The 55526-nt window shown below is 68.0% G+C and carries 53 protein-coding genes (2 of these 53 running past the window's edge); 26 read left to right on the top strand and 27 right to left on the bottom strand.

Going from position 1 to position 55526, the window contains the following annotated elements; all coding sequences use genetic code 11:
* On the bottom strand, positions 1-559 hold the 5' portion of the coding sequence (locus tag KZ810_RS00805; protein WP_219767117.1) for an energy transducer TonB. The gene continues 26 nt to the left of window position 1, outside the view; only the first 559 of its 585 coding nucleotides appear in the window; it begins with the start codon at positions 557-559; its stop codon lies off the left edge, out of view.
* An 84-nt stretch (positions 560-643) separates the two neighbouring features.
* Positions 644-2026 (bottom strand): aspartyl/asparaginyl beta-hydroxylase domain-containing protein, encoded by a 1383-nt coding sequence (locus KZ810_RS00800; RefSeq protein WP_258044254.1) that lies wholly within the window; start codon positions 2024-2026, stop codon positions 644-646.
* Here KZ810_RS00800 and KZ810_RS00795 point away from each other — a divergent pair.
* Positions 2006-3034, top strand: a complete 1029-nt coding sequence (locus KZ810_RS00795) for a hypothetical protein (RefSeq protein WP_219767116.1) — start codon at positions 2006-2008, stop codon at positions 3032-3034. The genes KZ810_RS00800 and KZ810_RS00795 overlap by 21 nt on opposite strands.
* A gap of 115 nt (positions 3035-3149) precedes the next feature.
* On the opposite strand, the gene KZ810_RS00790 is transcribed toward KZ810_RS00795, so the two are convergent.
* Positions 3150-6293, bottom strand: a complete 3144-nt coding sequence (locus tag KZ810_RS00790) for a TonB-dependent receptor domain-containing protein (protein WP_219767115.1) — start codon at positions 6291-6293, stop codon at positions 3150-3152.
* Between the two features lie 237 nt (positions 6294-6530).
* Here KZ810_RS00790 and KZ810_RS00785 point away from each other — a divergent pair, with 237 nt between their 5' ends.
* Positions 6531-7055, top strand: coding sequence for a hypothetical protein (locus KZ810_RS00785; protein ID WP_219767114.1), 525 nt, complete (start codon positions 6531-6533; stop codon positions 7053-7055).
* Positions 7056-7058: 3 nt separating this feature from the next.
* On the opposite strand, the gene KZ810_RS00780 is transcribed toward KZ810_RS00785, so the two are convergent.
* Entirely contained in the window at positions 7059-7259 is a 201-nt protein-coding gene (locus KZ810_RS00780) for a DUF2093 domain-containing protein (RefSeq protein WP_219767113.1), read from the bottom strand.
* 14 nt (positions 7260-7273) lie between these two features.
* Positions 7274-8779, bottom strand: coding sequence for an exodeoxyribonuclease VII large subunit (gene xseA, locus KZ810_RS00775; protein ID WP_219767112.1), 1506 nt, complete (start codon positions 8777-8779; stop codon positions 7274-7276).
* Between xseA and purD the strand changes: the two genes are divergently transcribed.
* Genes purD through KZ810_RS00760 form a run of 3 tightly spaced genes read left to right on the top strand, consistent with a single transcriptional unit; the run spans position 8778 to position 11278 of the window.
* Positions 8778-10070 (top strand): phosphoribosylamine--glycine ligase, encoded by a 1293-nt coding sequence (gene purD, locus KZ810_RS00770; protein ID WP_219767111.1) that lies wholly within the window; start codon positions 8778-8780, stop codon positions 10068-10070. The genes xseA and purD overlap by 2 nt on opposite strands.
* Positions 10071-10118: 48 nt before the next feature.
* Positions 10119-10826, top strand: coding sequence for a helix-hairpin-helix domain-containing protein (locus KZ810_RS00765; RefSeq protein WP_219767110.1), 708 nt, complete (start codon positions 10119-10121; stop codon positions 10824-10826).
* On the top strand, positions 10823-11278 hold the full coding sequence (locus tag KZ810_RS00760) for a GreA/GreB family elongation factor (RefSeq protein ID WP_219767109.1): 456 nt from the start codon (positions 10823-10825) through the stop codon (positions 11276-11278). Before KZ810_RS00765 ends, KZ810_RS00760 begins: the two co-directional genes overlap by 4 nt.
* Positions 11279-11293: 15 nt before the next feature.
* Here KZ810_RS00760 and KZ810_RS00755 read toward each other — a convergent pair whose 3' ends face one another.
* Genes KZ810_RS00755 through ykgO form a run of 3 tightly spaced genes read right to left on the bottom strand, consistent with a single transcriptional unit; the run spans position 11294 to position 12980 of the window.
* Entirely contained in the window at positions 11294-12184 is an 891-nt protein-coding gene (locus KZ810_RS00755; RefSeq protein WP_219767108.1) for an EamA family transporter, read from the bottom strand.
* A gap of 32 nt (positions 12185-12216) precedes the next feature.
* Complete coding sequence (locus KZ810_RS00750; protein WP_219767107.1) at positions 12217-12828, bottom strand: HAD family hydrolase; 612 nt, start codon at positions 12826-12828, stop codon at positions 12217-12219.
* A 26-nt stretch (positions 12829-12854) separates the two neighbouring features.
* The gene (gene ykgO, locus KZ810_RS00745) at positions 12855-12980 is read right to left on the bottom strand and encodes a type B 50S ribosomal protein L36 (RefSeq protein ID WP_003046794.1); all 126 of its coding nucleotides are present in this window, start codon (positions 12978-12980) and stop codon (positions 12855-12857) included.
* Between the two features lie 183 nt (positions 12981-13163).
* Here ykgO and KZ810_RS00740 point away from each other — a divergent pair, with 183 nt between their 5' ends.
* Both KZ810_RS00740 and KZ810_RS00735 read left to right on the top strand, forming a co-directional pair.
* The gene (locus tag KZ810_RS00740) at positions 13164-13766 is read left to right on the top strand and encodes a hypothetical protein (RefSeq protein WP_219767106.1); all 603 of its coding nucleotides are present in this window, start codon (positions 13164-13166) and stop codon (positions 13764-13766) included.
* A gap of 13 nt (positions 13767-13779) precedes the next feature.
* Positions 13780-14892, top strand: coding sequence for a M14 family metallopeptidase (locus tag KZ810_RS00735; RefSeq protein ID WP_219767105.1), 1113 nt, complete (start codon positions 13780-13782; stop codon positions 14890-14892).
* A 43-nt stretch (positions 14893-14935) separates the two neighbouring features.
* Here KZ810_RS00735 and KZ810_RS00730 read toward each other — a convergent pair whose 3' ends face one another.
* Complete coding sequence (locus KZ810_RS00730; protein ID WP_219767678.1) at positions 14936-18985, bottom strand: translocation/assembly module TamB domain-containing protein; 4050 nt, start codon at positions 18983-18985, stop codon at positions 14936-14938.
* A gap of 65 nt (positions 18986-19050) precedes the next feature.
* Positions 19051-21084: an autotransporter assembly complex protein TamA gene (locus KZ810_RS00725; RefSeq protein WP_258044250.1), complete on the bottom strand. Its 2034-nt coding sequence runs from the start codon at positions 21082-21084 to the stop codon at positions 19051-19053.
* A 171-nt stretch (positions 21085-21255) separates the two neighbouring features.
* Between KZ810_RS00725 and KZ810_RS00720 the strand changes: the two genes are divergently transcribed.
* Positions 21256-21429: a hypothetical protein gene (locus KZ810_RS00720; protein WP_219767104.1), complete on the top strand. Its 174-nt coding sequence runs from the start codon at positions 21256-21258 to the stop codon at positions 21427-21429.
* Positions 21430-21457: 28 nt separating this feature from the next.
* Here the strand turns inward: KZ810_RS00720 and KZ810_RS00715 are convergent, their stop codons facing one another.
* Complete coding sequence (locus KZ810_RS00715; RefSeq protein ID WP_219767103.1) at positions 21458-22081, bottom strand: S24 family peptidase; 624 nt, start codon at positions 22079-22081, stop codon at positions 21458-21460.
* A 132-nt stretch (positions 22082-22213) separates the two neighbouring features.
* On the opposite strand from KZ810_RS00715, the gene KZ810_RS00710 reads away from it, so the two are divergent.
* Entirely contained in the window at positions 22214-22384 is a 171-nt protein-coding gene (locus KZ810_RS00710) for a hypothetical protein (protein ID WP_219767102.1), read from the top strand.
* The gene (locus KZ810_RS00705) at positions 22384-22686 is read left to right on the top strand and encodes a hypothetical protein (RefSeq protein ID WP_219767101.1); all 303 of its coding nucleotides are present in this window, start codon (positions 22384-22386) and stop codon (positions 22684-22686) included. The genes KZ810_RS00710 and KZ810_RS00705 overlap by 1 nt, the downstream gene beginning before the upstream one ends.
* Here KZ810_RS00705 and KZ810_RS00700 read toward each other — a convergent pair whose 3' ends face one another.
* Together KZ810_RS00700 and KZ810_RS00695 are read right to left on the bottom strand one after the other, a co-directional pair.
* Positions 22687-23793 (bottom strand): hypothetical protein, encoded by a 1107-nt coding sequence (locus KZ810_RS00700; RefSeq protein ID WP_219767100.1) that lies wholly within the window; start codon positions 23791-23793, stop codon positions 22687-22689.
* Positions 23763-24998 carry a TIGR04063 family PEP-CTERM/XrtA system glycosyltransferase gene (locus tag KZ810_RS00695; protein ID WP_219767099.1) on the bottom strand — a complete coding sequence of 412 codons (1236 nt, stop codon included), beginning with the start codon at positions 24996-24998 and terminating at the stop codon, positions 23763-23765. Before KZ810_RS00695 ends, KZ810_RS00700 begins: the two co-directional genes overlap by 31 nt.
* 83 nt (positions 24999-25081) lie before the next feature.
* On the opposite strand from KZ810_RS00695, the gene KZ810_RS17120 reads away from it, so the two are divergent.
* The 3 genes from KZ810_RS17120 to KZ810_RS00685 are packed head-to-tail and all read left to right on the top strand — an operon-like array spanning position 25082 to position 27615.
* Positions 25082-25216 carry a hypothetical protein gene (locus tag KZ810_RS17120; RefSeq protein WP_258044249.1) on the top strand — a complete coding sequence of 45 codons (135 nt, stop codon included), beginning with the start codon at positions 25082-25084 and terminating at the stop codon, positions 25214-25216.
* Complete coding sequence (locus KZ810_RS00690) at positions 25209-26552, top strand: putative O-glycosylation ligase, exosortase A system-associated (protein ID WP_219767098.1); 1344 nt, start codon at positions 25209-25211, stop codon at positions 26550-26552. The genes KZ810_RS17120 and KZ810_RS00690 overlap by 8 nt, the downstream gene beginning before the upstream one ends.
* Positions 26553-26565: 13 nt before the next feature.
* A complete protein-coding gene (locus tag KZ810_RS00685; RefSeq protein ID WP_219767097.1) occupies positions 26566-27615 on the top strand; it encodes an acyltransferase family protein in 1050 nt (349 codons plus the stop codon).
* 34 nt (positions 27616-27649) lie between these two features.
* Here the strand turns inward: KZ810_RS00685 and KZ810_RS00680 are convergent, their stop codons facing one another.
* Positions 27650-28210, bottom strand: a complete 561-nt coding sequence (locus tag KZ810_RS00680; protein ID WP_219767096.1) for a type 1 glutamine amidotransferase domain-containing protein — start codon at positions 28208-28210, stop codon at positions 27650-27652.
* Between the two features lie 113 nt (positions 28211-28323).
* Here KZ810_RS00680 and KZ810_RS00675 point away from each other — a divergent pair, with 113 nt between their 5' ends.
* From KZ810_RS00675 to KZ810_RS00665, 3 genes are read left to right on the top strand one after another with little or no spacing between them, the layout of a single operon-like run.
* Complete coding sequence (locus KZ810_RS00675; RefSeq protein WP_308461453.1) at positions 28324-29334, top strand: DNA topoisomerase IB; 1011 nt, start codon at positions 28324-28326, stop codon at positions 29332-29334.
* A gap of 29 nt (positions 29335-29363) precedes the next feature.
* Positions 29364-30557, top strand: coding sequence for a mechanosensitive ion channel family protein (locus KZ810_RS00670; RefSeq protein ID WP_219767094.1), 1194 nt, complete (start codon positions 29364-29366; stop codon positions 30555-30557).
* A 59-nt stretch (positions 30558-30616) separates the two neighbouring features.
* On the top strand, positions 30617-30910 hold the full coding sequence (locus KZ810_RS00665) for a hypothetical protein (protein WP_219767093.1): 294 nt from the start codon (positions 30617-30619) through the stop codon (positions 30908-30910).
* Here KZ810_RS00665 and KZ810_RS00660 read toward each other — a convergent pair.
* A complete protein-coding gene (locus KZ810_RS00660; protein ID WP_219767092.1) occupies positions 30894-31415 on the bottom strand; it encodes a GAF domain-containing protein in 522 nt (173 codons plus the stop codon). The two genes, KZ810_RS00665 and KZ810_RS00660, sit on opposite strands and share 17 nt — an antisense overlap.
* Positions 31416-31531: 116 nt before the next feature.
* On the opposite strand from KZ810_RS00660, the gene KZ810_RS00655 reads away from it, so the two are divergent.
* Entirely contained in the window at positions 31532-31912 is a 381-nt protein-coding gene (locus tag KZ810_RS00655; protein WP_219767091.1) for a glycine zipper 2TM domain-containing protein, read from the top strand.
* A 69-nt stretch (positions 31913-31981) separates the two neighbouring features.
* On the opposite strand, the gene KZ810_RS00650 is transcribed toward KZ810_RS00655, so the two are convergent.
* Positions 31982-34924, bottom strand: a complete 2943-nt coding sequence (locus KZ810_RS00650) for an L-glutamate gamma-semialdehyde dehydrogenase (RefSeq protein ID WP_373369119.1) — start codon at positions 34922-34924, stop codon at positions 31982-31984.
* A gap of 172 nt (positions 34925-35096) precedes the next feature.
* On the opposite strand from KZ810_RS00650, the gene KZ810_RS00645 reads away from it, so the two are divergent.
* Together KZ810_RS00645 and KZ810_RS00640 are read left to right on the top strand one after the other, a co-directional pair.
* Positions 35097-35531 (top strand): MaoC family dehydratase, encoded by a 435-nt coding sequence (locus KZ810_RS00645; protein ID WP_219767676.1) that lies wholly within the window; start codon positions 35097-35099, stop codon positions 35529-35531.
* A gap of 52 nt (positions 35532-35583) precedes the next feature.
* Positions 35584-36762, top strand: coding sequence for an acetyl-CoA C-acyltransferase (locus KZ810_RS00640; protein ID WP_219767089.1), 1179 nt, complete (start codon positions 35584-35586; stop codon positions 36760-36762).
* Between the two features lie 137 nt (positions 36763-36899).
* On the opposite strand, the gene KZ810_RS17115 is transcribed toward KZ810_RS00640, so the two are convergent.
* Positions 36900-37034: a hypothetical protein gene (locus tag KZ810_RS17115; RefSeq protein WP_258044416.1), complete on the bottom strand. Its 135-nt coding sequence runs from the start codon at positions 37032-37034 to the stop codon at positions 36900-36902.
* An 89-nt stretch (positions 37035-37123) separates the two neighbouring features.
* On the opposite strand from KZ810_RS17115, the gene KZ810_RS00635 reads away from it, so the two are divergent.
* Positions 37124-37627, top strand: coding sequence for a pyridoxamine 5'-phosphate oxidase family protein (locus tag KZ810_RS00635; RefSeq protein WP_219767088.1), 504 nt, complete (start codon positions 37124-37126; stop codon positions 37625-37627).
* A 58-nt stretch (positions 37628-37685) separates the two neighbouring features.
* Here the strand turns inward: KZ810_RS00635 and KZ810_RS00630 are convergent, their stop codons facing one another.
* Positions 37686-38918, bottom strand: coding sequence for a polyhydroxyalkanoate depolymerase (locus KZ810_RS00630; protein ID WP_219767087.1), 1233 nt, complete (start codon positions 38916-38918; stop codon positions 37686-37688).
* 166 nt (positions 38919-39084) lie between these two features.
* Between KZ810_RS00630 and KZ810_RS00625 the strand changes: the two genes are divergently transcribed.
* The 4 genes from KZ810_RS00625 to KZ810_RS00610 all read left to right on the top strand — a co-directional run bounded on the left by KZ810_RS00625 (position 39085) and on the right by KZ810_RS00610 (position 42771).
* The gene (locus KZ810_RS00625; RefSeq protein ID WP_219767086.1) at positions 39085-40878 is read left to right on the top strand and encodes an ABC transporter transmembrane domain-containing protein; all 1794 of its coding nucleotides are present in this window, start codon (positions 39085-39087) and stop codon (positions 40876-40878) included.
* A 129-nt stretch (positions 40879-41007) separates the two neighbouring features.
* Positions 41008-41184, top strand: coding sequence for a hypothetical protein (locus KZ810_RS00620; RefSeq protein ID WP_219767085.1), 177 nt, complete (start codon positions 41008-41010; stop codon positions 41182-41184).
* Positions 41181-41540: an antitoxin Xre/MbcA/ParS toxin-binding domain-containing protein gene (locus KZ810_RS00615; RefSeq protein ID WP_219767084.1), complete on the top strand. Its 360-nt coding sequence runs from the start codon at positions 41181-41183 to the stop codon at positions 41538-41540. The genes KZ810_RS00620 and KZ810_RS00615 overlap by 4 nt, the downstream gene beginning before the upstream one ends.
* Before the next feature lie 61 nt (positions 41541-41601).
* Positions 41602-42771: a saccharopine dehydrogenase family protein gene (locus KZ810_RS00610; RefSeq protein WP_219767083.1), complete on the top strand. Its 1170-nt coding sequence runs from the start codon at positions 41602-41604 to the stop codon at positions 42769-42771.
* Between the two features lie 33 nt (positions 42772-42804).
* On the opposite strand, the gene KZ810_RS00605 is transcribed toward KZ810_RS00610, so the two are convergent.
* From KZ810_RS00605 to KZ810_RS00590, 4 genes are all read right to left on the bottom strand, one after another.
* Positions 42805-43107, bottom strand: a complete 303-nt coding sequence (locus KZ810_RS00605; RefSeq protein WP_219767082.1) for a hypothetical protein — start codon at positions 43105-43107, stop codon at positions 42805-42807.
* Positions 43108-43116: 9 nt separating this feature from the next.
* The gene (locus KZ810_RS00600) at positions 43117-45357 is read right to left on the bottom strand and encodes a ribonuclease R family protein (protein ID WP_219767081.1); all 2241 of its coding nucleotides are present in this window, start codon (positions 45355-45357) and stop codon (positions 43117-43119) included.
* Positions 45358-45462: 105 nt separating this feature from the next.
* On the bottom strand, positions 45463-46995 hold the full coding sequence (gene proS / locus KZ810_RS00595; protein ID WP_219767080.1) for a proline--tRNA ligase: 1533 nt from the start codon (positions 46993-46995) through the stop codon (positions 45463-45465).
* A 56-nt stretch (positions 46996-47051) separates the two neighbouring features.
* Positions 47052-47987 carry a right-handed parallel beta-helix repeat-containing protein gene (locus KZ810_RS00590; RefSeq protein ID WP_219767079.1) on the bottom strand — a complete coding sequence of 312 codons (936 nt, stop codon included), beginning with the start codon at positions 47985-47987 and terminating at the stop codon, positions 47052-47054.
* Between the two features lie 228 nt (positions 47988-48215).
* On the opposite strand from KZ810_RS00590, the gene KZ810_RS00585 reads away from it, so the two are divergent.
* Together KZ810_RS00585 and KZ810_RS00580 are read left to right on the top strand one after the other, a co-directional pair.
* On the top strand, positions 48216-49640 hold the full coding sequence (locus tag KZ810_RS00585; RefSeq protein ID WP_219767078.1) for an aldehyde dehydrogenase family protein: 1425 nt from the start codon (positions 48216-48218) through the stop codon (positions 49638-49640).
* Positions 49641-49713: 73 nt separating this feature from the next.
* Positions 49714-50925, top strand: coding sequence for an alginate export family protein (locus KZ810_RS00580; protein WP_219767077.1), 1212 nt, complete (start codon positions 49714-49716; stop codon positions 50923-50925).
* Between the two features lie 4 nt (positions 50926-50929).
* Here KZ810_RS00580 and KZ810_RS00575 read toward each other — a convergent pair whose 3' ends face one another.
* From KZ810_RS00575 to KZ810_RS00555, 5 genes are all read right to left on the bottom strand, one after another.
* Positions 50930-51631, bottom strand: a complete 702-nt coding sequence (locus tag KZ810_RS00575; RefSeq protein WP_219767076.1) for a TetR family transcriptional regulator — start codon at positions 51629-51631, stop codon at positions 50930-50932.
* Between the two features lie 109 nt (positions 51632-51740).
* Positions 51741-52616 carry a 3-hydroxyisobutyrate dehydrogenase gene (mmsB, locus tag KZ810_RS00570; RefSeq protein ID WP_219767075.1) on the bottom strand — a complete coding sequence of 292 codons (876 nt, stop codon included), beginning with the start codon at positions 52614-52616 and terminating at the stop codon, positions 51741-51743.
* 210 nt (positions 52617-52826) lie between these two features.
* Positions 52827-53603, bottom strand: coding sequence for an enoyl-CoA hydratase (locus KZ810_RS00565; protein WP_219767074.1), 777 nt, complete (start codon positions 53601-53603; stop codon positions 52827-52829).
* 20 nt (positions 53604-53623) lie between these two features.
* Entirely contained in the window at positions 53624-54673 is a 1050-nt protein-coding gene (locus KZ810_RS00560; protein ID WP_219767073.1) for an enoyl-CoA hydratase/isomerase family protein, read from the bottom strand.
* Positions 54674-54681: 8 nt separating this feature from the next.
* On the bottom strand, positions 54682-55526 hold the 3' portion of the coding sequence (locus KZ810_RS00555) for an acyl-CoA dehydrogenase family protein (protein WP_219767072.1). The gene runs 307 nt beyond the window's last position; 845 of the gene's 1152 nt are visible here — the last part of the coding sequence; the start codon falls outside the window, past its right edge; the stop codon is at positions 54682-54684.

The raw sequence follows: 55526 nt of genomic DNA, 5'->3' as shown, positions 1-55526 counted from the left end.
TATATTCACGCAATTGCTGCTGCGTTGCGGCCAGCTCCCGATCCCAGTCAGATTTTGACAAACAAACTCGTGTCGCGGTGACCAGCGAACCAGTGGTCGACTGACGCTTACAGATCATCCGCTCGCCCGTCTTGCCACCAGTGGATTTGCCACTAGCGATTGGTGTTGTGGCACTCGCAGTTACCGCCTCGGCGGGCGCTCCGCGACCACTCGGGAGACGCCAGACGACCGTGCCGTCCTGCGCGTGTTGTACTCGACGACCATCCGCGGAAAGAAAAGGCTTGGTTCGGCCGTAAGCCAACAGCATCGCGCAACTTGCCCGATCGAGCGACGGAAACCCGCTTGATTTTGTGACTTCGCAGTCAATCATCTTACCGTTCCGGTCGGTGTGCACAGCGACCCCCACGGTTCCCTCTTCCTTCCGTGCAAGCGCATCCGGGGGATAAGAACTGAACATGATCCGGTCCTGATCGCGCCGCATCTGCGGGACGTTATCCTGTGCTCCCGCCGGTAGTGCAGAAACCAAAAGCGTCGCTGACACGAGAACCCGTGCGTACATCACTCACTCCCCCTGGGGTCATGTTCTCAGGCGAACGATATGCAAATCCAGCTCGGCGGCAACTGCTATCATTTACGATGGGGATCAATCGCTCACGCTCGGCATCTGTTCGCCGATCGTTTCGAACAATCGTCTTATCATGTCGCGTTCCAACGGGGTCAGATGGGGGTTCCAAACATCGAAGATAAGCACCGCACGGACTTCTTCGCTCTCGTTCCATGCTTCGTGCTCGATCGTATCGTCGAACGCCATTGCGGTGCCAACTTGCCACTCGCGGGTTTCTCCACCTACACGCAGGCCGCATCGGTCCGGCACGATCAACGGCAGGTGAACAATAGCGCGAACGTTACTGACCCCACTATGTGGCGGCAGGCGCGTTCCAGGTTTCAGAACTGAGAAGAAGGCTGTGGGCGCCTTCTGGTAGAGTTCGGCACGCGGAACAGCCTCCAACGCTGCCGCAGTTCGGGGGCACCGGGCACAAACCTCATCGTCACGCTGCCCATAACGCCACAAGTAACGTGCGCTCCACTGCGGTGATCCATCAAGCGGTGTCCAGCGTCCCACAGGGCTGCCAGGCGCCATGTCGACATACGGGGCAAAGCCAGAGTCGGGCGCAGCAAGCAGTGTTTCCAGCTCCGCACGAATAGCGTCGGTTTCAGCCTCGATCGCGGGCATCCATGGAAAGTTAGCTCGATCGAAAAACTCGTCGGCGGGTAGAAACGGGAAGTGCAGCCCGTGGCATTCATTGTTGTAAATGCGCCGCCGACCGAGCATCGCATCAACACAGGCGTCGACGCGCCTCTGCTCGCTCGCCGTTGCACCGTCGCGCTGCGCAGATAATGCCCTGTCAATCAATGTGCCAAGCCTTGCGCTTTGGCCGGCTAGGCGCTGACGTGCCTTTGCCAATATGTCATCAAGCTGAGGTGACCGCGGTTTGATTGAGCCAAGCATCAGCGAGAGCCCGTGCCATCGGGTGATTGCGGCCGCCTCCCGCCCGGAGCGATCCAGAAGTTCCGCGAGGCGGAAGTTGGCCATGATGTTGCGTTGATCAAGTGCCAGCGTCGCTTCTAGGGCTCGTTGCTCACCCTGCTCATCGCCGTTTTTTCGATGCGCGGTCGCGAGATTCAGGTGGAGTGGGACCGCCTGGGGATCGGCAATGATCGCTCGTTCAAACCAGTCGACTGCGGCGGCATCGTTTTGGGATAATGCAATCATACCGAGTGCATTGAGCGCGATGGGTTGATCCGGTGCCAATTCCAGGACGCGCCAGTACAGCGTCGTCGCTTGTGACATGTTACCCGACCGCTGAGCGGCAGCGGCGGTGCGAAGCATGCCGGCAATGTCAGGCTCGGCGATCCGATGTGTGGCCATTGCGGTAATATGCCGGATCGGATTGATCTGTGCAAACGATCGCTTTCGGCATTCTTGCCGGCTACCTATTTCCTCATGACTACCAATCTCGACCAATTCGTGCGTTCGACCATTTCACAGGCAGAGTGGCTCGTGCATCGCTACGATGCGCCGCGCGACGCTTTTCAAATGATACAGGTAGACCGGGCAACTCGCGCCGGCATTCCATTCCTGGTCGACGAACATCTCGGCACGCCCTCTTTACGTGCATTCCGTCGTGCCGATCTTCCCGCGTGTTCGACTGCACCAATGCACTTCATCTTTCACTCGGCTTATTGCTGCTCAACATTGTTGGCGCGCTCGCTCGACGTTCCAGGTGTTGCGACGACGTTGAAAGAACCGCAGGTATTGAACGACATGGTGGGGTGGCGGCATCGCGGCGCCACACCCGCGCAAATCCGCCCCGTACTGGATCAGTCTCTAGCGCTCCTCGCCCGACCGTTCGAGGATGCAGAAAGCGTCATCGTCAAACCCTCGAACGTGGTGAACGCACTGATCGGGGGAATGCTGTCATTACGAACCGACGCTCATGCGTTGCTGATGTACGCACCACTTCCCGTGTTCGTCGCTTCCATCGCTCGCAAAGGCATGTGGGGCCGCTTGTGGGTGCGAGACTTGCTGAAAAAGCAACTCGCAGACGGCATTGTCGATCTGGGTTTCTCGCCCGGAGACTATTTGCTGCATACCGACCTGCAAGCGGCGGCGGTCGGATGGTTGGCGCAACAAGCGTTATTTACACGACTGGCGACCGCGATGCCACATCGTGTTCGACTGCTAAGTAGTGAGGTACTCGTTTCGCAACCCGCGCGGAGCATCGATGCCGTCGCGAAGCTGTTCGGGCTACGGCTTGAAGAAAAGAGTGTGGCCGCACTCGTTGCTGATAATTTCACCCGTGACGCGAAGACCGGCGCGGCATTCGAGGTCGGCCGCCGCAGCCAAGATCAAGCAGATGGTCTGGCGCTCCACCGCGACGAGATCGAGAAGGTAGTCGTCTGGGCGCACGCCGTAGCGGAGGCGGCTGGGGTCGCAATCGCCCCACCCGCCGCTTTGCATCTGTCGCTCTGACGCCCGCCAAAGCGCGCCAAAGCACTATAGCTTTCACGGGGATTTCGTTTTCGGCCGCCGAACGAAAAAGGGCGCACCTTGCGGCGCGCCCTTCTCCACCAATAATGTTCGCGAATTAGAATTTAAGACGGGCACCCACGGCGAACTTACGACCGAGCGGGTCGTAGGTCGACGGGAAGGTGTTTCCGCCGTTGTAGGTCGTCGAACCGACCGTACCGCCCACGGTCGGCGGGCTCTTGTCGAGCAGGTTCTGCACCGTGATGGTGAATTCGAGCGTGTCAGATGCCGAGAAGCGCGTGGCAAGATCGAAATAATGACGCGCGCCAATCCGGCGGAACGGCGAGTCGATCAAGCATGCACCACCGCCATTGGCAACCGCGTCACCAGCGTCGGTCGTGTAGTTCGGGCAACCTTGCTGCGCCACCGGCAGCAGCACCCCCGCTGCGTTCCGGTTCGCCGCTTCCGCCGCTGCGATGTCGTCGGCGAGCTGTTGCGGCTCGAGGCGCATCGGGCTGATGAAGCGCCACAGCAGCGAGATGTCCGCCCGACCAAGCGACAAGGTGGTGCGCTGATTGAACGAGAACTCCGGCTGTAGTGAACCGCAGTTGACGCTGTAATAACCGGTGCACTCGCGGTTCAGCGAGGTCGGGGTCGCCTGGAACTTGGACTGTTCGGTCCAGTTGCCCACGAAGCTGAGGTTCAGCGCTGCGTCTTCGCCAAACAGCTGACCCAGACGGGTCCGGTAGCTGACGTTGACGTCGATGCCCGAGGTCAGGATCGTACCCAGGTTCGACAGCGGCGAAAACAGACCAGTGGTCGTTGCGGGATCGCCATCGAGGCCGCCCGTGATCGGGTTACGTCCGATAACGGTGCAGGCTGCGCTCGTTGCTGCATTGGCGGGCGGGTTCGTCGGCGACGAGCCGAAGCATGCCGCGATCAGATCGGCCGGGGTCGGACTGCTGACGGCACCGCTTACCTTGATATGGTAATAGTCGGCCGATGCGGTGAAACCACGGAAGAAGCTCGGCGTCACCACCGCACCGAAGGTGTACGACTTGGCGATTTCCGGACGAAGCGCCGGATTACCGCCGCCGGTCACCGCCGCCTGGCCACCGGTCGGATTGTTGATGAAGCCGATTGTCGCGGCCGGTGCACCCTGTGCGAGACACACGGCACGCAGGTTGGCGTTGTTGACGGGGTTCGCGCCTGCGCAGGGATCAACGCCCAGGTTGGTCAACCCGGTCGAGATTGGCGAGAACAGTTCACCGATGTTCGGCGCGCGCGCCGCACGCTGGTAGGTACCGCGCAACTTCAGGTCGCTGATCGGCGCCCAGCTGCCACCGGCCTTCCATGTCGTGGTGTTGAAGGTCGGGTTGCCCTGCGCGTCGACCTTGTAGTGCGACTGGCGAATGCCGGCTTCAAGCTGGAGGTTCTGGAAGAACGGGCGGTCGGTAACCAGCGGGGCAACGATTTCGCCGAAGCCCTCGACCACGTCGTAGCCACCACGGATGTTGGGTGCGGCGCCGCCGGCACCGCCGAGTTCACCCGCAGTCTGCGCGAGCGTATCCGCCTGCTGGCGTGCGCCATACTTGCGATACTCGGCACCGACCGCAATGTTGATGTGCGAGTCGCTGAACGGCGAGCCGAATCCGATGTCACCATTGATAACACCGCGTGCCTGACCGAGCGTGGTCTCAACGACAGTGGTGCTGGCCGCAGTCAGGAAGTTTGCCATCTGCTGCGTGATCGACCCTGCCGGACCGAAGACGTTGAGCGGAACGCAACCGTTGGTGTCGGTCAAGCAGGTGGTGGTGTTGGTAGCGAGCAGCGCCTGGCGTGCGCGCGACAGCAGCACATAACCACCAATGTTCTGGGTGTTGCGGCTGCGACCATAGGAGCCCGACAGGTCGAACCCGATGCCGCTGGTGATGTCACCGCGAATACCACCGCGGAAATCGAAGATCTGGGTGTTGTATGCGCTGGTACGCGGACCCGCCTCGACCGTGCGACGACGCAGGCCGAAGTTGAACGTGCGGTAGTTCGGATCAGTCGGGCTGGTCGCCACGGCTGCGGCAGCGCACTGCGCGGCCGTTAGCGTCTGGTTGCCCGCAACCGCCGTATTCGTGTCCGCGTTGGCGCACAGGTAATTGCGCTGCGCAGCGCTCAAGAACGGGTTGCTGACCGGCACCGAGACCGCCGAACCAAACACACCCGACGGCGCGATGATCGTGGTGACCGTGTTGTCGGAGAACAAGCCGCGCGCGTAGACGGTGATATTGTCTGCAACGTCGTAGTGACCCGCGCCGTACATGTTGTAGCGCTTAAACGGTACCTGGAACACGTTGTCCGGGTTGAAATTGAACGGTGCGTAATAGTTCTGAATGCCAGCGCCGTCTGCCGACACCTGTTGAGCAGGGCGCCCGCCACCGATGTCAAAGCGCGACGGAGTCGTCGTCGACGAACCTTGACCAGCGGTGTACGTGCGATCGTACGACTCAAGCGTCACTTGCGAATTCGGACGATCGTTGCCGCCGAAATATACCGGATCCGATTCTTGGTAACCCAGGCTGAGCACCACGTTGCCGCGGCCGTCGTCGAGATTTGCGCCGAGCGTCAGATCGCCGCGGAAGAAGTTACCGTCACCCCGCTCAGTGATCTGCTCGGAAGCGTTGAGCTCCATACCCGTGAAGTCGCTGCGGGTGATGAAGTTGATCACGCCTGCGACGGCGTCCGCACCGTAGGTCGAGCTTGCGCCACCGGTTAGGTTGTCGACTCGCTCCACGAGCGCGAGCGGAATGTTGTTGAGGTCGACCTGGCCGCCGAGACCAGCAGGTGCGATGCGCGAGCCGTCAAGCAGGACGAGATTTCGGTTGGAACCGAGGCCGCGAAGGTTGACGAACGACGCGCCGCCGTTGCCGTTGTTGACCTGACTGCCGATGCTGGGAACGACGCCCGGGATGGTGCGCAGCACTTCTTCCGCGACGTTGGTCTGGCGAAGCTGCAGCTCCTCTTGACCGATCACACCCACCGGCGACGATGAGATGACGTTCGGATCGCGGATCAGCGTGCCGGTGACGACGATATCGCCCTCTGCAGTCGGCGTGTTGGGCGTGCCGGCAGCCGGCGCGATGCCGACTTCGCCCTGCGCGTTCGCGTTGGGCGTCGGCTCGTTGTTCTGCGCGAGAGCCGGCGTCGAGAGCGATACAGCTCCGAGCAGCAGCGTCGACGCGAGCAGGCGGGTACGGAATGTAGCCGTCATCTAGTCTTTACCCCTTTTGACCCCCCAGCTTGCCGCGCTGGGTGAATCGGATTGTCACGGCAACGACAAGTTACCGGATAATCCGGTTTTACGTGCGCCGGTAACAATCACAATGATGATGCAAAGCGACTAATCACTTTCGTATAAGCTGTCACATAAACAGCACATATTTGATTACCGCCTTGTGTTATTATGACAGTCTTGCTGTGCTAAATTTGAAAAAGGAGCTTTAAATCGATGACTTATGGAACCGCCGTTCGGCTGGCGATTGCTTGTTCGGTGATGGGACAAACCGCGGTCTGCGCCGCCGAGCAGCGGGATGACGTCACGCGAACAATGGACGCCCTGAACGCCTGCCGCACGCTCACCGAGGATTCAAAACGCCTCGCGTGCTTTGACCGCGCCGCTAAAGCAATTCTCACCGCGCGAGAGGACGGATCGCTTCTGGTTCTTGACAAGGCAAAGGTCGTCGAACGCCGTCGCGCCCGCTTTGGTCTGGGATCGGACGGGGCAGCACTAGGCGATGCAGCCGATCAGGCGACGGCCGTTCGCGAGCTCACGTCGACGATTCGGAGCGTGGGAGGCGCGCAATACTCACGCTTCAACCTCACATTGGCGGACGGGTCGGTATGGCAAACCGTGGAAAATCCCCGCTTCGAACCGCAAGTTGGCGCTGCTATCACGATCAAGGCTGGCGCGTTGGGTTCTTATAAGGCATCAATCGCAGGGGGAACCTCGATCAAGGTCAAACGGGTGCGCTAACCCCTACCGCGGGCGCATCGCCGCGCTGGCGAGGTCGGCGGTCGCGAAGGGGCGTTGGCCGGCGACGTCCCAGTAGCGCAAGTCGTCGAGCGCGATCGGCACGCCCGAGGCGGCGCAGACGACGTGGTCGCCGGTGCTGAGCACGCGAAAGCCGTTGGCCATGTAGTGGAGCTTGGCGGGGCGGTTGGTGTTCGACATGAGCATCGCTGGGTGTTCCGTCAGAGAAGGGTCGGCTGGTCGGGCTTCGGCGCGTCGGCCGCCGGCTTGCGGCGGATCTGGGGGCGCGGCGAGGGTTCCTCAACCATCCCCCCGCCCGTTACCGGCCCCGTCCCCGTCACGTTCACGTCGACGGCTTCCTTGTGGCGGAAGCGGAGCGTCAGCGCGCCCGCCTCGCGCGCCGCGGCGGCGGTGGTGACCGTCGCGCCGTCGCGCGTCGTCACGCGCGCGTAGCCGCGTTCGAGGATGCGGTCGGGGTTGAGGCTTTCCACCAGCCGGCCGACATCGGCGAGACGGCGGCGTGCCGCCTCGAGCCGGCGGTCGAGCGTCGCGGGACGGATCGCGCCCGCGACGCGGTCGAGCGCGCCGCGACCGCGCGTCACCCGGCGTTCGAGCGCGCGATCGGCGCGGATCGCGGCCTCGTCCATCCGCTGTCGCTGGGGGCCGAGCAGGCGGTCGCGCGAGGGCAGCAGCCGGGCGAGCGCGGTCAGTCGCTCACGCCCGCGCTCGACGTGGCGGTTGGCGCAGCGTGCAGTACGCGCGCCCATCGCGTCGAGCGTGTAGCGCAGGTCGGCGAGCACCGGCACCGCGATCTCCGCCGCCGCGGTGGGGGTGGGCGCGCGCAGATCGGCGGCATGGTCGCACAAGGTCGTGTCGGTTTCGTGCCCGACCGCGGAAATGATCGGGATCGAGCAGGCGGCGACCGCGCGAACGACGGGTTCCTCGTTGAACGCCCACAAATCTTCGATCGACCCGCCGCCGCGCGCGACGATGACGAGGTCCGGTCGCGGGATCGGCGAAGCCTGATCCCGCGACCCGGCCGACGTGCCGCGCACGTCCGACGTCGCGGCGTCACCCCTGGGCAGTGCGTCGAACCCGCGGATCGCGGCGGCGATCTCCTCCGCCGCGCCCTGCCCCTGCACCTTGACCGGCCAGACGACGACGTGCGTCGGGCAGCGGTCCTCCAGCCGGTGAAGGATGTCGCGGATCACCGCGCCGGTGCCCGAGGTGACGACGCCGATGACGCGCGGCATGAACGGCAGCGCCCGGCGCGCGCGCGACTTTGCGAACAGCCCCTCGGCGTCGAAGCGCGCCTTGTTGCGCTCGAGCAGCGCCATCAGCGCGCCCGCGCCGGCGAGCTCCATGCGCTCGATGATGATCTGGTATTTGGAGCGCCCCGGATAGGTCGTCAGCCGCCCGGTCGCGATCACCTCGACGCCGTCCTCGGGACGGAAGGCGAGCGATGCGCTGTTGCCCTTCCACATCACGCCGTCGATTACCGCGCTGTCGTCCTTCAGCGCCAGATACGAGTGGCCGGAGGCGACACGCTTGTAGCCCGAGATCTCGCCGCGCAGACGGACGTAGCCGAACTCGCCCTCGACCATCCGCTTCAGCCGGCCCGACAGTTCGCCGACCGACAGCGCCATCGCATTGTCGCCAGGGACCGCCTCGGCTACCAGCCGCCCTGCCGCAGCGTCCGATGACGTATCGAAAAGGGGGTCGGCCATGAATATCCTGTTGATCGGGTCGGGCGGCCGCGAGCACGCGCTGGCGTGGCGGCTGGCGCAGTCACCCCGCCTCGATACGCTGTTCGCCGCGCCGGGCAACCCCGGGATCGCTGCCCACGCGACCATCGTCGATCTCGACCCCGCCGATCACCGCGCGGTGATCGACTTCGTGCGGCGGCAGCAGATCGGGCTGGTCGTGGTCGGCCCCGAGGCGCCGCTGGTCGAGGGGCTGGCCGACAATGTCCGCGCAATCGGCGTGCCGGTGTTCGGTCCGGGCCGCGAGGCCGCGCGGCTGGAAGGGTCGAAGGGGTTCACCAAGGATTTGTGCGCGCGCGTCGGCATCCCCACCGCACGCTATTTCCGCGTCACCTCGCGCGACGGCGCGCTCGCCTGTCTCGACGATTTCGCTGGTGACGGCACGTGCCGCTGCGTCATCAAGGCCGACGGCCTCGCCGCGGGCAAGGGCGTGACCGTCGCGATGTCGCGCGACGAGGCCGAGGCGGCGATCCGCGATCTGTTCGCGTCCGGCCCCGCGGAGGCGGTGATCGAGGAATTCCTGGAGGGCGAGGAAGCCAGCCTGTTCGTGCTGAGCGACGGCACCAGCAGCGCGTCGTTCGGCTCGGCCCAGGACCACAAGCGCGTCGGCGACGGCGACACGGGTGCGAACACCGGCGGCATGGGCGCCTATTCCCCCGCCGCGTGCCTGTCGGCGGAGGACGAGGAGCGCGCGCTGGGCGAGATCGTCCGCCCGACGATCGACGCGCTGGCGGCGGCGGGCAGTCCGTACGTCGGCGTGCTCTACGCCGGGCTGATGCTGACCGCGGACGGTCCCAAGCTGATCGAATACAACGTCCGGTTCGGCGATCCCGAATGTCAGGTGCTGATGGCGCGGTTCGACGGCGATCTGGTCGAGGTCCTGCTCGCGGTGGCGGAGGGGCGGCTGGCCGACCTGCCCACGCCGCGGTTCCGCGACGAGGTGGCGCTGACGGTCGTGATGGCGGCGCGCGGCTATCCCGGCACGCCCGAGACCGGCGGCCCGATCGGTGGCATCGCACATGCCGAGGCGGGCGGCGCGCGCGTGTTCCAGGCGGGCACGCGGATGCAGGACGGTGAACTGGTGTCGAGCGGCGGGCGCGTGCTCGCGGTCACCGCGACGGGCGACAGCGTCCGCGCGGCGCAGGCGGCGGCCTATGCCGCGGTCGACCGCATCGATTTCCCGACCGGTTTCTGCCGCCGCGACATCGGCTGGCGCGAGGTCGCGCGCGAGGACAACAGCACGCATCGCGCTTGAGGACACTCCGCGCGCGCTCTACGTTCTCGCCTTATGGGCAATTATTCGATGATACCGTTCTCGCAGGATAACCTCCTTGTGCTGGTCGCGCTCGGACTGGTGGCGCTGCTCGCGCTGCTGACGATCGTGGGCATGATCAAGGGCGCGCGGCTGAAGAGCGCGCGCCGCGCGGCCGAGAAGGAAGAAGAAGCGCGGATCAAGGAGCTGCGCGACGACGGGGTCGAGGAGCGCGAGTTGGATGCCGGTGGCGGTTCCTTCGCCGACGCGCCGCGGTCGACCGCCGCCTCGACGCTGGCGCCCGAGGGACAGCAGACGACCGACCGTCGCGAGACGCCTGTCGCGGAGCCCGCGATCAAGCCGGCGATCGCAGAGCCCGCGGCACCGCGCGACGAAGCCGCCAAGGAGCCGACGCTGGCGGACGAACCGATTCCCGCCACCGCGCCGCTCAACGCCGCCCCCGCGAGTGCGGCCGCCGACATCGCCGCCGCCCCTGCCGGTACCGATCCGGCGCCGGGTGGCGGTTCGATCACGCAATTGAAGGGGCTGGGCCCGAAGATCGCGACGCGACTGGGCGAGCTTGGCATCACGCAGGTCGATCAGCTCGCGTGGCTCGACGATCAGGAAGCGGCCGACCTCGATGCGCAGTTGGGTGCGTTCCAGGGACGGATGGAGCGCGACCGCTGGCGCGAGCAGGCGCGTTTCCTCGCGCAAGGGGATCGCGCGGGGTACGAGGCGCAATTCGGCAAACTCGGATGAGCGTCGCGTTTCGCCGCGAGAGCGACGACGAACATCTCGAGCCGACGTTCGAGCTGCCGCTGCCGCCAGGGCCCAATCTGGTCACGGCGCGCGGGCGGGCGCTGATCGAGGAACGGATCGCCGCACTAGAAGCCGAGATTGCGGCGACCGAGGAGGTCGAGGCGGTCAAGAAGCTGCGCCGTGATCTGCGCTACTGGCAGACGCGGCGCGCGACTGCGGTCGAGACGCGCCCGCGCGACGACGGGGCGGTCGGGTTCGGCAATCGCGTCACCTTCGTGCTTCTCGGCCGGGAGCGCCAGGTGACACTGGTCGGCGACGACGAGGCCGACCCGGCGGCGGGGACGATCGCCTTTTCCGCCCCGCTCGCGCGCGCATTGATGGGCGCGGAGGCGGGCGAGCTGGTCGCGTTCAACGGCCGCGACGATGCGATCGAGGTGACTTCGGTCGAATAAGTCGGCGCCGCCGCGTTACGCTCCCGCCCCGCGCCGCCACGCGATGCGCCCCGCGAGTGGCCACAGGATGTTGAGCGCGAGCCCACCGAGGACGAGCGCGCCGGCCCCAAGCTTCCACCCCGGCAGCGGCTCGCCCAGCAACAGCGCGCTCGCGCCCATGCCGAACACCGGCACCAGCATCGCCATCGGCGTGATCGTCGCTGCGGGATGCCGCGCCAGCAGCCAGCCCCAGGCGGCATAGCCGAACAACGAGTTGCCGAGCGATTGCCACACTACGGCGCCCCAGGTCGCGGGCGTCGCGTGTGCCAGCGCGGTCGCGATCGGGTACCATCCCTCCAGCAGCAGCGCCGCGAGCAGCAGCGGCGGCACCGCGAACATGCTCGACCAGACGACGAAGGCGAGCATGTCGGTCACCCCGCTCGCCTTCGCGACGTGATTGCCGCCCGCCCAGCTGAGCGCGGCAGCGATGACGAGCGCGAGCCCGAGCGGCGTCGCTGCCCCGCCCCCGTGCGCGACGATCACACCGATCCCCGCGGTCGCCATGACGAGCGCCAGCACCTGCACCGGCTTCACGCGCTCGCCACGCAGCGCCATCGCGAGCGCGATGGTGAAGAACACCTGCGATTGGACGACGAGGCTCGCGAGGCCGGGCGAGATCAAACCGTCCATCGCGATGAACAGCAGTCCGAACTGCCCCGCCCCGATCAGGACACCGTAACTCGCCAGATCACGCCAGCGCACGCGCGGGCGCCGGATGAACAGGGCAGCGGGCAGGAACGCGAGCGTGAAGCGCAGCGCGGCGAAGGCGAGCGGCGGTAATTGCTCGAGCGCGACGCGGATGACGACGAAATTCGTGCCCCACACGATCACGACCGCGAGGCCGAGCAGCAGGTGGCGCAGCGGCACGTGCGCGGCGCCCGCCGTCGCCGCGGGCTGGCTCAGCGCAATAGCCCCAGTTCGGTCAGCTCGGCGCGCAAGGTCGCGGCGTCGTGGAAATGATGCGCGCGGATGCCGAGCGCGCGCGCGCCGGCGATGTTCGCGGTATTGTCGTCGACGAAGATCGTCTCGCCCGCCGCGACGCCGAACCGGCGGAGCGCAAGGTGATAGATAGCGGCGTCGGGCTTCACCAGCTTCTCGTCGCCCGAGACGACGATGTCGCGGAAACGATCGAACATCGCCGCCTCGCGCGCACGGAAGGGTGCGAAGAACTCGCCGGAGAAATTGGTGATCGCGAACAGCGGTACACCGGTCGCGTCAAGCTCGTCGACGATTGCCGGCATGCCCGCGATCGGACCCGGGATCTGTTCGGAAAAGCGCGGTCCCCAGGCGCGGATCATCGCCGCGTGCTCGGGATATTGCGCGATCAGTTCGGCCGAGGTTTCGGCGAACGGGCGTCCCGCATCATGCTGGAAATGCCATTCGCGTGTCGCGACGTCGCGCAGGAACACGTCGAGCGCCCGTTCGTCGTCGAACAAGCGCTCGTACAGGACGCGCGGGTCCCAGTCGTAGAGGACATGCCCGACATCGAAGATCACCGACGTGACGGGCATGACCCTGGATCAACCTGCGGGGCGAATCAGCCCTGGCGTGCCTTGAAGCGGCGGTTGGTCTTGTTGATGACGTAGGTACGGCCGCGGCGACGGATCACGCGGTTGTCGCGGTGCCGGTCCTTGAGCGACTTCAAGCTGTTGCGGATCTTCATGGTGCGCCTTTACGGGTCGTGTTCGAGTGAAAGCAGGAAAGCGCGCCGCCTAGTGAACCCGGCCCGCGAAGTCAACCGCGCGGCTGTTGCACCCGTGCATCCCCCGCGATGCACCGGTCGGGAGCCTGTGCGCGGTTGCGGCGTTACAATATCGAAACGACCCTTTCCAGGAGTGAAGGCCTTATGCGCGCCCTACCCCTCGCCGCCCTCGCAGCAACCGTCATGGTATCGGCCTGTGCCACGGGGCCGCAGCGTTTTCCCGTGTCGGCGACGCGGTTCCATTATGACCCGGTGACGCAGCGCGGGACGATCGCGGTCGAGCCGCTGGCCGGACCCACGTCGCCGAGCATCGAATACAAGACCTATGCCGCGGCAGTGCAGAGCGAGTTGTTGCGCCAGGGCTTCACCAATCCCGCGCCGGGCGCGACCGCGCAATATATCGCGACGGTCGGCTTCACGCGCGCACCGCAATCGCTACCGCGCCGGCGTTCACCGATCTCGATCGGGCTGGGCGGCGGCGTCGGTAGCGGCGGCTGGCGCAGCGGTGGCGGGGTCGGCGCGGGCGTCGGCTTCCCGGTCGGTGGCGGTGGCGGCGGCGAAGGCGTGGTGACCGAGCTGTCGGTGCGCATCCGCAAGGGTCCCGACGCGATCTGGGAAGGCCAGGCGCAATCGCTGACCGACACCAGCGCCCCGACCGCGGACAGCGCCTCGATCGCGCAGCGGCTCGCGTCAGCACTCTTCACCGGTTTCCCCGGCGAATCGGGTCGCACGATCGAGGTGAAGTAAGTAGGCAAGTCGCATGACCTTATCGATCAATGCAGCCTTTGACGGCGGCAACATCCGCGTTGTCGCCGTCCACGATACCCGCGTCGACCTGGAGATCGTGCGCGATCACCAGTCCGACTTCTTCCAATGGTTCTACTTCCGCGCCGCCGGACTCGAGGGTCGCACCACCTTCCGCATCCTGAACGCCGGGCTGTCGGCCTATCCGTTCGGCTGGCCGGGGTACAAGACGCGGGCGTCGACCGACCTGATCGAGTGGCGGATGATCGACACGCGCTACGTCGACGGCGTGCTGGAGTTCGACTGGGACGGTGATGCCGGCGGCGATCTGGCCTGGTTCGCCTATTTCGCGCCCTATACGATGGAGATGCACGCGCATTTGGTGGCACGCATCGCCGCGCGGCCCGGTGTCACCCACCGCGAGCTCGGCCAGACGCTCGACGGGCAGGCGATCGATTATTTCCGCGTCGGGACGGGTGAGAAGCAGGTGTGGCTCTACGGCCGCCAGCACCCGGGCGAGTCGATGACCGAATGGTGGATGGAAGGCGCGCTCGACTGGCTGACGAGCGAGGCGGCGCAGCCGCTGCTGTCGAAAGCGACGGTCCACGTTGTGCCCAACATGAACCCTGACGGGACGCGGCGCGGACACCTGCGCACCAATGCCGCGGGCGTGAACCTCAACCGCGAATGGCACGCACCCAGCGCCGAGCGCAGTCCCGAGGTGTTGTGCGTGCTCGCCGAGATGGACCGGACCGGTGTCACCTTCGCGATGGACGTTCACGGTGACGAGGCGATCGCGGCGAATTTCATCGCGGGGTTCGAAGGCATCCCGTCGTGGACCGACGCGCACGGCGACAAATTCTACGATTTTGGTCGGCGCCTCGCCGCGCACACGCCCGATTTCCAGACCGAGCTCGGTTACGACAAGTCGCCCGCGGGCAAGGCCAATCTGTCGATGTCGACCAACCAGCTCGCCGAGCGGTTCGGCGCGGTGTCGGTGACGCTGGAGATGCCGTTCAAGGACCACGACCCCAACCCCGACGCTGAGTTCGGCTGGAGCCCCGAGCGGTCGAAACGGCTGGGCGTATCGTGCCTGGAAGTCCTGTCGGAGATGATCGACGGGTTGTGAGTGACAGGCTTCCCTCCCCGACCGGGAGGGGAGCGTTCGCGCCTCAATAATCCTTTGACACGCGGACGTTGCCGCTCTGCCGCCCGAGCGTCGAGATCGACGACAGCAGCGATAGCCAGCGCGTGACCTGATATTCGACGCGCGTCGCCGAATAACCCTGACCGTCGGTGATGATCTCGGCATAAACGCGCCGCGTCACGTACTTGCCCGCCGCGATCGAGGTGCCCTGCCCGGTCTGCGGATCGGCGGGCAGGATGCGCAAGCGGTCGAGACCCGCCGCGCGGCGCACCGCATTGATCGGGTTCAGGCCGTTGCCGCCGTCCTGCAGCGCCGCCACCGCCGCGGCGAGCTGCAACGCCTCCGGCGCGGACAGGTTGGTGATCGAGGTACCGAAGAGCAACCGCGACAGCAATTCGTCCTGTGGCAGCGCGGGGACGCTGCTGAACGTGATCTCCGGTTTCTGCGCGACGCCGGTGACGCGGATGCTGGCGCGCAGGCCGGTCGAATCGGCGTTCGCCTCGATATCGAGCGCGGGGTTGGCGGGTACTTCGCCGCCGAAGCGGAGGACGCCGCGCTCGAGCTCGAACTCGCGGCCCGCGAATTCGTAGTCGCCGCGGACCAGGTCGGCGCGGCCGGTGATCGCGGGATTGTCGGGGGTGCCCGCGATGTTCACGTCGGTCGACCATTCGGACGACAGGCCCAGCCCGCTGACAATCAGACCACCCTTCGCGCGCGCATGTACGGCAAGCGTCCAGGGTGCTGGCCCCGCATCGTCGTCCGCCTCGCCCCCGCCGGGCAGGTTGATCTCGCGGATATTGAGGTGCGGCAGCGCGCTCGCGACCGTCGCCTGACCCAGACGATAACGGCTGGCGTCGAGCCGCACGTCGCCCGCGATCCGCCCGCCCGCGCCGTCGGAGGTGAAGGTGAGCGGCCCCGTTACGGTCGCGCCGATGTCGTCGCGATCGATCAGCACCGCGCGGTTCGCCTGCATTCTGAGGTCGAGCGCGACGCCCTTCGCACCCGCGAAATCGAACCGCCCGGTGCCCGTCACGCTGCCGCCCCGCCCGGCATCGGCGGTGAAGGTCTGGATCTGCAACTGCGAGCCCGCGAACCGCCCCGCCGCCTGTACGTTGGTGAGTGCGGTTCCCGTCGTCGCGCTGCTGATCCGCGCGCCGGTTGCGCGCACCTGCCCCCTGATCTGCGGCGCGCGCACGCTGCCCGACACGTCGGCGGCGATCGCGACCGGGCCGGCGAGATCGAACAGCTCGACCCGCGTCAGCCGCCACAACGTGTCCGCGGGACCGCTGTAGCGCAATTGCGCGAACAGCCCCGCGCCAAGCAGCCGCTCGACCACGTCGCCCTGCCCGAGCGGACGCAGCAGCGCCTGCGCACGCCCGATCGTGCGCCCGTTCGACGCCATCACCGCGCGCACCCCCGCCTTGTCGGCGGTCAGCACACCCGCGATCCCCAGGTCGATCGGGGTCGAGGATTGCAGCAGCCCAGACCGCGTCAGCCCGCGGACGGTCATGTTGACGCGCCCCGTCGGCGCCTCGTCCCCGCGTGCCGCATAATGGAGCGTGCCCGAGGCGTTGCCGCCGAGCCCGAGGCCGGCATAGCCGATGTCGAGCACCGACAAGGGCATCGCATCGACGCTGAGGTCGACGGCGGTGTCGACCGCGCCGAACCGCCCCGACACCTGCGCCTTGCCGCCCGCGAACGACAAGGCAGTCGGGGCGAGCAGCCAGTCGTCGCCGTCGCGACGAAGCCGCGCGGGGGTGTCGAGCCGGATTGGCTGATTGCCGACCTTGCCCTGCGCCTGCACCGTGTAACCGTCGGCGGTGATCTGCGTCACCGTCTGGATCTGGAAGCCGGCGCCGCGCGACCCCGCGATCGAGGCGCGGACCTCGCCCGTCTCGCCGTTCAGCCGCGCGGTGCCGGCGAAGCGCGCGACGCTGAGCGAGCCGCGGCGCAGCCCGCTGCCGGTCGCCGTCGCCTCGACCCGCGCGCCCGCGGGGTCGAGCAACGTGGTGAAATCGACATGCCCCTGCCTGACCGCGACCGTCCCCAGCCGCGCGGCGCGCGCGTCGAGTGCGCCCGCAATCCGCTGGATCGTTCCCCGCGGCGCGAAGTCGAGCGTACCCGACAGCCCGCCGCCCGCGACCGTCAACCGCCCGAGGAATCCGTCCGGTACGATGTCGAGCGCGCCTGCCGCGCGCGTGCCGCTGACATTGAGCCGCGCGATCACGACGCGCGCGGTGCCGCCCTTGGGCAGCAGGATCTGGCCCTCAGCAGAGAACGGCCCCAGCCGCGAGCCGCCCGCGGCGGTGAAGGCGAAGCCGGTCGACGTCGGATCGAAGTGCGCGCGCACGTTCGTCAAACCGAGCGCCGCGTTGGGGCGCTGGAACACGAGATCGATCGTCGGGTGCTCGATCTGTCCATCGAGCACCAATGTCAGCGCGCCGTAGCTCGCCTGCCGCCCCGCGCCCTCGAAGTGAAAAGTGCCGTCGCGGCGGCGATATCCGTTGCCTGCCAGCCTGATCTGCGGCGCGGTGAGGACGATGTTGCTGAAGTGGAGCACCCCGTCGGCGGTACGCTCAAGTTGCGTTTCGACGTGCGGCAACCCGCCCGCGAGGCTGCGGAAGAAGGCGTTGTCGAGCCTGACCATCTGCGCGCTGCCGCGCCCGACGACGCGGGTGCCGTGCCCCCCCGGCCCCGGCACGACGCTCAGCCGCGATTGCACGTCGACCACGCCGAGCCCGGGGATCAGGAAGCGGCCGAGCGCGCCGTTGACGCCGATGTCGAAGCGCCCATTCGACAGCTCGAGCTGCAGGTTGATCCGCCCGGTCAATTTGTCCGACCGCACGCGCAGATCGTCGCCGGTCACCAGCTTCGCGGTGACGCGCAGCGTGCCGTCGACGACGAGGTTGCGCAGGATGCCGCCCGCGACGTTTCCGACCCCGGTCACGCGCGCGGCGGTGAAACGGACCGGCAGCGCGACCGGCGCCTTCGACCAGCGTCCGCGCCCCGCGGCGCGCGCCCGTTCGAACCCGGTCTTGTCGAACGAGAATCGCGGCGCGGTGATGCGGTAATCGAACGCGAAGGCGCGGAACGGCCCGGTCAGGATCGCGCGCAGCTCCATGTCCTGCGCGCGCATGTTGCGGAACAGCGCCTCGGGCCGGAGCAGCCGCGCACGCAGGCGGAGATTGTCGAACCCACTGCGCGCGAGATCGACGACCCCGGTTGCCTCGGCGGCGAGCGCGGCGGAACGCAGCGACAGCGCGCCTTCGAGCCGCCGATTGGAAAGATGCGCGCTGCCGTTCACCGCGACGCGCGGGGCGGTGAGCGACTGGAGCTTGCCGCGCGTGATGCCGCCAGGCGTGATGCTGCCGGTCAGCGTGTAGCGCCCCGCGTCGTTGCCGAGCGCGAGGTCGAGCACGCGCGCGCCGCCCGCCTGCGCGCGCGCGGTGCCGCGCCAGCGCTGCCAGTCGCCGACGCCCCCGACATCGAGCGTCACCGCGCGATGCAACCCGCTCCATTGCGCGAGCACGCCGTTCGCTGCCCCACGCGCGCGGACGTCGAGGTCGAAGCGTCCGGCGTCGGGGACCGCGTCGATCCGCGCGGTGATACGGTCGCTTCCCTGCACCAGCGCGGCGAGATCGACCGACGCGTGGCCCGAGCGGATATCGGCGCGACCCTCGACCCGACCCTCGCGTAGCTTGCCCGTCACGCGCGGCGCGACGACCAGCCGCGCGACCCGCAAACGTCCGATCGCGATGTCGAAATCGGGCAGGATCGGGCCCTGTTTGACGGCGTCGAGCGTGCGCGGCAGCTTGGCGAGCATCGCGGTCGGGATATCGAGCGCGGCGATATCGAGCCGGTTCGAGACGTAGGCGAACGGGTTCCAGTCGAGCCGTGCGCGTGGCACCGCGAGCACGAGCCCGTCGGGATCGCTCAGCCGGAAGTCGACCAGCGTCGCCTCGCCGTACAGCGAACCGTCGATCCGCCCAAGGTGGAACCGCAATCCGTTGGCGGGGGCGAGCGCGTTGACGCGATCGGCGACGAAGCGGTGGCCGATGTCGCTGTCCAGCACCATTGCGATGATCGCGACCAGCGCGGCGAGCGCCGCCACCGCGACCGAGAACCAGCGCAGTACGCGCGTCAAAACGCCTGCCCCAGCGACACGTAGACCGCGATCCGGCTGTCGCCCGGTTGCGGATTGAGCGGGGTGCCGATGTCGAGCCGTATCGGCCCGAAGTTGGAATAGTAACGCACGCCCAGCCCGGCGCCGTACTGCAGCCCGCTGAAATCGGGCACGCCGCTGGTATAGATGTTGCCACCGTCGAAGAACGGCACGACGCCGAAATTGCCGAACGCCTTGACCCGCGCCTCGATCGAGAATTCGGCAAGGCTGCGCCCACCGATCGGGTCGTTGTTGACGTCCCTCGGACCGATTGCCTGGAACCCATAGCCGCGCACCGACGCGCCGCCGCCGGCGTAGAAGCGCCGCGACGGTGCGATCTGATCGCGCGGCGCGCCCAGGATCGTCCCCATGCGCACCCGCCCCGCGAGCGTCACCGCGCGTGTCGCGGGCAGGTAGCCGCTCGCATCGATCTGCGTACGTGCATAGCCGAACGCGCTGCCCTGCAGACTTACCTCGGGACTGAAGCGGCCAGACAAGCGGAACCCGCGCGACGGGTTGAGCAGGTCGTCCGACCCGTCGTAGCCCAGACTCGTCGGCAGCGCGCCGATGAAGAAGGTACGGCGGCGTGGCGCGCCCGTCGAGGCGATCACGTCGCGCTCGTCGGTCGCGACCAGCTCGGCGCCCAGCGACCAGGTCCAGGTCTTCTGGAAAAAGATGTTGGTCTGCCGCTCGAGCGAGCCGCTGAGCGTCAGCGTGTTGGCGTCGTACGCATCGCGCTGCGTGTGTGCGGCGGCGAATTGCGCGGTCAGCACTTGATCGCGCTCCCGGAAATTGTTGCGCCGGAACACGACCGAGCCGAGCTGCTCGCGCGTGCCGAGCACGCCGCGCAGCGTCAGCGCGCCCTCGGGCGGGAACAGGTTGCGGTGCGTCCAGCTCACCTCGGACCGCGCGCCCTCGCCGGTGCCGTAGCCGAGTTCGGCCGCGACGGTGCGCGGTGGCGCGGGCTCCAGCCGCACGTCGAGGTCGACCGTGTCGGGCGTCGCGCCCGGTCTGGGCGTCACCTGCGCGGTGGAGACGAGCCCGGTCTGGATCAGCGCGCGGCGCAGGTCGTCGATGCCCGACGTGGTGTAAGGATCGCCCGGCGCGAACCGCGCGATCTCTTGGACGTGCGCGGCATCGAACACGCGGTTGTTCGGATTGGCGGTGATCTGTCCGAAGCGCCGGGCGGTGCCGGTCGATAGGTCCACGGCGAGCGTCGCGGTGCGCGTCGCATGGTCGACCACGATCTCGGGCTCGCCGACCTTGGCGAAGGGAAAACCCTGTTCGCCGACCGCGGTGCGCAGCCGCGTCTGAGCGGCCGCGATTCTGTCGGCGTTGACGGGATCGTTGCCGGTGACGGGAAACGCCTGTTCCAGCGCCGCCGCCTTGTTGCCCGCCCCCGCGATGCCGTTCAGTGTCACCCCGGCGAAGCGGTACAACGGGCCGGGCGTCGCCTGGAGGACGATCACCGGTCGCTTCGCTTCGCTCGCGACCGCGGTGGTCACTGCAGCGTCGTAATAGCCCTCGCCCTTCAGCAGCGTGACGAGCAGGTTGGCGTCCTCGCGCGCGCGGCGGTCGAGCTGCGCGGCATTCGCCTCCTTGCCGTGGTTGGCGGCGAGCGTCGACAATTCCTCGAACCGCTGGCGCAGCAGCGCCGAGGCGACGCCGTCGATCCCCTCGACCCGATAATCGTACCGCGTCAGCGCGTTGACGTCGGCGCGCCGCGCGGTCGCGTTCGCCGCGGCGGGGGCGGCCGACAGATCGGGCCAGTCGACCCCGATGTCGGGCATGGCGGCGAGCGGCGCGGCGGGATCGAGTTCCAGCGGGTCGCCCTGCTGCGGCGCCGCGTCAGCCGGGCGGGTCGACGCGGCCGTCGGGAGGGGCGCCACCGCGGCCAGTGGTTCAGGCGCCGGGCGCGCGCGCGTTTGCTGCGCGTCCGCGGCGGATGCCAGACCAACGATTCCCCCCGCGGCGCACAGCAGCACGCGGCGGCGCGCCACACGCGGACCCATCCTCAGCGACTTAGCCCGCACCGCGGCGCGGCAACAGATGCAAATCGCGTGCGGCGGCGCGGCACGACCACGGTTGGTCGCACCCGAGCCCGCCGCCGCGACGCCGACGGAGTGACTGGCATCGGCTGGAGTGGCTGGCATCGGAGGGGGCGACGTGGCACAGCGCGCGGCATGAGCCAGAGGAACAGACCCTCCGCCGCGGGCGGCTTCTTCATCGCCGCGGGGGCGCTCGGTGGAACGGTGCTGGGCATCGCACTGCGCCAGCCGTCGCTCGGGTTCCTCGGCGGGCTCGCATTAGGCGGCGCGATCGCGCTCGCGGTCTGGCTGGTCGATCGCCGCCGCTGAGGAGGTCGCGCGAGGCCACCTCGCCGCATTACAGGTCGCGTAGCAGCAACCGCGCCCGCCCAATCACCGCCACCTCGCGCGCGGGACGCTCGATCGTCGGATAGTCGGGATTGTCGCTCGCGATCACGATCGCCGCGCCGCGCCGCCGCGCGCGCTTGAGCGCGAGCAGATCGTCGACGCGGAGCACGAACAGGTCGCCCCCCGCCGGGATGGTGCGCGCGCCGCGATCGACCAGCACGCGGTCACCGTCGCGGATGCCCGGCGCCATTGAGTCACCGCGCACGTCGATGATCGACGCGTCGACTGCCGCGATGCCCGCGGCACGCAACGTCTCGGGCGCGAACGTCTCGTAGCGTAGGACGCGCTCGTCGGTGGGCGCGGCACCCGGCCCCGCCGATGCCGCCAGCGCCAGATACGGGACGCGCACCAGTGCCGGCGCGTCGGGCACGGGCGCGCCCAACACCGTTTCGTCGACGTCGAAGAAGGCGGCGAGCAGGCGGCGTTCACGCTCGGGCAGCACGCGCGGCGTCCCGCGCCGGACGTATTGCTGAAGATAGGCGACGTTGCGCCCCAGCATCCGCGACAGCGCCGACAGACTCGTCCCGCGCGCCAGCGACAGGCGATCGAGCGCATCGCGGGGTGTTTCGGCCATGCCGATCGCTAGTCGCAGGAAATTTCCTAGACAAGTAGGAAAATGCGGAACAGATCATGAACACAGGATCATGAGCGACGATTCGTGATCCGTGATTTTTTGACCTGTGAGTAGCGACCCTGGGGGAGTGCCATGACCTTGCTGACCGACATCGACCGATACCTGCGCCACACCGGCATGCCTGAGACGAAGTTCGGACGGCTGGCGGTGCGCGACCCCCGTCTGGTCCACGACCTGCGTCGCGGCCGCGTACCCGGACCGAGCATCTGCGCGCGCGTCACCGCGATGATGGAGCAGCGCTGATGCGCGCGGCCGAGCGGCTGGAGCGCGCCTTGTGCGCGTCGGCGCGGCGTGCGGGTGCGCCGATCACGATCGCGTCACACGCCGCGCGCGAGTGGCGCTCCGCGACCTTCACCGGCGCGCGTCACGTGGTGGAGGCATGCGGCGCGCGCGGCGACGCGCTCGACGCGTGGCTCGCCACGTTGCGCGACGACGACGTCGCCGTGCCCGGTCACGTCGTTGCCGAACTCCGCGTCAGCGCGCGCGAGAGTGCGGGCGACGCCGCGCATTTCCGACTGGAAGGCGTGACGGTGGCGCTCGCCTGATCAACCCGCGGCGAGGCGGCGCAGGCGCTGGAGCGTGTCGTCGAGTGACACCGGCGCGGGCGGCGCGGCGGGGTCTGCGTCGCCGGACGGTGGCGAGGCTGGTTGCATCTGGGTCGCGGCGGGGGGCATCTGCGACGCGGCTGCGCCCGATGCCACGACGATCCGCCGCTGCGCGGCACCGCGTTCCAGTCGTGCGAGCAGCCCCGCGATCGAGTCGTCCTCGACCGTATCCGCGGGCTCGGGCGGCATTTGGGTGTCGGGTACCACAAGGCGCGGTGCCGCCGGCGCTGGCGGTGGCGAAGCGACCGCGTCGTCGTCGCGCCGAGCCGGTTGCATCGCGCCTACCTCGACCGGTGCCGACGCGACGGCTGGCGGCGGCGATGCGTTGCGGCGATCGTCCTCGACCCATTCGGTCCATTCGGCCTCGTCGCCCCAGCCAGTCGCGTCGGCCTGCGGCTCGGCGACCTGCTTCGCCCACGCGGCCGGTTCCTCCTGGTGAGCGAACGACTCGGGCCCCGGCGCGGGCGGATCGGCGCGGCGGACGAGCGGCGGGAGCGGCTCTGCCGGCGCCATCGGGCGCAGCGGCACCGCGGCGGGGTCGAAATCGGCGAGCGGGCGGTCGAGGTCGGCGGGGAGCGGCTGCTCCGCGGGCGGGGGCAGCGGGGCGGAGCGCTGGTCCTCCTCGCCGAAAATCGGCAGCGGATCGCCCAGGTCGCTCGCGGCGCGGATCGGGCGGCGTGGCGGCGCGTCGGGATGCGCGTCGGCGCGGCGCACGACGGGTGCGGGCTCCTCGTCGCCATCGACGATCGTGCGCGGCGCGCGCGCGAAGGCATCGAGCCGCGCAACCAGCCACGCCTTGCCCTGCGGCGCAAACCCGCACGCGGCGATCAATGCGCCTGCGACCAGCGCCAGGATCGTGCGCCCGGTGGTGCCGATCGGTGATGCGGCAGCGGGCAGCACGCTCGCGAACCCGGCGCGGTCGACCGCGGCGTTCAGCACGTCGCTCGGCACCGTGGCGATGCCGACCGCGACGCCGAGCCCGATCAGCAGCGCGATCGCGGGCGCGACATAATGCCTCACGCGTTCAAGGGGGAATGTGCTTGCCATGCTTGGTCCTGCCGCGCGTTCGCGAGTTCGTGGTAAACGGGGTCGTAGCGCGCAATATTTGACGACCAGTTACGCTCGGCCACGACAAAGGCGCGCGCGCGCCGCCGCCGGGCGGGCCATTCGGATCGATCGGCGAGCAGCCCCGCGAGCGCCGCGGCAATCGCGGCGGGATCGTCGGGGGCGAACAGCGTGCCGGTGTCGCCGTCGCGGATCAGTTCGCGGTGGCCACCGATGTCGGACGCGGCGACGATCCGTTCCTGCGCCATCGCCTCCAGCGGCTTCAACGGCGTGACGAGGTCGGTCAACCGCATCCGCTTGCGCGGATAGGCGAGCACGTCGACGAGGCCGTAGTAACGTTCGACCTTGGCGTGCGGCACGCGCCCGACGAAGCGGATCTGCGGCGCGACCGGCGAGGCCGCGGCCTGCGCGCGCAGTGCCGGCTCCATCGGCCCGCCGCCGACCAGCAGCAATTGCGCGCCGGGTCGCGCCGCCACCAGCGCGGGCATCGCGGCGATCAGGTCGTCCAGACCTTCGTAGTCGTAGAAGCTGCCGATGAAGCCGATCACCTCGTCGCCGAGCCCCAATTCCGCGGCGAGTGCTGCGTCGCGCGCGGGCGGGGTGCCGAACAGCGTCAGGTCGACGCCGTTGGGCGACACGATGATCTTCGCAGGTGCGATGCCCCGCACGATCAGGTCGCCGCGCAGCCCGTCGCAGATCACCGCGACCGCGTCGGCCCGGCGGCACAGCCACGTCTCGAGCGCACGCGTCGCGCGGTAGCGCGCGCTCCCCTCTCGCCCCGTCCCGTTGCCAACCGCTGCATCCTCCCAGAAGGCGCGGATTTCGTAGAGCAGCGGCAAGCCCCGACGACGCGCAACGCGCAGCGCAGCGAGCCCGCCCAGCACCGGCGAATGCGCGTGGAGCACGTCGGGACGGAAGCGCTCCGCCACCTCATCGAGGCGGGCGGCGAGTGCCGCGATCTCGCGCAATTCGCCAAGCGGCGCGGGCAGTTTGCCCGGCGGCATGGTGCGAAAGAAGTCGATCCCGTCGACGGTTTCCTCCGCCAGCGCCGTCGCCCCCTGCCGCGCGCCGGTGACCGCCGCGACCTGCCACCCGCGCGCCATCTGCGCGGTGAGGATCGCGCGCGTGCGAAAGGTGTAGCCGCTCTGCAGCGGCAGGCCGTGGTCGAGGACATGGAGGATCCGCATGATACCCCCTCCTGCCCCAGTCAGGTTTAACGCCGCGTCAACCGCGCCGCGCGTATGGCCGCCGGCATGAGGATTCCGCGGCGATGATCGACAATTTCGCGCTCCTGATCGCGCACGGGTTGATGATGCTGGCCGCGGTGCTGCTGCTGCGTCGGCCCGATCTCGATCGCGAAGCGAAACCGCAGGACGCCGTGGAGCGCCGCCGCCGCCGTGCGTGATCTCGCGTTCATCGCCTTTCTGCTGGCCCTGTGGGGGACGGGCTTTCGCCGCCCGTTCCTGTTCGTGCTCGCCTATGTCTATATCGACATCATCTCGCCGCAGCGGTTGACCTATTACCTGCTCAACAGCGTGCCGATCTCGTTGATCGCAGCGGTGCTGATGCTGGGCGGCTGGGCGCTGACCGACGACAAGAAGGACAGCCGGTTCGCGCCGCGCCAGGCGCTGATCCTCGTGCTGATGCTGTACTGTTTCGCGACGAAGCTCGCAGCGGATTTCCCGGTCGAAGCGCAGGAGAAATGGGAGTGGGTGTCGCGCACCCTGTTCTTCGCCGCGTTCCTGCCGCTCACGCTGCGCACGCGGTTGAGGATGGAGGCGCTGCTGCTGTTCATGATTTTGTCGGCAGCGTCGATCATCATCGTCGGCGGGATCAAGACGCTGGCGGGCGGCGGCGGCTACGGCCAGTTGAACCTGATGGTCGACAACAATTCGGGGCTGTACGAGGGCAGCACGATCTCGACCGTCGCGATCGCGATCATCCCGCTGATCGCTTGGTTCATGCGGTACGGCACGATCTTTCCGCCCGACAACCGTGTGCGGCTGTTCTGTCTCGCGCTGATCTTCGCCTGCCTGCTGATCCCGGTCGGCACCTCGACGCGGACGGGGCTGATCTGCATCGTGCTCGTCGCGCTGCTGTCGCTGCGCAACGTGAAGCGCAAGGTGATGTACCTGTCGCTGATCGCCGCCGCGGGGGTCGTCGCGGTGCCGTTCCTGCCCGCGTCGTTCAGCAACCGGATGAGCACGATCCAGAACCACGACGCCGACGAATCGGCCTCGACGCGCGTCGCGGTGTGGAAATGGACAATCGACTACGCGAAGACGCACCCCTTCGGCGGCGGGTTCGAGGCGTATCGCGGCAACCGCATCCGGTATGACATCGTCAAGACGATGCCCGACGGGTCGGTACGCACGAGCACGGTGACCGACAAGTCGCGCGGCTATCACAGCGCCTATTTCGAGATGCTGGGCGAGCAGGGCTATGTCGGGCTGGGGTTGTGGCTGCTGATCAACCTGATTGGGCTGGTGCGGATGGAGGTGTTGCGCCGCCGCTACAAGAAAGGCGATTTCGCCTGGGCGGGGTCGCTCGCCGCCGGGTTGCAGAGCGCGCACGTCGTCTATCTGTTCGGCGCCGCGTTCATCGCGGTCGCGTTCCAGTCGTTCGTGTACATGCTGATCGGCGCGCAGATCGGGCTCGACACCTATCTCGCGCGCCGTCGTGCCGAGGAGACCGCGCCCGGCATCGTGCGCCGGTCGCGCGCGCAGGCGGAGCCCGCGTGAACGAGGCGTGCGTATGAGCGAGTTGCGGGCGCTGACCGGGGTGCGCGGGCTCGCCGCGTGGCTGGTCGTGCTCTACCATCTACGCGGCGCGATCGCGGGACTGCCCCCCGCCGCCGAGCGCGTGCTGGCGAAGGGGTATCTCGCGGTCGACTTCTTTTTCCTGCTGTCGGGGGTCGTCATCTGGCTGAGCTGGGGCGAGCGGCTGCATGGCGGCGGCGGCGTGGCAACGGCCATGCGCTTTTGGCAGAAACGCGTCGCGCGCGTCTGGCCGCTCCATCTCGCGATGCTGGGCGTCGCGATGACGCTGGCACTGCTCTACGCGCTGACCGGGCGCAGCGACGCCGCATTCCGATTGCAGGACCTGCCCGCGCATCTGTTGCTGATGCAGAACTGGGGCCTCGCCGATCCGCTGCGGTGGAATTACCCGGCGTGGTCGATCAGTTGCGAGCTAGCCGCCTACCTGCTGTTTCCACTGCTCGCCGCCGCGGTCGACTGGCGCGCGCGCGCCAGCGGCACGTTGGTCGCGCTGATCGTGCTGGCGCTCGGCATCCTGTATGCCGCGATGGCCGGCGTCGCGTCGCTCGGCCACGATATCCCGCGCTTCGGCGTGGTGCGCTGCCTGTGCGAGTTCGCGGCGGGCACATCGGTCGCCGCGCTCTACCTGCGCCGTCCACCGGTGATTGTGCCCGTCGCCGCCGCGGCCGCGCTGCTCGTCGCGTGGGGCGGCGGCGCACCCGAGCCGCTGGTCGTCCCCGCGGGGTTCGCTGCGTTGCTGCTCGTCGCCGCGTTGACCGCGGGCCGGCGCCGCAATCCGCTCGAGTGGCGCTGGGTGCATTATCTGGGGGAGATCAGCTACGCGACCTATCTGTCGCACTACATCTTGTGGAAGCTGTTCCAGCTCGTCTTCGTCCGCGTGCCCGGGCCGGTCGGCCCGATGCTTGTGGCGAGTTACCTATTGCTGGTGCTCGCCGCCTCGGCGTTCCTCTACCGCTATGTCGAGCGGCCCGCGCAGCGCGTGCTGAACCGTGCGGGGCCCCGCCGGACGCTCGCCCCGGCCGAATGACGGCAGTGCCGCCGCCCGGCCAGGGCGCCGCGGTTCAGGCGTCCTCGCCCGCAGCGACTCGCGTCAGCGCGTCGATGATCGCCTTGTTGAACGCGGGGATGTCATCGGGCTTGCGGCTGGTGATCAGATTCTCGTCGACCACGACCTGTTCGTCGACGACGTCCGCGCCCGCATTCTCGAGGTCGGTGCGGACCGAGGGCCAGCTCGTCACCTGACGTCCGTCGACCACGTCGGCCTCGACCAGCAGCCACGGCGCGTGGCAAATCGCCGCGACGATCTTGTCGTCGTCCATGAACTCCTCGACGATCTCGAGCGCGCGCTCCTGCAGGCGCATCTTGTCGGGGTTGCCCACCCCGCCCGGCAGCACCAGCGCGTCGAACTCCTCGGTGTCGACCTCGTCCAGCGTCGTGTCGGGGGTTATCGTCTTGCCCTTCTCGCTGTCGTTGACGACGCCCTGGATCGGGTCGGTCCTGATCGAGGCGAGGGTCACCGCGACGCCCGCGTCGAGCAGCGCCTGACGTGGTTCGAACAGCTCGGCTTCCTCGAAACCGTCGGTCGCGAGCATCAGCACGCGCAGGGATGAAAGATCGGCCATGTCGGAAACTCCGTCGGAAAGGGTCTGCTTCAACCCCCGCCCCCACGTGCTCGTTCCGGGAACGAAGCCCCGACGCACGCATTAGCGAATGGTATGAGGAGGCGAGCGCCAGCGTGACGGCGACGATCAACTATTGTGACGACAGCGAGCCCGGCATCACGCGCAGGAAAACGCGCGGTGGCAAATGGAGCTATTGGACGCCCACGGGCGAGCGCGTTACCGACCGCGACGAGATCGACCGGCTGAACGCGATCGGCCTGCCCCCCGCCTATACCGACGCATGGTTCTGCCTCGACCCGTTCGGTCACGTCCAGGCGGTCGGCTGGGACGAGAAGGGTCGCAAGCAATATCGCTACCACACCGAATTCCGCGCCGCGCAGGAAGCGGCGAAATATTCGAAATGCGTCAGCTTCGGGCTGGCACTGCCCAAGCTGCGGCGGCGGATGGCGGAGGATCTGGCGCACCGCCGCCACGATAAGGACCGCACGCTGGCCGCGGTGGTGAAGCTGCTCGACACGCATAACCTGCGGATCGGCAACGAGACTTATGCCCGCACCAACAAGAGTTTCGGGCTGACGACGCTGCGCGATCGCCACGCGCGGATCGCGGGCAAGACGTTGAAGCTCAAGTACCGCGCCAAATCCGGCAAGGAGCGGGTGCTGACGATCACCGACCGCAGCCTCGCGCAATTCGTCAAACGGTGCCAGGACCTGCCGGGGCAGAAGCTGTTCCAGTACGTCGACGCCGACGGCGAGCCGCGCCCGATCACCTCGTCCGACGTCAACGCGTACATCAAGGAAGCAATGGGCGAGGATTTCAGCGCCAAGCATTTCCGCACCTGGGGCGCGAGCGTGGTCGCGTTCGAGACGCTGGCCGAGGCCGACGCACCGATCACGTTGAAGACGATGCTGGAACCCGTGGTCGAACGGCTTGGCAATACGCCGTCGATCGCGCGCAAATCCTACGTCCACCCCGACCTGATCGAGCTCGGCAAGAGCAGGGCGGCGCAAGCGGCGTTCCGCAGCCAGCTCAAGCTGCCGCGCGCCACCGCGTATCTCAGCCGTGCCGAGCGCGGGCTGATCGCATTCCTGAGCACCGAGCACGAGGCCGCCGAGGCGGCCTGAGGTTTTCTCGGGCGAACATCGAAAGACGCATGACCACCAACAACACCGCTGCTGCCGCCGCCGCCGCCCGCAAGCCGACGATCGACACCGCGCGCGTCCAGGATCAGGCCGAGAGCTTGATCAATTCGAGCCTGTCGTGGCTCCACACGCACTGGTTGCAGATCCTGATCGGGATCGGCGCAGGGATCGCGGTCGCCGCGGCGCTGTTCTGGCTGCGCGGGCTCGGCCCCCGCATCGTCGCGCGCAGCCGCACGGGCACTGGCTGGTCGGCGGTGTTCGGCCGCGCGGTGGAGCGGACGCACGGCTTCTTCATCGTCATGCTGTCGGCCAAGCTGGTCGTCGGTTACGCAGGGGCGCCCGCCGACGTCGCGTCGACCGTCACCTTCCTGTTCACCGTCGCTGCGGTGTTCCAGGTCGCGGTGTGGGCGCGTGAGATCATTCTGGGCGCGATCGAGCACCGGACGCGTGGCGAGCATATCGGGGGCGAGGCGCTGGGCAGCGCGATGGGGCTGATCCGCCTGCTGGTCAGCTTCGGCGTCTTCGCGATCGCTTTCGTCGTCGTGCTCGACAATCTCGGCGTCAACGTGACCGGGCTGGTCGCGGGGCTGGGCGTCGGCGGCATCGCGATCGGCCTGGCGGCGCAGGGGATCTTCGCCGACCTGTTCGCCGCGCTCGCGATCATCTTCGACCGCCCGTTCCGCCGCGGCGACGCAGTCACCTACGACAGCACCTCGGGTAACGTCGAGGAGATCGGGCTCAAGTCGACGCGTATCCGCGGCATCGACGGCGAGCTGCGCGTCATCAGCAACAAGAATCTGCTCGACAAAGAAATCCAGAACAACACGGTGCGCGAGCGGCGGCGGTCGAAATTCACGATCGGGCTCGCGTACGAAACCCCGCCCGACAAGCTCGACCGCTTTCCCGAGATGATGAAGGAAGTGATCGAAGCGTCAGGAATGACGTACGTTCGTTGCGGTTTCTTCCAATTCGGCGCGTCGAGCCTCGATTTCGACGTGCAGTTCGACAGCCCGTCGGCCGATTTCACCGAAGCCTATAACGGCCGCCACCGCACCGGCATCGCAATCCTGCGACGCTGCAACGAGGAGGGTCTGGTCATCGCCTATCCGATGCAGGTCAATTACCTCGCCGCACCCGACGGGCGCCTGGTCGACCCGCGCGCACGTCCGGCCGCTTCGGGACCGGTTGACGCTACGGAATCTTGACACAGCGGAAACGACGCCTCTTTCGCGCCGTGACATTTCCACTATGTAGATAGTGGATTATGACCGGCGCCCCGCTCCAGGACACGCTGCAACAGGCGGCGATCACGGGCGCGGTGCTGCGGGTGCTGCACATCAACTGGCCGCAGCCGACCGATCTCTCGCCCGCGATGCTGGGCTTAGTCACCGGGGAAGACGACCGCCTTTACGTCCAGGCGATCGGCGCGCTCGTCGACGAGGGGCTGGTCAGCATCGAGGCGCTGCTGATCGGAACCCCCGACGGCCCGGTCGCGCGCGGCGCGCTGTTGACGCGCAAGGCCGCGGCGACACTCGAGCAGGTCACGCGTCCGATGTGATCGGCGCGAGCAGCCGCTCCTCCAGCCGGCGCTCGATCAGCTGAACGACCACCTCCGCCAGCTTGGTCAGGATCAACAGTTCGCGCTCGCTAACTGTCCGGGGGGCGGCATCGATCGCGGCGAGCATGCCGAGATTGTGGCCGTCCGACCCCTTGAGCGGCACGCCGGCGTAGAAGCGCAGCCCGAAATCACCCGCGACGAGCGGATTGGTGAGCGTGCGGACGTCGATCGCCGCATTCTCGACCACCCAGGGATCGTCCTGCATCACCGCCGACCCGCACAGCCCCTCGTCGCGCGCGAGCCGGTCGATGCCGGTGATCCCGGGCGAGGCCTTGAGCCAGATCTGGTCCTTGCCCACCAGGCTGATGATCGCGATCGGACAATCGAGCGCGAGAGCCGCTACCTCTGCCAGCTCGTTGAGCAGGGCATTGGGCGGTTGGTCGACGACGTTCAGCCGGAACAGGCTTGCCAGACGCGCACGTTCCTGTTCGTTGAAATCGTTCATGTAAATCTCCGCCGGGGCCCCGTCATAGATAGCCGGTCGCCGCGCGCTGGCAAGAAGCGCGGGCGATGGACCCTGCGCGGCCGTTCGGCGTTCAATGCGACGAAGGAGACCGACCAATGATCCGCAACGCCCTGTTCTCGCTCGCCGCGATCGCCTCGATGACCGCACCGATGGCGATCGCCCCCGCCGCCGCGCAGCGCGGTGACCGCGACTACAATTGGCGCGACGGCGACCGCAACTGGAACCCGCGCGACAGCTACCGCGCGCGCCGCGGCGACGACCGTCGCCTGGGCCGCGAGGATCGCATCTACCGCGGGCGCGACGGCCGCGCTTATTGCAAGCGCAACGACGGCACGACCGGCCTAGTCGTCGGCGGCGTCGGTGGCGCGCTGCTCGGCAACCTCGTCGGCGGCGGCACGCTCGGCACGCTCGCGGGCGGTGGCGCGGGTGCGCTGCTGGGCCGTTCGATCGACCGCGGCAACGTCAAGTGCCGCTGATCGCCTGATCTAAACGAACGTGGCGACGACCGGGTGTCCTCGTGACGCCCGGCCGTTGTCGTATCCGCGTCAGATGCCGCCTTCGTCGAGGCTGAGGAGCGTCGCATTGCCGCCCGCGCTGGTCGTGTCGACCGACACCGCGCGCTCGGCGCAGAAGCGGTAGAGATAATGCGGGCCGCCCGCCTTCGGCCCCGTCCCCGACAGCCCCTCACCGCCGAACGGCTGCGAGCCGACGACTGCGCCGATCATCGAACGGTTGATGTAGAGGTTGCCGACCGCGGCCAGCCCCTCGGTCACCTCGGCCGCGCGCGCAATGCGGCTGTGGAGCCCCATCGTCAGGCCATAGCCCTTCGCGTTCACCCGCGCGATCGTCTGCTCCAGTTCGCCCGCCTTCCACGTCGCGACGTGGAGGATGGGGCCGAACCATTCGCGGTTCAGGTCCTCGATCGAGCCGAGCCGGATTAGCGTCGGGGGGACGAACAGGCCATCGGCGGGCGCGTCGATCGTCTTGACCCAGCGTTCGCGCACGCTGTCGCGGTACCCCATCAGCCGGTCATAGGCGTCGCGGTCGATCACCGGGCCAACGTCGGTCGCGGGATCGGACGGATCGCCGAGCGTCAGCAGGTCCATCGCGCCTGACAGCATCTCGATCAGCCCGTCGGCGATATCCTCCTGCACGAGCAGCAGGCGCAGCGCCGAGCAGCGCTGCCCGGCCGAGCGGAACGCGCTGGTGACGACGTCGGCGACCACCTGCTCGGGCAGCGCGGTCGAATCGACGATCATCGCGTTGATCCCGCCCGTTTCCGCGATCAGCGGGACGATCGGCCTCGCATCGTCGTCGAGCAGGCCACGCGCGATCTTCTTCGCGGTCGCGGTCGATCCGGTGAAGGCGACGCCCTGCACGCGCGCGTCCGCGGTCAGCGCGGCCCCGACCTCGGGCCCGCCCGGCACCAGGATCAGCGCGTCGACGGGGATGCCCGCCTCGTGCGCCAGCTCGACCGCACGGCGGGCGATCGCGGGGGTCTGCGGCGCGGGCTTGGCGACCACGGTATTCCCCGTCACGAGCGCGGCGACGGCCTGGCCCAGGAAGATCGCGAGCGGGAAGTTCCACGGCGCGATCGTCGCCCAGACACCGCGCCCATCCATGTGGAGCATGTTGCGCTCGCCCGTCGGCCCGGGAAGCTCGATCGGCTGCATCTTGGCACGCGCCTGCATCGCGTAATAGCGGCAGAAATCCGCCGCCTCGCGCACCTCGCCGATCGAGTCGGCGATCGATTTCTTCGCTTCCTGAACGCAGATCGCCATCAATTCGTCGCGGTGGCGTTCGAGCAGATCGGCGAGGCGGTCGAGGCAATCGGCACGCGCCTCGACCGGGGTCGCACGCCACGCGGGGAAAGCGGCGTGCGCGCGCGACACCGCGCCCCGCACCGCCTCCGGACTGACCGGCGCAACCGACAGGTTGACGGGCGCGCGCACCGCCTTGGTCGTCGCCGCCAGCACGTCGCGCTCGGCAAGGTCGATCCCCATCGAGTTGCGGTGCCCGTCGGCGGCGCGGAACAGGTCGACCGGCAGCGGAATCGATCCGTGGCGCGCGCCGCCGAGCGCGGCGATCTTGGTCACCGGATCGGCGAGGATCTCGTCCTCGGTCAGCCGCGCGTCGGCGAGTTGGTGGACGAAGCTCGAGTTCGCGCCATTCTCGAGCAAGCGCCGGACGAGATAGGCGAGCAGGTCGCGGTGACCGCCGACGGGCGCGTAGATGCGGCAATGATAGCCGTTGTCGCGGACCAGTCGCTCGTACAGCCCGTCGCCCATGCCGTGGAGGCGCTGAAACTCGAAATCGCGGCTATTGCCCGCCCATTCGACGATCGTCGCGACGGTCAGCGCATTGTGGCTGGCGAAGGCTGGGCGAATGTTGGGCGCGTCGAGCATGTCGCGCGCGACCGCCAGATAGCTGACGTCGGTCGACGCCTTGCGCGTGAACAGTGGATAGTCCTCGAGCCCCTCGACCTGCGTGCGCTTGATCTCGCTGTCCCAATAAGCGCCCTTGACCAGCCGCACGTTCATGACGCGGCCGAGCTCGTTCGCCCAGGCGACGACGGGGCGCGCACGCTTGCCATAGGCCTGGACCGCCATACCGAACCCGTCCCAGCCGTTGAGCGACGGGAGCGCTGCGACATTGCCGATGATGTCGAGGCTCATGTCGAGCCGCTCGCTCTCCTCCGCATCGACGGTCAGCGCGATGCCCTTGCCCGCCGCCTGCACCGCCAATGCCTCCAGCATCTCGGTCAGCGCGGGCACGCACTCGTCCCATTGGGCGACCTCGTAGCGCGGGTGGAGTGCGGAGAGCTTGACCGAGATCGAATGGCCGGCAGCGGGGTCACGCCCGACCGCGTCGATCGCGTCGACGTAAGCCTTGAAGTAACGCTCGCCATCCGCGGTCGTGCGCGCGGCCTCGCCCAGCATATCGAAGCTAGCGGTGAAGCCGCGGTTGTCGGGCTTCTTCATCCGGCGCATCGCTTCGTCAATGGTGCGTCCCATCACGAAGATCTCGCCCATCATCTTCATCGCGGCGCCGACCGCCTGGCGCACGAACGGCTCACCCGCGCGGCTAAGTAGGCGCTTCAACGGCCCCGCCTCGCCTTCGCCGACCAGCGCGCGGCCGACGACCAGCCCCCAGGTCGCGGTGTTGACGAGGCGGCTGTTCGACTGACCCGCGTGGCTGCGCCAGTTCGCCTCGCCGAGCTTGTCGGAGATGAGGAGATCGGCGGTCTCGGGATCGGGCACGCGCAGGAACGCCTCGGCCAAGCTCAACAGCGCGACGCCCTCGGACGAATTGAGGCGATATTCCTGCAGAAACTGGTTCACCCAGCCGCGCGACTGCGCCGCGCGCAGGTCGGCGAGCAGCCCCGAGGCGGTGTCCATCACCCGCTCGCGCGAATCAGGCGTGAGCGCCGCGCGCGCGAGCAGCGGTTTTAGAACATCCGGTTCGCTCGCGCGGTGCAGGCGACGCATGGATTCGCGGGATGCTGACGCTACGGCAGAGGACATGTTCATGTTTCCGGTTCGTGGACCACTTGCGGGATGGTGCACCCCGCGCTTATGCAGTGCCGCAGTGCAGCGCGGCGCTTCCGCCGTGCTTTAGCGTGTCGTAGCCCAAGGGGAAATCGTCGTGACCGCAGACGAGATGAAAGCCAGCATCGGCCAGGAAAGCGTTTCCGACTGGGTCGAGGTGACGCAGGACATGATCAACAAGTTCGCCGACGCGACCGGCGACCATCAGTTCATCCACGTGAACCCCGAGATGGCGAAACTGACGCCGTTCGGCACCACGATCGCGCACGGGTTCCTCACCCTGTCGCTTCTGCCGCAGCTCGCCGCCAAGACGCCCGACGCGCCGCGGCTCGACGGGGTGAAGATGGGGGTCAATTACGGCGGCAACAAAGTCCGCTTCCTCGCGCCCGTCCCCTCGGGCTCGCGCGTCCGCGGCCGCTCCAAGATCGTCCAGTTCGACGAGAAGCGCCCGGGGCAATATCAATACACCACCGAGACCACGGTCGAGATCGAAGGCTCCGACAAGCCCGCGATGATCGCCGAATGGATCACGCAGGTTTTCAACTGACACCGCGCCCCGACCTCAACTTCCTCAACTTCGTCTTCTGAAAGGCTCGCCCATGCGTTCCGCCGTTATTGTCTCCACCGCCCGCACCCCGATCGGCCGCGCCTACCGCGGTGCGTTCAACAATCTGCCCTCGCCGACGCTCGCGAGCCACGCGATCAAGGCCGCGGTCGAGCGCGCGAAGATCGACGGCGGTGAAATCGACGACGTCGTGTTCGGCTCCGCGCTCCAGCAGGGCCACCAGGCGGGCAATATCGCACGCACCTCGCTACTGCGCGCCGGGCTGCCGACGACCGTGTCGGGCATGTCGGTCGACCGCCAGTGCGCGAGCGGGCTGATGGCGATCGCCACCGCGGCGAAGCAGGTCGTGGTGGACGGCATGGACGTGACGATCGGCGGCGGCGTCGATTCGATCAGCCTCGTCCAGACCCCGCAAATGCGCGTCGCGCCCGATCCCGAGCTGCTGGCGATGCACAAGAACATCTACATGCCAATGCTCCAGACCGCGGAAGTGGTCGCCAAGCGTTACGGCATCAGCCGCGACGCGCAGGACGAGTACGGCTACCAGTCGCAGATGCGCACGGCCGCGGCGCAAGCTGCGGGCAAGTTCGACGACGAGATTGTCCCCGTGACCGCGACGATGGCGGTGACGGACAAGGAGACCAAGGAGGTTTCCTACAAGGAAGTCACGCTGTCGAAGGACGAGGGCAACCGCGCCGACACGACGCTGGAAGGCCTGAAGTCGTTGAAGCCGGTGCTCGGCCCCGACCTCAACATCACCGCGGGCAATGCGTCGCAGCTGTCGGACGGCGCGTCGGCGAGCGTACTGATGGAGGAGAGCGTCGCGTCGAAGAAGGGCCTGACCCCGCTCGGCCGCTACGTCGGGATGGCAGTGGCGGGCACCGAGCCCGACGAGATGGGCATCGGCCCCGTCTTCGCGATCCCCAAGCTGCTCGAGCGCAACGGCCTCAAGATGGACGACATCGGGCTCTGGGAGCTGAACGAGGCCTTCGCGGTGCAGGTGCTCTACTGCCGCGACAAGCTTGGCATCCCCGACGAACTGCTCAACGTCAACGGCGGCGCGATCTCGATCGGCCACCCCTACGGCATGTCGGGCGCGCGCATGACCGGCCACGCGCTGATCGAGGGCAAGCGTCGCGGCGCGAAGTACGTCGTCGTCACGATGTGCATCGGCGGCGGCATGGGCGCGGCCGGATTATTCGAGGTTCTGTAATTGAAGCGTCAGGATCAATACGCTATCTATTGATCCGGCGACGTCATTGGCGCCTTTCTGTAGGAGCCCCGGCCGTTGCAGCGGCCGGCTCTTTTCACGTTTGGGGTCCGGGTTGCAGCCCGAACCCCGCCCATGTGTTAGTCCTTGCGGGCCACTTCGATCACTTTCACCACCAAGGTAGCGAAGGCGATCATCAGACACAGGACCAGGCACAGATCGGCAACCGTCATTGGCTGTCCTTTCTGCAGGTTCGGCGGCGACCATGCCGCCACCGATCATCCAAGCAGGTCCGATACGCCCGCGCAACCAACCCTGCCGCGCCTCGTTCTCCCGCCGACGCCTTCAATTAGGAGAGACGACGATGGCCGACGCCAACACCGATCCCAAGAAGCTCAAGACCGACATGTGGAAGAAGATGGACGAGAGCCCGTACCTGATGGTCGGCCCGGCGGACGGCAGCACGCACAGCGAGCCGCTGGCGGTGCAGCTCGACGAGGATCAGGTCGACACCTTGTTTTTCTTCATCGGCAAGGACAATCGCGTCGCCGGCAAGGACAAGCTGATGGTGCAGTTCGTGTCGAAGGGGCACGATTTCTTCGCCTGCCTGAGCGGACGCGGCCGCATCAACAACGATCGCGCGCTGATCGACAAGCTGTGGAATAATCAGGTCGAGGCATGGTTTCCGGGCGGCAAGGAAGATCCGAACCTCGCACTGCTCCAGGTCGACGTCGACAGCGCCGAGCTGTGGGAAACCGACATGAGCATCACCGGCAAGGTGAAGCAGTTGTTCGGCGGCACGATCAAGGCCGGTGAGGAAGGCAGCCACGCAAAGGTCGAGACGACGGCCGAGAATTCGAACGCCTAAGCCACGCCAGAAGTGAGGCAGGAGCCGGCCGCGAACACCGCGGCCGGCTTTTGTCATGTCAGGCGTTGGCGGTGATGAACTGCTCCACCACCGGCGCGATGCGGTCGCGCCATTTCGAGCCGTTGAAGATACCGTAATGGCCGACACCTTCGGCCATCAGATAACGCTTTCTGTCCTCGGGCAGGTTGGTCGCGAGCGTCAGCGCCGCCTTGGTCTGCCCCAGTCCGGAAATATCGTCGCGCTCGCCCTCGATCGCAAGCAGCGCTACGTCGGTGATCGCGCCCAAATCGATCGCGCGTCCGCGGTGCGTCATCATGCCCCTAGGCAGCTTGTGCTCTTGGAACACCACGTCGATCGTCTGGAGGTAGAATTCCGCGGTCATGTCCGCGACCGAGCGATATTCGTCGTAGAAATCCTTGGTCGCCTGCGCGCTGGCGCCGTCGCCCTGAACCAGATGCTTGAACATCTCCCAGTGGCTCAGCATGTGGTTGCCCAGGTTCATCGACATGAAGCCGGTGAGTTGCAGGAAGCCCGGATAGACGCGGCGGCCGGCGCCGGGATGACACGCGGGCACCGTCGCGATCACGTTCTGCTCGAACCAGGCGAACGGCCGTTCGGTCGCGAGTGTGTTCACCGCGGTCGGCGCCTCGCGCGTGTCGATCGGGCCGCCCATCATCGTGAGCGACTTCGGCCGCGCTGGATTCGCGTCCGCGCTCATCACCGCAACCGCCGCGAGGCTCGGCACCGAGGGCTGGCAGACCGCGAGCATGTGCGTGCCGCCCTGCCCCTCGTTCGAACCCATCGCCTCGAGAAACGCGATCAGATAGTCGACGTAATCGTCAAGGTCGAAACGGCCCTGGTCCAGTGCCACGTTCTTCGCGTCGTGCCAGTCCGTGATATGGACGTCGGCGAAGGGCAGCATCCGCTCCACCGTGCCGCGCAACAGCGTCGCAAAATGCCCCGACATCGGCGCGACGATCAAGAGCTTGGGCCCGCCCTCGACACCCTCGCGGCGGAAGCGTTTCAGGTCGCCGAACGGCCGCGCGACGACGACCTCCTCGGTCACCGCAACCTCGCGTCCATCGATGACGGTCGCGTGGAGCCCGAACGCCGGCTTGCCGCGCGACGCGCTCGCGTGCGCGAACACCTCCAGCGCGCTCGCCATCACCGGTCCACCGCCCAGATAGGCGAATGGGTTTGCCGGATCGTTGAGCCAGCCGGCGGTCGCCGTCGCCAGCGCACTGGCGGAGGAGAGCCAGGAGCGTTGCAGTTCGTAGGCGTCGTAGAACATCGGGTATGCCTTTCGCCCCGCGACGGGGAGTATCTGATGTAGCGGAAACGCTGCGGCGCACAATGGCGTTGCATGGTGCGGGGGTACCTCGCGATCTCCTCGCGGGACGGCGCTGCCGGGCGCGGGGCGATTGAGCGACCTTCGCCGCGCTGCTAGGGCGCGGGGCATGGCCAGCGCACCCCCCGCCGCCGCTTTGACCGAGGTCGCCCCCTCGCGCCGGATCGGCAATCTCTCCATGGTCTGGCGCGCGGCGCGGCGGTATCCGGCGCAGATCGCCGCGGCCTGCCTCGCGCTCGCGGTCACCTCTGCGGCGACGATCGCGATCCCCTACAGCTTCAAACGCGTAATCGACCGCGGCTTCGCGGCAGGCGGCAGCAGCGAGGCGGTGTCGGGGGCGTTTCATTACATGCTGATGATCGTCGTCGTGCTGGCGATCGGCACCGCGTTCCGCTTCTATTTCGTGTCGTGGCTGGGCGAGCGTGTCGTCGCCGACATCCGCACGCAGGTGCAGGGCCACCTGCTGACGCTGACCCCGCGCTTCTACGAGGAAAACCGCCCGTCGGAGATCGCCAGCCGGCTGACCGCGGACACCGGACAGATCGAGACGGTGGTCGGCAGCACGGTATCGATCGCGCTGCGGAACGTCTTCACCAGCGTCGGCGGGCTCGTCTACCTGTTCACCATCTCGCCCAAGCTGACCGGGCTGCTGGTGGTGGCGATCCCGTTGATCATCGCGCCGATCGCGTTGCTGGGCAAACGCGTGCGCACCTACTCGCGCACCTCGCAGGACCGGATCGCCGACGTCGGATCGATCGTCACCGAGACGTTGGGCGCGATGAAGATCGTACAGGCATTCGGGCAGGAACGCCGTGAGGGCGAGCGGTTCGGCGACGCGGTCGAGGCGACGATGGCGGCGGCTAGGCAGCGCATCCTGCTGCGCGCGATCATGACCGCGATCGTCATCGGGCTCGTCTTCGGCGCAATCACGCTGGTGATGTGGGAAGGCGCGATCGACGTCGCCGCCGGGCGGCTGTCGGGCGGCGCGATCGCCGCGTTCGTGCTAACCGGCGGGATCGTCGCAGGCGCGTTCGGCGCGCTGACCGAGGTCTACGGCGACCTGTTGCGGGGTGCGGGCGCGGCGGGGCGGCTGGCGGAGTTGCTCGCCGAGCGGCCGGAGATTGCTGCGCCCGCAAATCCAATTGCGTTGCCGCGGCCGCCGCAGGGTCGCGTCGACTTCGCGGGGGTCGAGTTCCGCTACCCCACGCGCCCCGACGTCGCGGCGCTGCACGATTTCACGCTGTCGGTCGCCCCCGGCGAGACGGTGGCGGTTGTCGGCCCGTCAGGCGCGGGCAAGTCGACGTTGTTTCAGCTGATCCAGCGGTTCTACGATCCCGCCGCCGGCACGGTCAGCGTGGACGGGGTGGCGCTGCGCGATGCCGATCCGGCCGAAGTGCGCGCGCGGATCGCGATGGTGCCGCAGGAAACGGTGATCTTCGGCACGTCGGCGCGCGACAATCTGCGCTACGGCCGCTGGGACGCCGACGACGCCGCGATCTGGCGCGCGGCGGAGGCCGCCAATGCCGCCGACTTCCTACGCGCGCTGCCCGACGGGCTCGACACGTTCCTGGGCGAAGGCGGCGCGCGGCTGTCGGGCGGGCAGCGCCAACGCGTCGCGATCGCGCGCGCGCTGCTGCGCGACGCGCCGATCCTGCTGCTCGACGAGGCGACCAGCGCGCTCGACGCGGAGAGCGAGCGGCTGGTGCAGGACGCGCTCGAGCGGTTGATGGCCGACCGCACCACGATCGTTATCGCGCACCGCCTGGCGACCGTCCGCGCCGCCGACCGCATCGTCGTGATGGACGAGGGCCGCATCGTCGAGGAAGGCAATCATGCGTCACTGTTTGCGCGCGGCGGCCTCTACGCACGGCTCGCCAGCCTGCAATTCAGCGAAGCGGCGTGAGCTCGGCGGGGCGCGCGCCTATCTATTAACCCCCCGATGCCCTATATCATCCGTATCGCGAGCAACCCGACCGTAGGCGCTCGCGGCTGAGAGACCATGCGCTCCCGCTTACGACAAGGGAGTTTCTCGATGGACCTCAACTACCTGCTGCACCGCCATCAGGTGTCGCTAATGCGCGCGCTGGCGGGCGACTCGAGCGAGGCGCGCCACGCGCATCGCGGGCTCGCCCACGGTTACGGCACGCGGATCGCGGCGCTTCGCGCGACGATGGGCGCGGCCCCCTCGATGCTGGACCGCGTCAGTTGAGCGACGAGGCCCAAACGCCCGCCGCCCAGCCTGCCGAGGCCCAGCGAGCCGTCGCCAAGCCCGCCGGTCGCCATTTCCGGCCCGCGCGCGTCGCGATGGACCGAGGTGCCGCGGCGCGCCAGGGAAGCATCGCGCAGCGCGCCTTCCTCGCGTTTGGCAATCGCGACGCCGCGGTCGCCTTTCTGAACACTCACGACGATGCGCTGGGGCAGCGTCCGATCGACGCCGCGGTGGCGAGCGCGGACGGTCTGGCGGCGGCCGAACGGCTACTCGCCGAGCGGGCGGGTGGAAACTCACGCGGGCCCGAGATGACGCCGACGATGACGGGCGCTGCACCGCCGCGCAACCCGGTGTAAACGCGGACTTGTCTCACCCCGCCCTGTCGGCTCTACTCGACGAAACGACAGGGAGACTGGCATGTCACAGGTTCAACGCCGCGAGTTCGACGTCATCGTCTACGGCGCGACGGGATATACCGGGCGGCTTGTCGCCGAATATCTGGCGCAGACCTACCCGAGCGGGGTGCGCTGGGCGATGGCGGGGCGCTCGCTCGCCAAGCTGGAAGCAGTACGCGCCGAGATGGGCGTGCCCGCCGACGTACCGCTCGTCACCGCCGATGCGGAGGCGCCGGCCTCGCTGCGGGAAATGTGCGCGCGTGCCACCGTGATCATCACGACGGTCGGTCCGTACCAGCTCTACGGCAGCGACCTCGTCGCGGCGTGCGTTGAGACGGGGACCGCCTATGTCGACCTGTGTGGCGAACCGGGCTGGATGCGCGAGATGATCGACGTGCACCACACCGCCGCGCAGGCGAGCGGGGCACGGATCGTCTTCTCGTGCGGGTTCGATTCGATCCCGTTCGACCTCGGCGTGCTGACCCTGCAGGAGGCGGCACGCGCGCGCTTCGGCAAGCCGGTGCCGCGGATCAAGGCGCGCGTGCGCGAGATGAAGGGTGGTTTCTCGGGCGGTACGGCGGCGAGCCTGAAGGCGACGATGGCGGCGGCGGCGCGCAAACCCTCGCTGATCCCGCTGCTCGCCGACCCGTTCGCGCTGACGCCGGGGCACAAGGGGCCGAACCAGCCGTCGGGGTTGATCCCCGAATACGATCCGACGCTCCATTCCTGGGTCGCGCCGTTCGTGATGGCGCCGATCAACACCAAGAACGTCCACCGCACCAATTTCCTGCTCGGGCAGCCGTGGGGCGACATCGTCTACGACGAGATGGTGGTGACGGGCCTGGGCGACATGGGGCGTGCGGCGGCCGAGGCACTGGGGAAGCTCAACCCGTTCGCGGGCGACAAGGGACCGAAGCCCGGCGAGGGCCCGACCAAGGAGGAGCGCGAGGCGGGACATTTCGACGTGCTGTTCGCGGGGCTGTACGACGACGGCCAGCGAATCGACGCGGTCGTGACCGGCAACCGCGACCCCGGTTACGGCTGCACCAGCCGGATGCTGGCCGAAAGCGCGCTCTGCTTGGTTCAGGACGTCGCGGGCCAGGGCGGCGTGTGGACGCCGGGGGCGCTGATGGGTGCGAAGCTGCGCAATCGGTTGGTCGCGCGCGCGGGGATGACCTTCACCACCGACTGAGCGCGAGCGGGTGGCCGAGCGCGCCGCCCGCCCCTATCCGCCGATGGCCATCGCGCCCGCCGCCGCGAACCCGGCAAGCGCGATCCCGCCGAGCACGCGCGCGAGCGATTCCTTGCGGAAATCGGACAAGCGATCCTGGTCGAGCCAGAAACGCCCCTGCTTCACCTCCACCAGCAAGCCGAAATCGGTCATTCGCTTGAACAGCCGCGTCTCCAGCCGGCCCTTGGGCGCGTAGGGGAGCGCGGCGTCAGGCTTGGTCGCGCCGGCGTCGAGGAAATAATCAACGACGCGCCCGCGCGTACGCGCGAGCAGGGCGGACATCGGGTCGCGGGCCATGTGGTGATCCTATCGCTTCTTGCCGTCGTGGCGGATGTTCGCCGGTCGTCCGCGCCGTTTGAGCACGCGTCCGGCCTTGTTGGGCGAGCGCTCCTTACCCCCGCCGCCGCGGTGACGCGAGGCGGAAGGTGGTGCGAAGCGGCCTTTGGGCAGCTCGAAGCGCAGCGCGCCCGAGACCGGGTTCGCTTCCGCGAGCCGCAGTTCGAGCCGCTGGCCGAGCGCGTATTGCTCGCCGCTCTGCTCGCCCGTCAACGTGCGTGCGCCCTCGTCGAAGCGGAAATATTCGCCGCCGAGATCACGCACCGGCATCAATCCGTCGCCGCCGATCCCGTCGACGGTGGCGAAGAAGCCGAAATTGGTGACCCCGGTGATCCGCACCTCGACCACCTCGCCCTCGCGCTCGGCAAGAAAGGCGGCGACGTAGCGGTCGATCGTGTCGCGCTCCGCCTCCATCGCGCGGCGTTCGAGCTTGCTGATCTGCTCGCCCAGATGCTCGAAATTCTCGTCGCCGTTGAGGCCACCGGGGCCGAGTGCGTACGCCGAGACGAGCGCGCGGTGGACGAGCAGGTCGGCGTAGCGCCGGATCGGCGAGGTGAAATGGCCGTAGCTGCCGAGCGACAACCCGAAATGGCCGTGGTTGAGTGGAGCATAATAGGCCTGCGTCTGGGTGCGCAGCACCTGCTCCATCACCTGCGGGCGGAAATCGGCGTCACCGATGCGTTCGATGATGCGGTTGAATGTCGCGGGCTTGATCACCTGCCCCATCGCGAATGGCACGCCGAAGGTGTCGAGATAATCCTTGAGCGCCACCAGCTTCTCGTGCGCGGGCGGTTCGTGGACGCGGTACATGACCGGCGCCTTCTTGGCCTCGAGCGCCTTTGCCGCCGCGACGTTCGCCGCGATCATGTAATCCTCGATCAGGCGGTGCGCGTCCAACCGCTCGCGCGCGGCGACCGACATGATGCGGCCGTTCGCGTCGAGTACGACGCGGCGTTCGGGAAGATCGAGGTCGAGCGGCTCACGCTTGTCGCGCGCCGCGGCCAGCGCGCGCCAGCAATCCCATAGCGGGCGGAGCGCATCGATCTGCGTGCCCTCGCCGGCGTCGATCGTCGCCTGCGCATCCTCGTAGGCGATGTTGGCGGCGAGCCGGACGGTCGCGCGGGTGAAGCGCCATGATTTCAGCGCGCCCGCCTTGGTCACCTGCAGATGGCAGGCGAGCGCGGCGCGGTCCTCCCCTTCCTTCAACGAGCAGACGTCCGCCGACAGGATTTCGGGCAGCATCGGCACGACGCGGTCGGGGAAGTAGACCGAGTTGCCGCGCGCGCGTGCCTCGCGGTCGATCGCGGAGCCCGGACGGACGTAGAAGCTGACGTCGGCGATCGCGACGATCGCCCGCCATCCGCCCGCGTTCTCGGGATCGTCGTCGGGGGTTGCCCAGACCGCGTCGTCGTGATCGCGCGCGTCGGCGGGATCGATCGCGACGATCGGCAGGTGCGTCAAATCCTCGCGGTCCTCTCCCAGGGGCTGCCGCGCAACGCGCTCCGCCTCGTCGAGCGCCTCGCGCGCGAACACAGCGGGGATCCCGTGCTTGGCAATCGCGATCAGCGAGAAGCTGCGCGGCGCGAACGGGTCGCCCAGCCGCTGCACGACGCGCGCGGTGACGCGCGGTGGGCGCCCGGCGAGCTCGGCGGTGACCAGCTCACCCGCCTCGGCCCCGCCCGCGTCCGACACCGCATATTCGCGGCGTTCCTTCTTGTCGGTGCCCTGTAGCCATAGGCGGTCTCCTTCACCGCGCAGCACGCCGATGACCTGCTCCGAGGTGGGTTTGAGCACCTTCATGGGGTGCGCGGTGATTCCGCTGCCCGTCTCCTCCGTCCGCGCGAGGATACGCTCGCCGATGCCGAGCGCGCCGCGCTTCTGCTCGCGCACGCGGATGCGCGGCAAGGGCGCCTCGCTGTCCCATTTCTCGGGTGCGGCCCAGACATTGCCGCCATCGTCGACGTCGGTGACGCGCAGCACCGTCACCTTGGGCACACCGCCCATCTTGTGGAAGGCGCGGCCGGGGGCTGAATCGATCAGCCCCTCGTCCGCCATGTCCTTGAGCAGCGCCTTGAGCCCGATCTTCTCCTGCGCGGAGAGCGCGAAGGCACGCGCGATCTCGCGCTTGCCCGCGGGCTGCGCCGATCGCGTAATGAAGTTGAGAATCTGCTCGCGGGTCGGCAGGCCGCCCTTTTGTGGTTTTCTTGGCACGCCCAAGAGATAGGCGCTGCGCCCGCCCGCGTCACCTGCGCGCGCGGGCGCACACGATAATCAATGATCCGTCCGACCCGACGAACGCCGGCCGACCGGCCGCGCTCAATATGCGCGGCCGACCAAGACGCGCTCGACGCACGGCTCACCGGTGAAGATGCACTGCCCTTCGGGATGCGTCTGCCCCATCGGCGCGTTGCGCAGCGTGAGCTTCAATGCCTTCAAGCGTTCCACCACCTTGTCGAGCGCGTCGCCGGTCGGGCGCGACCAGCGGACGTCGAGCCAGCCGGGCGCCTTGTTGCCCTCGGCGAAGTGCGCCTCGACCTGCGACCAGTCGTCGGCGGGGGTGATGTTCGCCTTCAGCCGCGCGTCGGCCTCGTCAAACAGCGACTGCTGGATGTCGGCGAGCATCGCGCCGACGTTGCCAACGAAATCGTCCTTCGCGATGCCGACGCTGTCGAGCTTGCCGTCGGCGCGGTAGAGGCGGTCGCGGCGGATCACCGAGACGTTGCCCGCCGCCATGTCGCGCCCGCCGACCTCGATCACGATCGGCGCGCCCTTCTTGACCCAAGACCAGCGCTTGTTGGTCGACTTGACCGCTTTCAGGTCGAGCAGCGCGCGCACCGGTTCGCCTAGCGCGTGTTCACGGCCGAGCGCCTGTTGCAGCGCCTTGCAGTAATCGATCAGCGCTGCGTCGTCCGCATTGTCGCGCAGCATCGGCACGATCACCACCTGCCACGGCGCGACGCGCGGCGGCACGCGCAGGCCGTCGTCGTCGCCGTGCACCATGATCAGCCCGCCGATCATTCGCGTCGACACGCCCCAGCTCGTGGTGTTGGCGAGTTCGAGCTGTCCCTCGGCATTCTGGAAGCGGATGTTCTGCGCGCTGGCGAAATTGGTGCCGAGGAAGTGCGAGGTGCCGGCCTGGAGCGCCTTGCCGTCCTGCATCATCGCCTCGATCGAATAGGTCGCGACCGCGCCGGGGAAGCGCTCGTTCTCGGGCTTCTCGCCCGCGATCACTGGCAGCGCGACCGCGTTCTCGGCGAAATCGCGGTACACCTCGAGCATCTTAAGCGTCTCCTCGCGCGCCTCGTCAGCGCTGGCGTGTGCGGTATGCCCCTCCTGCCATAGGAACTCGGCAGTACGCAGGAACATGCGCGTGCGCATCTCCCAGCGTACGACATTGGCCCATTGGTTGATCAGCACCGGCAGGTCGCGCCACGACTGGATCCAGCGCGAGAAGGCCGCACCGATCACCGTCTCGCTGGTCGGGCGCACCACCAGCGGCTCCTCGAGCTTGGCGGCGGGATCGGGGACGAGCCCGCCCTTGCCGTCAGCGACCAGCCGATGGTGCGTGACGACCGCCATCTCTTTCGCGAAGCCCTCGACGTGCTCCGCTTCCTTCTCGAAATAGGAGAGCGGGATGAACAGCGGGAAATAGCAATTCTCATGCCCCGTCGCCTTGATCGCGTCGTCGAGCAGGCGCTGCATCCGCTCCCAGATGCCGTAGCCCCACGGGCGGATCACCATGCACCCGCGCACGCCCGATTCCTCGGCGAGGTCGGCCTCGCTGATCACGGTCTGGTACCATTGGGCGAAATCACCCTCGCGGGTGACGGAAAGCGCGTGCTTGATCATGATGCGGTTTGCACTAGCCGCGACCGCGGGCGCGATGGAAGCGAAACGTTTGTGCGTCAGCGCGTCTCGTACGGCTTGATCCCCGCGCCCAGCCGGTTCTGCCCGATCGCCATCCGGTCGCCGCTCGCATTGGCGACGAAGGCGGGGTGCTTGTCCTGTCCGGGGGCGAGCGAGGCGGTGTTGCCCTCGACCTGCAGGCCCGCCGCCGAGAATTTGTGCGCTTCCGCCGCGACGACGATGAAGCCCGTCCAGTTCTCCTTGTGCGTGCCCTGCACGAAGACGTTGTCGGCGATCCGCCCGGTCCCGCCCTCGGGCAGGTCGATCGCGTAGTTGGTCTTGCGGCCCTGCGTGTCGTCGAAGCTGTTGTTGGTGATCGCGACGCGCGGCGCGCGGATCTTGACGTAATGCCCACCGCGACCGCGCTCGAACCGCGAATTGGTGATCGTGACGCTGCCGTGCGTCGCAAGATAGACCGAGTGCGCGCAGTCGGGCGTCTCGTCGCACTGGCCGAGCCCGGCAAAGGTCGAGTGATCGATGCGGATGCGCGTCGGCTGGTCGGTCGCGCCCAGGATGCCTTCCTGGCTGTCGAGGAACATTGAGTTGGTGACGGTCAGGTCACCCAGTTCGATGCGGATGCCCGCACCGTTGCCGTCCTCGACGCGCATCCCGCGGAACACGATGCCGTCGACGGTCGAGCCTTCGCCGCGCAGCACGAGCGCCGCCTTGCCCTCGCAGGTGGTGCCGTCGAAGATCACCGAGCCGGGTTGCTGCGCCTTGAAGGTGACATGCCCCGCCTGCTGCACCGCGCAGTCGTGATACGTCCCCGGCGCGATCAGCACGGTCACGTCGCGCCCGCGCACCGCCATCAGTGCGTCGTCGAGCTTGGCGAACGACTGGCCGGTCTCGGCGATCGTGTACGGGCCGGTCCCTTGCGCGGCGGCGGGAACCGCGAGCGCGGACGCGAGGGCGACGAAGGGCAGGAACTGGCGCATGCGTGACTCCTTGACGTTCCCTGCCTTGCGCACGCGCGGAAGGCCGACGCCACCCGCAAAGAGGGTTAACGTTCGGTCAGGCGATGCACGGCGGGCGGGCGGGTGCCAAAGCGTGCCAGAGCGGTACGTCCGGGCGCTGCGTCGGCCGATCACGTTTCGCCTTGCAACCGGCCTGCGTGCGCGCCATCACTTTTGTTATCCCGGCAGACAAGGGCGGTGGAGAGCGTGATGCAGAGCTACCTCAAACACTACATCAACGGCGCGTGGGTCGAGAGCGACGGCGGCACGGTCTATCAGGTGATCGACCCCGCGACCGAGCAGCCGTGCACCAAGATCACGCTCGGCACCCCCGCCGACGTCGACCGCGCGGTCGAGGCCGCGCGCACCGCGTTCGAGACGTGGTCGCAGACGAGCGTCGACGAGCGCAAGGCGGTGCTGACGCGCATCCTGGGCGAATACAAGAAGCGGATCCCCGATCTCGCGCGGTCGATGGCGCAGGAGATGGGCGCGCCGATGGGGCTGGCGATGGCGGCACAGGCGCCGACCGGCCTCGCGCATTTCGCCGCGACGCTGAAGGCGCTCGACGAATTCGCGTTCGAGGAGGTGATCGGCAAGGCGAAGGTCGTCCACGAACCGCTGGGCGTCGTCGCGATGATCACGCCGTGGAACTGGCCGCTCAACCAGATCTGCGCGAAGGTCGCGCCAGCGCTCGCCGCGGGCGACACGATGATCCTGAAGCCCAGCGAGGAGGCGCCGAGCTGCGCGGTGATCCTGGCCGAGATCATGGACGCGGCGGGTGTGCCCGCGGGTGTGTTCAACCTCGTCAACGGCGATGGTCCGGGCGTTGGTTCCGCGCTGAGCGCGCACCGCGGCGTCGACATGGTGAGCTTCACCGGATCGACCCGCGCCGGCATCGCGGTCGCGCAGGCGGCGGCGGCGACGGTCAAGCGCGTGCATCAGGAACTGGGCGGAAAGGCCGCCAATCTGGTGCTGGAGGGCGCGGACCTGGGCAAGGTGCTGCCCCCGACGGTCGCGGGCGTGCTCGCGAACTCGGGCCAGAGCTGCATCGCGCCGACGCGCCTGCTCGTCCATCAGAGCCAGGTCGCAGAGGCGACCGCGATCGTCAAATCGATGATGGAACAGACCAAGGTCGGTAACCCGCTGGAGGAAGGCCAGCACATCGGACCCGTCGTCAACAAGGCGCAATATGAGAAGATCCAGGGGCTGATCCAGTCGGCGATCGACGAGGGCGCGACGCTTGTCACCGGCGGTCCAGGGCGGCCCGACGGGCGCAATTCGGGCTTCTACATCCAGCCGACGCTGTTCACCGACGTGACGCCCGACATGCGCATCGCGCGCGAGGAAACGTTCGGACCCGTGGCGACGATCACGACCTATGACGCGATCGACGAGGGCGTGCGGATCGCCAACGACACCGAATACGGGCTGTCGGCGACGATCTCGGGCGATCCGGCCGAGGCGGCGAAGGTCGCCGCGAAGCTGCGCGCCGGGCTGGTGACGATCAACAGCTGGTCGCCCGACATCGCCGCGCCGTTCGGCGGCTACAAGCAATCAGGCAACGGGCGCGAGAACGGCAGATACGGCCTGACCGATTTCATGGAAGTGAAGACGGTGGTCGGCGCACCCGCCTGAGCACGCGCGCGGCGCGGGCTTGCACGCGGGCCCGCGCCTGTCGCATGGACACCACCGGGCGAAGGGGGTGATCATGCAACGTTTCTGGTTGGCTGCGCTCGCCGCGTCGACGTGCGTGAGTGCCGCCGCCGCGAAGGACCTCGCGCTCACCCCGCTCGCGGAGGCGCGGCTGCGGTACGAGGGTGTCGACCAGGACGGCCTGCCGCGGCGTTCCGACGCGGTGACGCTGCGCGCGCGCGCCGGGGTTCAGGCGACCGCCGATCGCCTGTCGGCGCTGATCGAGAGCGAGGGAACGCTCGCGATCGGCACCCATTACTATGACGGTCTGGAGGGCGACAGCGGCCGCCCGACGGTCGCCGACCCGCAGAACGTCGAGTTCAATCGCGCGCAACTCGCCTACACGATTCCCGACCGCGCCACGCTGACGGTCGGGCGGCAATATCTGATCCTCGCCGACCAGCGTTTCGTTGGGGCGGCGAAGTTCCGACAGAACGCGCAAACGTTCGACGCGGCACGCGCGCAGGCGACGCTCGCGCCGAAACTGACGATCGACGTCAGCTACGCGTGGAACGTCCGGACGGTGAACGGCATCGACGGGCGTGGCGCACGCCCGCGCTCGATCGGGGGGAACGACGTGTTCGCGCTGCTCGGCTACGCCTCGCCGATCGGGACGCTGACGGGGTTCGCGTATCTGATCGATGCAGACGAGGCGGCATACCAGGGTTATCAGCTGTCGAGCCAGACCTATGGCGTGCGGCTGGCGGGGAAGCGTCCGCTCGGCGGTGCGTACGCGGTCGACTATACGCTCAGTTACGCGCGGCAGAGCGATTACGCGCGCAACCCTAATGATTATGCCGCGAACTATTGGCTTGGCGAGGCGAAGCTGTCGCGCAAGGCGGTGGCCGCGACGATCGGCTACGAACTGCTCGGCGCCGACGACGGCCGCGCGCTAACGAGCGTGCAGACCCCTTATGGTTCGGTGTTCGGTTTTCAGGGCTGGGCCGACAAGTTCACGACGACGCCGCCCGACGGCGTGCGCGACGTCTACGCCGGCCTGAGCGCGCGCTGGCCCGAACTGGGTCGCGTGCGCGGGGTCGAGCTGTCCGCGTTCGTCCACCATTACGACAGCGACCGGCGTACGCGCAGCTACGGCGATGAACTCAACCTGCTGGCGAGCGCGACGGTGCGCGGGGTCACCTGGTCGGCGCGGTACGCGGACTATGTCGCCGATCGGTTCGCGACCGATACGCGCAAGCTGTGGCTCACCGCCGAATGGGCGCTGTGACGCGTCACGCGTTCCCGCACGCGCGCACGACGATGCCGTCGAGCAGCGTCGATGCGACATGGTCGGCGTAGCGGCGACTGAGCGCCTCGTCGATCTCGCCGACGCCGAAGGCCCAGCACAGCGAATGCCGCGCGCTGAAGAGATGCTCGCACGCCCCGAACAGCGTGAAATAAAACAGCATCGGGTCGACGCGGCGGAAATGCCCCTCCGCCTCGCCCTGCGCGAGGATCGCGGCGTGCGCGTCGGCGATCGGGCGGGTGAAGCGCTCGGCAATGAAGCGCGCGCTCTCCGATCCCGTCTCGATCGTCATCGCCGCGACTAGGCGGCTGATATACGGGTGCTGCCAATAGACGCGAATGATCTCGCGCACGTGGAGCCGCAGCTTGTCTGCCGCGCTGCGGTCCGATCGGATCAGCTCGTCGAGGTGCGGGAAGACGCCGCCCGCGTCGCGTTCGAGCAAGGCGCGGAACAGCCCCGGCTTGCCGCCGAAGCGATAGTGAATCAGCGCGGAATTGAGCCCCGATCGCTCGGCGATGTCAGCGAAGGTGATGTGAACCGAGTTCCGCTCGGTCATCAGCGCGCTGGCGGCGTCGAGCAGCAGGTCGGCCGAGTTGCGCCGCCGCGCCGCGCGCGTGCCTGCGGCCGACGAAAGCGCGCGTGACCGATCGCGCGACGGTTCACCCGCCGCCCCCCGATGGATGGGCATCCCCTGTTCTCGCCCTCACTGTCGGTGCCGTTGTGGCATCCTCTCCATCGGTGAGGATAGCGCGATTCGCGGGCAGCGCAACGAGGATTATGCCCGATCCGGGCGCGCCTCAGCCGAAGGTCTTGATGATCCCCGAGAAGTCGGTCGCACCCTCGCCCGCATCCGCGAATGCCTCGTACAATTCCTTCGCGCGCGTCCCCATCGGCACGTCGGCGCCCGCGTCCGCCGCGGCGGCCATTGCGAGCCGCAGATCCTTGAGCATCAGCGCGGTCGCGAACCCGCCTTGGTAACCGCGATCGGCCGGGCTCTCCGGGCCGACGCCGGGTACCGGGCAATAGGACGTCATCGACCAGCTCTGCGCGGTCGAGACGCTTCCGACGTCGTAGAACGCCTGTGGGTCGAGCCCGAGCTTCTGCGCCAGCGCGAACGCCTCGCACGTCGCGATCATCGTCGAGGCGAGGACGAGGTTGTTGCACATCTTGACCGCCTGCCCCGCGCCGCTCGCGCCGACGTGGAAGACCGATTTCGCCATCGCGTCGAGAAATGGCTTCGCGTCCGCGACCGCGGCGTCGCTGCCGCCGACCATGAAGGTGAGCGTCCCCGCGTTCGCCGCCGCGATCCCGCCCGACACCGGCGCATCGACCGCGAGCAGCCCGCGCGCGGTTGCCGCCTCCGCGACGCGCCGTGCGGTCGCGACGTCGATCGTCGACGAATCGATCAGCACTGCCGAGGGGGGTGCGGCGTCGAACACGCTCTCGCGGTAGACCTGCTCGACGTGGGTGCCGGCGGGCAGCATGGTGATGATCGCCTCCGCGCCTTCCGCCGCCTCGCGTGCCGAGCCGACGGGCAGGCAGCCGGCGGCCCTCGCCTTGTCGAGCGCATCCGCCGACAGGTCGAAGGCGTGGACGTCATGCCCCGCCTTCGCGAGGTTCGCGGCCATCCCGCCGCCCATGTTGCCCAGTCCGATGAAACCGACGCGTGCCATTATCTCGTCCTCTCCTTGACCCCTCGTGAGAGGGGAAAACCGCAACGGGCCGGCGTGCCGGCCGATCGCGGGTCGTGCCGGAAAAGGGAGAGCGAGCCACAGGCTCGCGTGATCGCTACGTGACCACCTACCCCTTACCCAGCTTCGACTAGGCAGCGAGCTGCCAAGTCTGCGCAACCCTCTCCCCTTGCAGGGGCGAGGGCGAGATCGTCACTTGCCCGACCAGTTGCCCTGACGCTTCTCGACGAAGGCGCTCATGCCTTCCTTCTGGTCGGCGGTGCCGAACAGGCCGTGGAACAGCCGCCGCTCGAACTGGACACCCTGCGCCAGCCCGGTCTCGAACGCGGCGTTGACCATTTCCTTGTTCGCGATGACGGCGAGCGGCGCCATGCCTGCGATGACGCCTGCGGTCTTCACCGCCTCCTCAACCAGATCGGCGGCAGGAACGACGCGGCTGACGAGGCCGGCGCGCTCGGCCTCGGCGGCGTCCATCATGCGGCCGGTCAGGCACATCTCCATCGCCTTCGCCTTGCCGACCGCGCGGGTCAGTCGCTGCGACCCGCCCATCCCGGGCGATACCGCCAGCTTGATCTCGGGCTGGCCAAACTTGGCCGTATCCGCCGCGAGGATGAAGTCGCACATCATCGCGAGTTCGCACCCGCCGCCCAGCGCATAGCCCGCGACCGCGGCGATGATGGGTTTACGCGTCTGCGTCAGCCGCTCGTACCCGCCGAAGAAATTGCCGCCGTACATGTCGGCGAAGCCCTGCGCCTGCATCTCCTTGATGTCGGCGCCGGCGGCGAACGCCTTCTCGCTGCCCGTCAGCACCGCGCACCCTTGCGACGCGTCGGCGTCGAACGCGGCAAAGGCGGCGAGCAGGTCGGCAAGCACTTGGCTGTTGAGCGCGTTCAGCGCCTGCGGGCGGTTGAGCGTGACGAGCGTCACGCGCCCGCGCTGCTCGACCAGGATGGTTTCGTACTCGGCCATGTCGGAAAACTCCTCGGAATTCAGTCGTGCGGCGTCCACGCCTCGTCTTGCGGCAGCGGCGCGAAGATCTGGTCGATCACGTGGTCGCTGACGCCCTCGGGGGTCGCGGGATCCCATTTGGGCGCATTGTCCTTGTCGACGATCACCGCGCGCACGCCCTCCAGAAAGTCGTGGCGCTGGACGACGCGGCTGCCGACCGCATATTCCTGCCGCATCTCGTCGGCGAAGGTCGCCATGGTTGCGCCGTCCTTGAGCAGGTGAAGCGACACCTTCATCGTCTGCGGGGATTTGGTGCGCAGCGTCGCGAGCGTTGCTTGCGCGAAGTCGGACGCGTCGGCCTCCAGCGCGGCGAACACCTCCTCGAGCCGGTCAGACGCGAACAGGCGATCGATCGCGTCACGCTGCGCGAGGATGCGTGCCTCGCGCGCCGGGACCGCGAGTTCGTCGAGCACCGCCTGCGGCCCCTCGGCGATCCGCGCCTTCGCCTCATCCAGCGCGCTAGCGGGCAGATAGTGCGTCGCGAGGCCGAGCGCGTGGCATTCCGCACCGTCCAACCGATGCCCGGTCAGCGCGAGATACTGGCCGATCCGCCCCGGCAGCCGTGACAGATACCAGCCGCCGCCGACGTCGGGAAACAAGCCGATCCCCGTCTCGGGCATCGCAAGACGCGTGTTCTCGGTCGCGACCCGGTAGCGGCACGGTTGCGAGATGCCGACGCCGCCGCCCATCGTGATCCCGTCCATGAAAGCGACCACGACCTTGGCGTAGGTGAACAGCCGGTGGTTCATGCGATATTCGGTGAAGAAGAACTGCCGCGCCTCCGCGCCGTCCCTCGCCCCGCTGTCGGCGAGCATGCGGATGTCGCCGCCGGCGCAGAAGCCCCTGCCCTCGGCATGGTCGATCGTCACGACGCGCACGTCCGCGTCAGTGCGCCACCCCTCCAGCGCGGCGAGCACGCCGTCGCACATCGCGGTGTTGAGCGCGTGGATCGCCTTGGGCCGGTTCAGCCGGATGCGCCCGACCGCGCCCGCGGTCTCGACGATCAGGTCGTCGGTCGTGCCCCCGTTCATGCCCTCCATCACTGGCGCACCAGATCGCGCCCGACGATCATCCGCATCACCTGATTGGTCCCCTCGAGGATCGAGTGGACGCGCAGATCGCGCCAGAACCGCTCGATCGGATAATCGCGCAGATAGCCGTAGCCGCCGTGCAATTGCAGCGCGCGGTCGACGATCGAGGAGCCGTTGTCGGTCGCCAGCCGCTTCGCCATCGCAGAAAAGCGCGACTTGTCGGGCGCGTTCGCGGTCACCTTGGCCGCGGCGAGATACAGCAACGCGCGCGACGCCTCGAGATCGGTCGCCATGTCGGCGAGGGTGAATTGCGTGTTCTGGAAATCGGCGACCGGCTGCCCGAACTGCTGGCGTTCCTTGGTATAGCGGATCGATTCGTCGAGGCAGCGCTGCGCACCGCCCAGCGAACACGCGCCGATGTTGAGCCGCCCGCCGTCCAATCCCGCCATCGCGATCTTGAACCCCTCGCCCTCCCCGCCGACCAAGTTGGCGACGGGCACGCGGCAATCCTCGAAGATCACCTGCGCGGTCGGTGACGCGTTCCAGCCGAGCTTCTTCTCGGACGCGCCGAACGAAAGGCCGGGCGTCCCCTTCTCCACCACGATCGCGCTGATGCCGCGGCTCTTCTCCTCGCCGGTGCGCACCATGCAGACGTAGAGGTCGTTGTACCCGGCGCCCGAGATGAACTGCTTGGTGCCGTTCAGTACGTAATAATCGCCGTCACGCCGCGCGGTCGCCTTCAATGCAGCGGCGTCGGAGCCCGAGCCCGGCTCGGTCAGGCAGTAGCTCGCGATCTTCTCCATCGTGACGAGCTGCGGCAGATAGCGCGCCTTGACGTCGTTCGACCCGAACC

The organism is Sphingomonas citricola, assembly GCF_019429535.1.
GTDB lineage: Bacteria > Pseudomonadota > Alphaproteobacteria > Sphingomonadales > Sphingomonadaceae > Sphingomonas > Sphingomonas citricola.
The sequence above is the reverse complement of the archived record's forward strand: the minus strand, read 5'-3'. Positions and strand labels throughout refer to the sequence as shown.

Bases quoted from the DNA above. Each gene is read 5' to 3' on its own strand.
- KZ810_RS00795 (WP_219767116.1), top strand. From the start codon at position 2,006: ATGACTACCAATCTCGACCAATTCGTGCGTTCGACCATTTCACAGGCA.
- KZ810_RS00790 (WP_219767115.1), bottom strand. From the start codon at position 6,293: ATGACGGCTACATTCCGTACCCGCCTGCTCGCGTCGACGCTGCTGCTC.
- KZ810_RS00785 (WP_219767114.1), top strand. From the start codon at position 6,531: ATGACTTATGGAACCGCCGTTCGGCTGGCGATTGCTTGTTCGGTGATG.
- KZ810_RS00780 (WP_219767113.1), bottom strand. From the start codon at position 7,259: ATGCTCATGTCGAACACCAACCGCCCCGCCAAGCTCCACTACATGGCC.
- purD (WP_219767111.1), top strand. From the start codon at position 8,778: ATGAATATCCTGTTGATCGGGTCGGGCGGCCGCGAGCACGCGCTGGCG.
- xseA (WP_219767112.1), bottom strand. From the start codon at position 8,779: ATGGCCGACCCCCTTTTCGATACGTCATCGGACGCTGCGGCAGGGCGG.
- KZ810_RS00765 (WP_219767110.1), top strand. From the start codon at position 10,119: ATGATACCGTTCTCGCAGGATAACCTCCTTGTGCTGGTCGCGCTCGGA.
- KZ810_RS00760 (WP_219767109.1), top strand. From the start codon at position 10,823: ATGAGCGTCGCGTTTCGCCGCGAGAGCGACGACGAACATCTCGAGCCG.
- KZ810_RS00750 (WP_219767107.1), bottom strand. From the start codon at position 12,828: ATGCCCGTCACGTCGGTGATCTTCGATGTCGGGCATGTCCTCTACGAC.
- ykgO (WP_003046794.1), bottom strand. From the start codon at position 12,980: ATGAAGATCCGCAACAGCTTGAAGTCGCTCAAGGACCGGCACCGCGAC.
- KZ810_RS00740 (WP_219767106.1), top strand. From the start codon at position 13,164: ATGCGCGCCCTACCCCTCGCCGCCCTCGCAGCAACCGTCATGGTATCG.
- KZ810_RS00735 (WP_219767105.1), top strand. From the start codon at position 13,780: ATGACCTTATCGATCAATGCAGCCTTTGACGGCGGCAACATCCGCGTT.
- KZ810_RS00730 (WP_219767678.1), bottom strand. From the start codon at position 18,985: ATGGTGCTGGACAGCGACATCGGCCACCGCTTCGTCGCCGATCGCGTC.
- KZ810_RS00725 (WP_258044250.1), bottom strand. From the start codon at position 21,084: ATGGGTCCGCGTGTGGCGCGCCGCCGCGTGCTGCTGTGCGCCGCGGGG.
- KZ810_RS00720 (WP_219767104.1), top strand. From the start codon at position 21,256: ATGAGCCAGAGGAACAGACCCTCCGCCGCGGGCGGCTTCTTCATCGCC.
- KZ810_RS00715 (WP_219767103.1), bottom strand. From the start codon at position 22,081: ATGGCCGAAACACCCCGCGATGCGCTCGATCGCCTGTCGCTGGCGCGC.
- KZ810_RS00710 (WP_219767102.1), top strand. From the start codon at position 22,214: ATGACCTTGCTGACCGACATCGACCGATACCTGCGCCACACCGGCATG.
- KZ810_RS00705 (WP_219767101.1), top strand. From the start codon at position 22,384: ATGCGCGCGGCCGAGCGGCTGGAGCGCGCCTTGTGCGCGTCGGCGCGG.
- KZ810_RS00700 (WP_219767100.1), bottom strand. From the start codon at position 23,793: ATGGCAAGCACATTCCCCCTTGAACGCGTGAGGCATTATGTCGCGCCC.
- KZ810_RS00695 (WP_219767099.1), bottom strand. From the start codon at position 24,998: ATGCGGATCCTCCATGTCCTCGACCACGGCCTGCCGCTGCAGAGCGGC.
- KZ810_RS17120 (WP_258044249.1), top strand. From the start codon at position 25,082: ATGATCGACAATTTCGCGCTCCTGATCGCGCACGGGTTGATGATGCTG.
- KZ810_RS00685 (WP_219767097.1), top strand. From the start codon at position 26,566: ATGAGCGAGTTGCGGGCGCTGACCGGGGTGCGCGGGCTCGCCGCGTGG.
- KZ810_RS00680 (WP_219767096.1), bottom strand. From the start codon at position 28,210: ATGGCCGATCTTTCATCCCTGCGCGTGCTGATGCTCGCGACCGACGGT.
- KZ810_RS00670 (WP_219767094.1), top strand. From the start codon at position 29,364: ATGACCACCAACAACACCGCTGCTGCCGCCGCCGCCGCCCGCAAGCCG.
- KZ810_RS00665 (WP_219767093.1), top strand. From the start codon at position 30,617: ATGACCGGCGCCCCGCTCCAGGACACGCTGCAACAGGCGGCGATCACG.
- KZ810_RS00660 (WP_219767092.1), bottom strand. From the start codon at position 31,415: ATGAACGATTTCAACGAACAGGAACGTGCGCGTCTGGCAAGCCTGTTC.
- KZ810_RS00655 (WP_219767091.1), top strand. From the start codon at position 31,532: ATGATCCGCAACGCCCTGTTCTCGCTCGCCGCGATCGCCTCGATGACC.
- KZ810_RS00650 (WP_373369119.1), bottom strand. From the start codon at position 34,924: ATGCGTCGCCTGCACCGCGCGAGCGAACCGGATGTTCTAAAACCGCTG.
- KZ810_RS00645 (WP_219767676.1), top strand. From the start codon at position 35,097: ATGAAAGCCAGCATCGGCCAGGAAAGCGTTTCCGACTGGGTCGAGGTG.
- KZ810_RS00640 (WP_219767089.1), top strand. From the start codon at position 35,584: ATGCGTTCCGCCGTTATTGTCTCCACCGCCCGCACCCCGATCGGCCGC.
- KZ810_RS00635 (WP_219767088.1), top strand. From the start codon at position 37,124: ATGGCCGACGCCAACACCGATCCCAAGAAGCTCAAGACCGACATGTGG.
- KZ810_RS00630 (WP_219767087.1), bottom strand. From the start codon at position 38,918: ATGTTCTACGACGCCTACGAACTGCAACGCTCCTGGCTCTCCTCCGCC.
- KZ810_RS00625 (WP_219767086.1), top strand. From the start codon at position 39,085: ATGGCCAGCGCACCCCCCGCCGCCGCTTTGACCGAGGTCGCCCCCTCG.
- KZ810_RS00620 (WP_219767085.1), top strand. From the start codon at position 41,008: ATGGACCTCAACTACCTGCTGCACCGCCATCAGGTGTCGCTAATGCGC.
- KZ810_RS00610 (WP_219767083.1), top strand. From the start codon at position 41,602: ATGTCACAGGTTCAACGCCGCGAGTTCGACGTCATCGTCTACGGCGCG.
- KZ810_RS00605 (WP_219767082.1), bottom strand. From the start codon at position 43,107: ATGGCCCGCGACCCGATGTCCGCCCTGCTCGCGCGTACGCGCGGGCGC.
- proS (WP_219767080.1), bottom strand. From the start codon at position 46,995: ATGATCAAGCACGCGCTTTCCGTCACCCGCGAGGGTGATTTCGCCCAA.
- KZ810_RS00590 (WP_219767079.1), bottom strand. From the start codon at position 47,987: ATGCGCCAGTTCCTGCCCTTCGTCGCCCTCGCGTCCGCGCTCGCGGTT.
- KZ810_RS00585 (WP_219767078.1), top strand. From the start codon at position 48,216: ATGCAGAGCTACCTCAAACACTACATCAACGGCGCGTGGGTCGAGAGC.
- KZ810_RS00580 (WP_219767077.1), top strand. From the start codon at position 49,714: ATGCAACGTTTCTGGTTGGCTGCGCTCGCCGCGTCGACGTGCGTGAGT.
- KZ810_RS00575 (WP_219767076.1), bottom strand. From the start codon at position 51,631: ATGCCCATCCATCGGGGGGCGGCGGGTGAACCGTCGCGCGATCGGTCA.
- mmsB (WP_219767075.1), bottom strand. From the start codon at position 52,616: ATGGCACGCGTCGGTTTCATCGGACTGGGCAACATGGGCGGCGGGATG.
- KZ810_RS00565 (WP_219767074.1), bottom strand. From the start codon at position 53,603: ATGGCCGAGTACGAAACCATCCTGGTCGAGCAGCGCGGGCGCGTGACG.
- KZ810_RS00560 (WP_219767073.1), bottom strand. From the start codon at position 54,673: ATGAACGGGGGCACGACCGACGACCTGATCGTCGAGACCGCGGGCGCG.